The 57,671-nt window shown below is 65.4% G+C and carries 48 protein-coding genes (1 of these 48 running past the window's edge); 15 read left to right on the top strand and 33 right to left on the bottom strand.

Annotated features, from left to right (window positions below; translation table 11 throughout):
* Together G3N61_RS06710 and poxB are read right to left on the bottom strand one after the other, a co-directional pair.
* Positions 1 to 251: the 5' portion of a GNAT family N-acetyltransferase gene (locus G3N61_RS06710; RefSeq protein ID WP_205821911.1), read on the bottom strand. The gene continues 190 nt to the left of window position 1, outside the view; only the first 251 of its 441 coding nucleotides appear in the window; the start codon lies at positions 249 to 251; its stop codon lies off the left edge, out of view.
* Positions 252 to 357: 106 nt separating this feature from the next.
* Entirely contained in the window at positions 358 to 2,079 is a 1,722-nt protein-coding gene (gene poxB / locus G3N61_RS06705; protein ID WP_205821910.1) for a ubiquinone-dependent pyruvate dehydrogenase, read from the bottom strand.
* A 641-nt stretch (positions 2,080 to 2,720) separates the two neighbouring features.
* On the opposite strand from poxB, the gene G3N61_RS06700 reads away from it, so the two are divergent.
* The 3 genes from G3N61_RS06700 (at position 2,721) to G3N61_RS06690 (ending at position 11,003) form a co-directional block, all read left to right on the top strand.
* Entirely contained in the window at positions 2,721 to 5,399 is a 2,679-nt protein-coding gene (locus tag G3N61_RS06700; protein WP_205821909.1) for a GLUG motif-containing protein, read from the top strand.
* A 373-nt stretch (positions 5,400 to 5,772) separates the two neighbouring features.
* Entirely contained in the window at positions 5,773 to 7,479 is a 1,707-nt protein-coding gene (locus G3N61_RS06695; RefSeq protein ID WP_205821908.1) for a ShlB/FhaC/HecB family hemolysin secretion/activation protein, read from the top strand.
* 140 nt (positions 7,480 to 7,619) lie between these two features.
* Positions 7,620 to 11,003 (top strand): GLUG motif-containing protein, encoded by a 3,384-nt coding sequence (locus tag G3N61_RS06690; RefSeq protein ID WP_205821907.1) that lies wholly within the window; start codon positions 7,620 to 7,622, stop codon positions 11,001 to 11,003.
* A 76-nt stretch (positions 11,004 to 11,079) separates the two neighbouring features.
* Here G3N61_RS06690 and G3N61_RS06685 read toward each other — a convergent pair whose 3' ends face one another.
* Positions 11,080 to 11,580: an Lrp/AsnC family transcriptional regulator gene (locus G3N61_RS06685; protein ID WP_011660086.1), complete on the bottom strand. Its 501-nt coding sequence runs from the start codon at positions 11,578 to 11,580 to the stop codon at positions 11,080 to 11,082.
* Between the two features lie 192 nt (positions 11,581 to 11,772).
* On the opposite strand from G3N61_RS06685, the gene G3N61_RS06680 reads away from it, so the two are divergent.
* Positions 11,773 to 12,789, top strand: coding sequence for a 1-aminocyclopropane-1-carboxylate deaminase (locus tag G3N61_RS06680; protein ID WP_205821906.1), 1,017 nt, complete (start codon positions 11,773 to 11,775; stop codon positions 12,787 to 12,789).
* A 39-nt stretch (positions 12,790 to 12,828) separates the two neighbouring features.
* On the opposite strand, the gene G3N61_RS06675 is transcribed toward G3N61_RS06680, so the two are convergent.
* From G3N61_RS06675 to G3N61_RS06555, 25 genes are all read right to left on the bottom strand, one after another.
* Positions 12,829 to 13,605: a heparin lyase I family protein gene (locus tag G3N61_RS06675; protein ID WP_205821905.1), complete on the bottom strand. Its 777-nt coding sequence runs from the start codon at positions 13,603 to 13,605 to the stop codon at positions 12,829 to 12,831.
* Positions 13,606 to 13,624: 19 nt separating this feature from the next.
* Positions 13,625 to 14,389, bottom strand: coding sequence for a WecB/TagA/CpsF family glycosyltransferase (locus tag G3N61_RS06670; RefSeq protein ID WP_205821904.1), 765 nt, complete (start codon positions 14,387 to 14,389; stop codon positions 13,625 to 13,627).
* Positions 14,386 to 15,402, bottom strand: a complete 1,017-nt coding sequence (locus G3N61_RS06665; protein ID WP_205821903.1) for a glycosyltransferase — start codon at positions 15,400 to 15,402, stop codon at positions 14,386 to 14,388. The genes G3N61_RS06670 and G3N61_RS06665 overlap by 4 nt, the downstream gene beginning before the upstream one ends.
* Positions 15,399 to 16,631, bottom strand: a complete 1,233-nt coding sequence (locus G3N61_RS06660) for a hypothetical protein (protein WP_205821902.1) — start codon at positions 16,629 to 16,631, stop codon at positions 15,399 to 15,401. The genes G3N61_RS06665 and G3N61_RS06660 overlap by 4 nt, the downstream gene beginning before the upstream one ends.
* 14 nt (positions 16,632 to 16,645) lie before the next feature.
* Positions 16,646 to 17,932, bottom strand: coding sequence for a hypothetical protein (locus G3N61_RS06655; RefSeq protein ID WP_205821901.1), 1,287 nt, complete (start codon positions 17,930 to 17,932; stop codon positions 16,646 to 16,648).
* 20 nt (positions 17,933 to 17,952) lie between these two features.
* A complete protein-coding gene (wecC, locus tag G3N61_RS06650; protein ID WP_205821900.1) occupies positions 17,953 to 19,197 on the bottom strand; it encodes a UDP-N-acetyl-D-mannosamine dehydrogenase in 1,245 nt (414 codons plus the stop codon).
* 28 nt (positions 19,198 to 19,225) lie between these two features.
* Positions 19,226 to 20,404: a UDP-N-acetylglucosamine 2-epimerase (non-hydrolyzing) gene (wecB, locus tag G3N61_RS06645; RefSeq protein WP_205821899.1), complete on the bottom strand. Its 1,179-nt coding sequence runs from the start codon at positions 20,402 to 20,404 to the stop codon at positions 19,226 to 19,228.
* 19 nt (positions 20,405 to 20,423) lie between these two features.
* A complete protein-coding gene (locus G3N61_RS06640) occupies positions 20,424 to 22,616 on the bottom strand; it encodes a polysaccharide biosynthesis tyrosine autokinase (RefSeq protein WP_346778553.1) in 2,193 nt (730 codons plus the stop codon).
* A gap of 61 nt (positions 22,617 to 22,677) precedes the next feature.
* Entirely contained in the window at positions 22,678 to 23,151 is a 474-nt protein-coding gene (locus tag G3N61_RS06635; protein ID WP_346778554.1) for a low molecular weight phosphotyrosine protein phosphatase, read from the bottom strand.
* A 14-nt stretch (positions 23,152 to 23,165) separates the two neighbouring features.
* The gene (locus G3N61_RS06630) at positions 23,166 to 24,398 is read right to left on the bottom strand and encodes a polysaccharide biosynthesis/export family protein (RefSeq protein WP_205821936.1); all 1,233 of its coding nucleotides are present in this window, start codon (positions 24,396 to 24,398) and stop codon (positions 23,166 to 23,168) included.
* A 35-nt stretch (positions 24,399 to 24,433) separates the two neighbouring features.
* The gene (locus G3N61_RS06625; RefSeq protein ID WP_205821896.1) at positions 24,434 to 25,831 is read right to left on the bottom strand and encodes an undecaprenyl-phosphate glucose phosphotransferase; all 1,398 of its coding nucleotides are present in this window, start codon (positions 25,829 to 25,831) and stop codon (positions 24,434 to 24,436) included.
* 976 nt (positions 25,832 to 26,807) lie between these two features.
* A complete protein-coding gene (locus tag G3N61_RS06620) occupies positions 26,808 to 27,473 on the bottom strand; it encodes a hypothetical protein (RefSeq protein ID WP_205821935.1) in 666 nt (221 codons plus the stop codon).
* A gap of 208 nt (positions 27,474 to 27,681) precedes the next feature.
* A complete protein-coding gene (locus G3N61_RS06615) occupies positions 27,682 to 28,227 on the bottom strand; it encodes a hypothetical protein (protein WP_205821895.1) in 546 nt (181 codons plus the stop codon).
* An 8-nt stretch (positions 28,228 to 28,235) separates the two neighbouring features.
* Positions 28,236 to 29,225 carry a hypothetical protein gene (locus G3N61_RS06610; protein ID WP_205821894.1) on the bottom strand — a complete coding sequence of 330 codons (990 nt, stop codon included), beginning with the start codon at positions 29,223 to 29,225 and terminating at the stop codon, positions 28,236 to 28,238.
* A gap of 135 nt (positions 29,226 to 29,360) precedes the next feature.
* Positions 29,361 to 29,840, bottom strand: a complete 480-nt coding sequence (locus tag G3N61_RS06605) for a hypothetical protein (RefSeq protein WP_089453875.1) — start codon at positions 29,838 to 29,840, stop codon at positions 29,361 to 29,363.
* On the bottom strand, positions 29,831 to 30,517 hold the full coding sequence (locus G3N61_RS06600; protein WP_175046082.1) for a pilus assembly protein: 687 nt from the start codon (positions 30,515 to 30,517) through the stop codon (positions 29,831 to 29,833). Before G3N61_RS06600 ends, G3N61_RS06605 begins: the two co-directional genes overlap by 10 nt.
* Positions 30,514 to 32,679 (bottom strand): TcfC E-set like domain-containing protein, encoded by a 2,166-nt coding sequence (locus G3N61_RS06595; protein WP_089453876.1) that lies wholly within the window; start codon positions 32,677 to 32,679, stop codon positions 30,514 to 30,516. The genes G3N61_RS06600 and G3N61_RS06595 overlap by 4 nt, the downstream gene beginning before the upstream one ends.
* A 240-nt stretch (positions 32,680 to 32,919) precedes the next feature.
* Positions 32,920 to 33,450: a fimbrial assembly protein gene (locus tag G3N61_RS06590; protein WP_205821893.1), complete on the bottom strand. Its 531-nt coding sequence runs from the start codon at positions 33,448 to 33,450 to the stop codon at positions 32,920 to 32,922.
* A 291-nt stretch (positions 33,451 to 33,741) separates the two neighbouring features.
* Positions 33,742 to 36,753 carry a hybrid sensor histidine kinase/response regulator gene (locus tag G3N61_RS06585; protein ID WP_205821892.1) on the bottom strand — a complete coding sequence of 1,004 codons (3,012 nt, stop codon included), beginning with the start codon at positions 36,751 to 36,753 and terminating at the stop codon, positions 33,742 to 33,744.
* Positions 36,754 to 36,893: 140 nt separating this feature from the next.
* Complete coding sequence (locus G3N61_RS06580) at positions 36,894 to 37,568, bottom strand: response regulator (RefSeq protein ID WP_205821891.1); 675 nt, start codon at positions 37,566 to 37,568, stop codon at positions 36,894 to 36,896.
* Positions 37,569 to 37,899: 331 nt separating this feature from the next.
* Positions 37,900 to 38,094, bottom strand: coding sequence for a hypothetical protein (locus tag G3N61_RS06575; protein ID WP_089453880.1), 195 nt, complete (start codon positions 38,092 to 38,094; stop codon positions 37,900 to 37,902).
* A gap of 106 nt (positions 38,095 to 38,200) precedes the next feature.
* On the bottom strand, positions 38,201 to 41,242 hold the full coding sequence (locus G3N61_RS06570; protein ID WP_205821890.1) for an ATP-binding protein: 3,042 nt from the start codon (positions 41,240 to 41,242) through the stop codon (positions 38,201 to 38,203).
* Between the two features lie 476 nt (positions 41,243 to 41,718).
* Positions 41,719 to 42,738, bottom strand: a complete 1,020-nt coding sequence (locus G3N61_RS06565) for a hypothetical protein (RefSeq protein WP_205821889.1) — start codon at positions 42,736 to 42,738, stop codon at positions 41,719 to 41,721.
* Positions 42,739 to 42,853: 115 nt separating this feature from the next.
* The gene (locus tag G3N61_RS06560) at positions 42,854 to 43,681 is read right to left on the bottom strand and encodes a hypothetical protein (RefSeq protein WP_043178842.1); all 828 of its coding nucleotides are present in this window, start codon (positions 43,679 to 43,681) and stop codon (positions 42,854 to 42,856) included.
* A 119-nt stretch (positions 43,682 to 43,800) separates the two neighbouring features.
* Positions 43,801 to 44,388 (bottom strand): tetratricopeptide repeat protein, encoded by a 588-nt coding sequence (locus G3N61_RS06555; protein WP_205821888.1) that lies wholly within the window; start codon positions 44,386 to 44,388, stop codon positions 43,801 to 43,803.
* 360 nt (positions 44,389 to 44,748) lie between these two features.
* On the opposite strand from G3N61_RS06555, the gene G3N61_RS06550 reads away from it, so the two are divergent.
* Genes G3N61_RS06550 through atsR form a run of 3 tightly spaced genes read left to right on the top strand, consistent with a single transcriptional unit; the run spans position 44,749 to position 47,984 of the window.
* Positions 44,749 to 45,621: a helix-turn-helix domain-containing protein gene (locus G3N61_RS06550; RefSeq protein WP_043178847.1), complete on the top strand. Its 873-nt coding sequence runs from the start codon at positions 44,749 to 44,751 to the stop codon at positions 45,619 to 45,621.
* A 42-nt stretch (positions 45,622 to 45,663) separates the two neighbouring features.
* Complete coding sequence (locus G3N61_RS06545; RefSeq protein ID WP_043178848.1) at positions 45,664 to 46,167, top strand: molybdopterin-dependent oxidoreductase; 504 nt, start codon at positions 45,664 to 45,666, stop codon at positions 46,165 to 46,167.
* On the top strand, positions 46,164 to 47,984 hold the full coding sequence (gene atsR, locus G3N61_RS06540) for a hybrid sensor histidine kinase/response regulator AtsR (protein ID WP_205821887.1): 1,821 nt from the start codon (positions 46,164 to 46,166) through the stop codon (positions 47,982 to 47,984). Before G3N61_RS06545 ends, atsR begins: the two co-directional genes overlap by 4 nt.
* 33 nt (positions 47,985 to 48,017) lie before the next feature.
* Here the strand turns inward: atsR and G3N61_RS06535 are convergent, their stop codons facing one another.
* Together G3N61_RS06535 and G3N61_RS06530 are read right to left on the bottom strand one after the other, a co-directional pair.
* A complete protein-coding gene (locus G3N61_RS06535) occupies positions 48,018 to 48,437 on the bottom strand; it encodes a secondary thiamine-phosphate synthase enzyme YjbQ (protein ID WP_175022740.1) in 420 nt (139 codons plus the stop codon).
* A gap of 10 nt (positions 48,438 to 48,447) precedes the next feature.
* Complete coding sequence (locus tag G3N61_RS06530; RefSeq protein ID WP_205821886.1) at positions 48,448 to 48,774, bottom strand: thioredoxin family protein; 327 nt, start codon at positions 48,772 to 48,774, stop codon at positions 48,448 to 48,450.
* 295 nt (positions 48,775 to 49,069) lie between these two features.
* Here G3N61_RS06530 and G3N61_RS06525 point away from each other — a divergent pair, with 295 nt between their 5' ends.
* The 5 genes from G3N61_RS06525 (at position 49,070) to G3N61_RS06505 (ending at position 53,118) form a co-directional block, all read left to right on the top strand.
* Positions 49,070 to 50,122 (top strand): RNA-guided endonuclease TnpB family protein, encoded by a 1,053-nt coding sequence (locus G3N61_RS06525; protein ID WP_089453886.1) that lies wholly within the window; start codon positions 49,070 to 49,072, stop codon positions 50,120 to 50,122.
* A 135-nt stretch (positions 50,123 to 50,257) separates the two neighbouring features.
* Positions 50,258 to 50,590: a DUF2322 family protein gene (locus G3N61_RS06520; RefSeq protein ID WP_043178853.1), complete on the top strand. Its 333-nt coding sequence runs from the start codon at positions 50,258 to 50,260 to the stop codon at positions 50,588 to 50,590.
* A 181-nt stretch (positions 50,591 to 50,771) separates the two neighbouring features.
* On the top strand, positions 50,772 to 51,284 hold the full coding sequence (locus tag G3N61_RS06515) for a DUF2199 domain-containing protein (protein WP_205821885.1): 513 nt from the start codon (positions 50,772 to 50,774) through the stop codon (positions 51,282 to 51,284).
* 122 nt (positions 51,285 to 51,406) lie between these two features.
* A complete protein-coding gene (locus tag G3N61_RS06510) occupies positions 51,407 to 52,276 on the top strand; it encodes a PASTA domain-containing protein (RefSeq protein WP_205821884.1) in 870 nt (289 codons plus the stop codon).
* Positions 52,277 to 52,485: 209 nt separating this feature from the next.
* Entirely contained in the window at positions 52,486 to 53,118 is a 633-nt protein-coding gene (locus G3N61_RS06505; RefSeq protein WP_043178857.1) for a LysE family translocator, read from the top strand.
* A gap of 62 nt (positions 53,119 to 53,180) precedes the next feature.
* On the opposite strand, the gene G3N61_RS06500 is transcribed toward G3N61_RS06505, so the two are convergent.
* The 3 genes from G3N61_RS06500 to G3N61_RS06490 all read right to left on the bottom strand — a co-directional run bounded on the left by G3N61_RS06500 (position 53,181) and on the right by G3N61_RS06490 (position 55,263).
* Complete coding sequence (locus tag G3N61_RS06500) at positions 53,181 to 53,861, bottom strand: YebB family permuted papain-like enzyme (protein WP_205821883.1); 681 nt, start codon at positions 53,859 to 53,861, stop codon at positions 53,181 to 53,183.
* A gap of 144 nt (positions 53,862 to 54,005) precedes the next feature.
* Positions 54,006 to 54,575, bottom strand: a complete 570-nt coding sequence (locus G3N61_RS06495) for a hypothetical protein (protein ID WP_043179265.1) — start codon at positions 54,573 to 54,575, stop codon at positions 54,006 to 54,008.
* A 229-nt stretch (positions 54,576 to 54,804) separates the two neighbouring features.
* Positions 54,805 to 55,263, bottom strand: coding sequence for an Lrp/AsnC family transcriptional regulator (locus G3N61_RS06490; protein WP_006486309.1), 459 nt, complete (start codon positions 55,261 to 55,263; stop codon positions 54,805 to 54,807).
* 124 nt (positions 55,264 to 55,387) lie between these two features.
* Between G3N61_RS06490 and G3N61_RS06485 the strand changes: the two genes are divergently transcribed.
* From G3N61_RS06485 to surE, 3 genes are all read left to right on the top strand, one after another.
* Positions 55,388 to 56,122 (top strand): AzlC family ABC transporter permease, encoded by a 735-nt coding sequence (locus G3N61_RS06485; protein WP_043178862.1) that lies wholly within the window; start codon positions 55,388 to 55,390, stop codon positions 56,120 to 56,122.
* Positions 56,115 to 56,423: an AzlD family protein gene (locus G3N61_RS06480; protein ID WP_011356491.1), complete on the top strand. Its 309-nt coding sequence runs from the start codon at positions 56,115 to 56,117 to the stop codon at positions 56,421 to 56,423. The genes G3N61_RS06485 and G3N61_RS06480 overlap by 8 nt, the downstream gene beginning before the upstream one ends.
* Positions 56,424 to 56,600: 177 nt before the next feature.
* Entirely contained in the window at positions 56,601 to 57,380 is a 780-nt protein-coding gene (gene surE / locus G3N61_RS06475) for a 5'/3'-nucleotidase SurE (protein WP_089453892.1), read from the top strand.
* Positions 57,381 to 57,671: the final 291 nt, after the last annotated feature.

Here is a 57,671-nt window from a genome sequence, read left to right as displayed (position 1 = left end):
CCCTGCATCGCCGGCGCGACGAACAAGCCGCCGATCGACGTGTCGAGCAGGCCGATGAAGCCGACCGGCTCGCCGGCCCGGCACGCGACCCAGGTTTCCGCCTCGGGTAGATAAACCTGTTCGATCAGCGTGCGCTGCTCGCGCAGCCGCGCCTCGCCGAGAAACGGATGCGCAAGCAGCGATGCGTCGAACCAGATGGCCGACAGCGTGTGCAGGTCGGATGCCTCGTAGGCGCGAATCTCGATTGCCATGTTTTCGTGTTGTTCAATTCGTCGTGCGGGGACGAACGCACCCCGCTGCGTTCGTCGATGCGGTACGCCGCGCGCGCGGCCCGAAGCAGCGCGGCGCGGCGCCGTGTCACCGCAGGTTGGTTCTGGCGAGCTCGACGATCTCGTCGCCGCGCCCGCTGAGGATCGCGCGCAGCATGAACAGGCTGAAGCCCTTCGCATGCGCGATCTCGATCTTCGGCGGCATCGCGAGCTCGTACTTCGACGTGACGACGTCGACCACTGCCGGCCCGTCATGTGCGAACGCCATGCGCAGCGCCTCTTCGACGTTCTCCGAATGCTCGACGCGCACGCTGAAGATGCCCGCGCCCTTCGCGATCGCCGCGAAGTCGGTCGGGCTCAGGTCGACGTTCGTGTCGAGATAGCCGGCCGCCTTCAGCTCCATCGACACGAAGCCGAGCAGGCTGTTGTTGTACACGACGATCTTGATCGGCAGCTTGAGCTGCCGCGCGGTGAGCAGATCGCCGAGCAGCATCGACAGCCCGCCGTCGCCGGACAGCGACACCACCTGCCGCCCCGGATGCGCGCCCTGCGCACCGAGCGCCTGCGGCATCGCGTTCGCCATCGAGCCGTGATTGAACGAGCCATGCAGTTGCCGCTTGCCGTTCATCGTCAGGTAGCGCGCGGCCCACAGCGTCGGCGTGCCGACGTCGGCCGTGAAGATCGCGTCGTCCGCCGCGACTTCGTCGACGATCTTCGTCAGGTATTGCGGATGGATCGCGCGACCCGGCGGCTCGGCCACCGCGAGATCGTCGAGGCCCTTGCGCGCCGCCGCATAGTGCTTCAGGGCATTCTCGAGGAAGCGCCGCTGGGTCTTGCGCGTGAGGCGCGGCAGCAGCGCCGCGATCGTTTCCTTCACGGTGCCGACGAGGCCCAGTGCGAGCGGTGCGCGATGGCCGAGCTGCGAGCCCTTCCAGTCGATCTGCGCAACCTTCGCGTTCGACGGATAGAACGGCCGGTACGGAAAATCCGTGCCGAGCATCAGCAGCGTGTCGCACGATTCCATCGCGTGATAGCCCGAGCTGAAGCCGATCAGCCCCGTCATTCCGACATCGAACGGGTTGTCCCATTCGACGAACTGCTTGCCGCGCAGCGCATGCACGACCGGCGCGCCGAGCGTATCGGCCAGCGCGACCACCTCGTCGTGCGCGCCTTGCGTGCCGCTGCCGCACAGCAGCGTCACCGCGTCGGACGCATTGAGCAGCGCCGCGAGCCGGTCGAGATCGGCATCGGCCGGCAGGATCGACGGCGGCGCCGATTCGCTCCACGCGGGCAGCTCTTCCGGACCGTCGCCGAGCGCGATGTCGCCGGGCAGCACGATCACCGCGACGCCGCGCTCGTCGATCGCGGTGCGCATCGCGCGCGCGAGCACGCGCGGGAACTGCGACGCGTTCGTCACGAGCTCCGCGAAGTGGCTGCACTCGCGGAACAGTTCCTGCGGATGGGTTTCCTGGAAGTAGCCGAGGCCGATTTCCGTCGACGGAATGTGCGCGGCAATCGCCAGCACCGGCTGGTGATTGCGGTGGCAGTCGTACAGCCCGTTGATCAGGTGCAAATTGCCGGGGCCGCAACTGCCCGCGCACACCGCGAGCCGCCCCGTCGACGCCGCATCCGCGCCGGCCGCGAACGCGGCGCTTTCCTCGTGCCGCGTATGCATCCAGCGGATCGAGCCGATCTGGCTCAGGCTGAACGACAGGCCGTTCAGGCTGTCGCCCGTCACGCCCCAGATGCGCTCGACGCCCGCTGCCGCGAGCGTCTTCGCCAGGTATTCCGCCATCGTCTGTCTTGCCATGATGCCCTCGCTGTCGGGTTGTCGCGGCATATCGGCATCCGCGCACGAGCCGTGCGCCGCACAGTTGCGCATGATAGTCAATCGCTCGAATCGACGTACGAACGGTGCACGCCGATGCGCCAGCGTGCGCCGCGTCTTCCAGGAATGCCGGGTCAATCAGACAAAATCCGACACAAATGATGTCCGGCGCAGCACCACTCGTACTTGTTCAATATTCGAAGCCGAAAGTGTTTCGTAATATCGGTTTCGTTTCAATCGGTCGCACCGAATTCGGTATCGGCCCTCAGCAAGATTTCGAGGCCATTCATTCGCCCCCTCTTCCACATCCATCACCGACACGCCGGGCGCGGAGAATCGATGCCTGCCGGCATGCACCCGCAACGCACAACAGCATCACGGGCACACGGATGCCCGATCGCAGCGGCCCGCGTCTCGCACGGCCGCTGAGAACTCGACATGTGCAAGACACGATTGACGGGCGCAGCCGCGCCCGATCCGGCACGAGCGAAGGGCGGCCATGACCAGTCGCGCCGCTGGTGGTGTCGGGAGGCCGGCGTCCGGCCCTCCCGTTCGACACATCGATTCGTAGAACTTATCGATGTCTTCCCGTTCATCAACCCAACCACAAGGAAACAATCGCGATGAACAAGACTTACGCACTGGTATGGAATCGCTCGCGGAGGGCCTGGGTCGCAACCGGGGAAACGGCCCGTCGCTGCGGCAAATCCGGTGGCAGCCGCATGGCCGCCGCGGCCACGCTGCTCGGCCTCGCCGCACTGCCCGCGTTCGCACTGCCGTCGGGCGAGGCCGTCACGTCCGGCAAGGCCGACATCGTCCGCTCCGGCGACGGCCGCACGATGAACATCAACCAGCACACCGACAAGCTGATCACCAACTGGAACGACTTCAGTGTCGCCAACGGCGAACGCGTCTCGTTCAATCAGCCCAACGCCGTGTCCGTCGCGCTCAACCGCGTCATCGGCAACCAGGGCAGCCAGATCGACGGCCAAATCAGCGCCAACGGCCGCGTGTTCCTCGTGAACCCGAACGGCGTCCTCTTCGGCGCCGGCGCACAGGTCAACGTAGGCGGCCTCGTCGCGTCGACGAAAGACATCTCCGACGCCGATTTTCAGGCCGGCCGCTATCGCTTCTCGGGCAACTCGACCCGCGCGATCGTCAACCACGGCACCCTCACCGCCGCCGACGGCGGCAGCATCGCGCTGCTCGGCGCGCGCGTATCCAACCACGGCGTGATCCAGGCGAAGCTCGGCCACGTCACGCTTGCCGCGGGCGACGCATTCACCGTGAACTTCGACGGCAGCGGGCTGCTCGATGTGCAGGTCGACGGCGGCGCGGTGAACGCCGAGGCCAGCAACGGCGGGCTGCTGAAGGCCGACGGAGGCGACGTGCTGATGACCGCCCGCGCGGCAGGCAACCTGCTCGACGCTGTGGTCAACAATACGGGCGTCGTCGAAGCACGCGGCCTGAACGGGCGCGGTGGCAGGATCACGCTCGACGGCGGCACCGTGAAGGTCGCCGGCCATCTCGACGCGAGCGCCGGTGAAGCGGGCGCGCCGGCCGGCGCCGTCACGACGCGCGGCGAGCGCGTCGACGTCGCCGCCAGCGCACAGGTGGACACGCGCGCAGGCAACCGTGCGGGCACCTGGACGATCGCGGCCGCCAATGCGGGCGTCAACGGCGCGAACGACACGGGCCGCTCGATCGGCGCCGACACGTTGTCCCGCAACCTGGGCACCGCGAGTGTCGAGCTCTCGAATACGCACGGCGATCTCGTCGTGGGCGCGCCTGTTTCGTGGGCCAGCGACAACACGCTGGCGCTCGAGTCGCGCCAGGGCAACGTCGACCTCCGGAACACGGTGTCGGCCAGCGGTGCGCACGCGCGCCTGCTCGTGAATGCCGCGAACCGCATCCGCATCACCGACGCCGTGAAGCTCACCGGGCAAGACGCGCATCTCGAACTGAACGCGAAGAACGGCCACACGTTCGCAACGGAGCATGCTGCCGTCACACTGTCGGGCGCCAACGCATCGTATCGATCCAACGGCAACGACTACAAGGTGCTGCATACGCTCGACGATCTCCGCCGGATCGACGGTGACCTGAACGGCCGCTACGTCCTGGGCAACAGGATCGACGGCAACCGTGCCAACTTCCGCAGCATCGGCGGCAACCGCGCGTTCGGCGGCGTGTTCGACGGTCTCGGCAACACCATCGCCCGCGTCGACATCACCAATCCGGGCGGCAACGCAGTCGGCCTGTTCGCGTACAACACCGGGTGGATCGGCAATCTCCGGCTCGACTCGCTCAGCGCGAGCTCGACAGGCGCGGGTTACAACGCGGCGCTGGGCAGCCTCGTCGGCGTCAATGCCGGCGGCCAGATCCGCAACGTCGTTGCGACGAACATCACGGTGGCCGGCAATGGCGGCCGGTTCGGCATGGTGGGTGGCCTCGTCGGCCGCAACGTCGACGGAACCATCGACGCCGTCAACTTCTCCGGGCGGGTGTCCGCGCGGAACGACAGCGTCAGCGTCGGCGGCCTGGTCGGCCGAAACGACGGCGATGACGCGATCATCGCGAACAGTCATGCCGATGCCGACGTGTCGGTGGAGTCCAGCAGCGCCTTCGCGCGCTACTCGCAAAGCGTCGGCGGCCTGGCGGGTTCGAACTCGGGCACCATTGCCGACTCGTCGAGCAGCGGCCGGGTCACCGGCGGTTCCTACATGAACGTCGGCGGCCTCGTCGGCGAAAACGAATCCGGCACGCTGCGCCGCGTCTCGTCCGACGCGCTGGTCCTCGCGGGCCTCGGCAGCCAGGTCGGCGGCCTCGCCGGCTACAACGCCGGCACGATCGAGCACGCCAGCGCCAGCGGCACCGTTCGATCGCAGCCGCTGGCGGTCGCGGGCGGCCTTGTCGGCGTCAACGCGCTGGGCGGCACGATCCGGCATGCCTCCGCCACCAACACCGTCACGGCGCTTCGCTCGACGATCGGCGGTCTCGTCGGCTACAACTATGTCGGCGGGCTGATCGAGAACGCATCGGCATCCGGCACGATCGGCGGCACGGGTTCCGATCTGGGCGGTCTCGTTGCCATGAACGCAGGCGGGATCCGCTCATCGACGGCAAGCACCACGATCAACGGCAATCCGTCGGACAATCCGTTCTTCCTCGGCGGGCTCGTCGGGCTGAACACGGGCTGGATAGAAGACAGCTCGACGTCCGGTCCGGCTGCAAAGTTCGCGTTTTACGCCATCAACCTCGGCTACATCGACAACGAGCGTCCGCCGGTCATCATGAAGTAACCTCACCCTCGCACTGCGTCGCCGGCCCCTTCCGCATCGGGGGCCGGCAACGTTCAAGTTCACGGGAATCGATCTTCATTGCCAAGCGATCTGCCTCGGCAGTGCGATCGGTCAATATCCCGGCGCGAAACAAATCGCGAAAAATCCGACAAAAAACATAAGTTCCCACCGCTGATTAGTACTTGTTCAATTTTCTCGCGCGACGATCGTTCGTAACATTCCTCGCAGCTTCATCGACCCGGCTCGAATGCGATTCGCCGGATCAGTATTCCAGCCTCCGAGGTGGCTTATTCGCGCATCACCCTGTCTTTCCACGCCGGCCACCCACGGTCGTCCTGCCTGCGTCACCGCTCACGAGCGCCTGGCGACACCGATGCTTGCCCCCCTTTCGTGCCACGACGACATGCGCACGCCGCACGTCGCGCCCAGCCCGCGTCGCCACGTCACCCGCCTGCTGGCCTTCCTGCTGCTGTCGCCGGGCCTCACAGCCGCCCAGTTGCCGGGAGCAGGACAATCGCTGCGCGACGTCGAAACGGTTCGACCGTCGCTGCCGCCCGCCACGGCGCCCGAGATCGCCCTGCCCGCGTCGCCCACGGGCAACGAGCCGGCAGCCGACGCAGGCCCGCGCGTGCATGTCCGCGCATTCGAACTCGAAGGCAATCGCCTGCTCGACAGCGCGCCACTGCAACACGAACTCGCCGACCTCGTCGGCCAGGAACTGGGCTTCGACGAACTGCGTCAGGCCGCCGCGCGAATCACCGCCTACTACCGGTCGCGCGGCTACGTGCTCGCGCGCGCCTATCTGCCCGCCCAGGACATCGAGCAGGACGTCGTGCGCATCGCCGTCGTCGAAGGGCGCTACGGCGCGATCGAGCTGCACAACCGCTCGCGCGTGCTCGATGGCGTGGCTCGCCAGCCGATCCGCTCGCTGCGGCCGGGCGACGTGGTGCACGGCGCAGATCTCCAACGCAGCCTGATGCTGCTCGACGAACTGCCGGGCGTGAACGCGAAAGGCACGCTGCGCGCGGGCGCCGAGCCCGGCACGACCGATCTCGCGATCGACGTCGAACGCGCGCCCTTCGCCACCGGCGGCCTCGAGCTCGACAACTTCGGCGATCCGCTGACGGGCCGATACCGCGCGACCGGGAACGTCGCGGTCAATTCGCCACTGCGGCTCGGCGATCAATTCACGTTGCGCGGACTCACCAGCAACACGAACCAGCGTTACTACCGCGCGGCGTACCAGTTGCCGGTCGGCCCGGCCTCGACGCGGGTCGGCATTGCCTATTCGGACATGACCTACCGCCTCGGCGGAGAATTTCGCCCGCTCGGCTTCCACGGGAACGCGAGCGTCCGGAGCGTGTTCGTGACGCAACCGCTGCTGCGCAGCCGCAAGATGAGCGTCAACGCACAGGTGCTCTACGAAAACAAGAGCCTGCGCGACGACTACGGCGTGCTCGACTTCATCGGCGACAAGCACATTGGCCTGTGGTCGTTCACCGTCAGCGGCAACAGCCATGACGAATGGTTCGGCGGCGGCAGAAACGGCTTCTCGGTCACGCTCGGCGCGGGCCGCATGCGCGGTAACGATCCGCTCGAAGCAAACCGGTTCGCGAAAACGCACGGCAGCTTCACCAGGCTGAATGTGAACGTATTGCGCCTGCAGGCGCTCGGTTCGCGCGTGCAGTTCTACACCCAGTTCGGCGCGCAACTCGCGTCACGCAATCTCGACTCCTCGGAAAAATTCAGCCTTGGCGGCCCCTATGGCGTGCGCGCATACGCCCTCGGCGCCGGCTCCGGCGACCAGGGCTGGCAGGCCACCGCCGAGCTTCGCTATCTGCCTGCCGCGAACTGGCAGGCGGCCGCCTTCGTCGACACCGGGCGCATGCAGTTCAATAAGCAACCGTGGACACGCGAGCCCAACACGATGCAGTTGTCCGCGACCGGCCTCGGCCTGAACTGGTACGGCATGGGCCGGCAGCTCAGCCTGACCGCCGCGTGGCCGCTCGGCAGCGCGAGCCAGGTGGCCACGGTCACGCGCGGCCCGAGCATCTGGTTGCAGGGCGCCCAGTATTTCTGAGCGTCCGGGAAGCCGGCCGGATTGGCATGCCGGCCGGCGAACGGCATGTGCGAATGGCGCGTAATCGCCATTCGTGCGTCGCTCGTGCAACGTCATTCGTCGCACGGGTCATTCAACTTGATCATCAGGAATACAAAACAATGAACAAGACCTACGCATTGGTATGGAACCAGGCCCGGCGATGCTGGACCGCGGTCGGGGAAACCGCGCACCGGCGCGGCAAAACGGGCAGCGGCAGACGCGCCGCGGCCGCAGCGGTCTCGCTGCTGGGCCTCGCCGCGCTGCCTGCGTTCGCACTGCCGTCGGGCGAGGCCGTCACGTCCGGCAAGGCCGACATCGTCCGCTCGGGCGACGGCCGCACGATGAACATCAACCAGCACACCGACAAGCTGATCACCAACTGGAACGACTTCAGCGTCGCCAACGGCGAGCGCGTCGCGTTCAATCAGCCCAACGCCGTATCCGTCGCGCTCAACCGCGTCATCGGCAACCAGGGCAGCCAGATCGACGGCCAAATCAGCGCCAACGGCCGCGTGTTCCTCGTGAACCCCAACGGCGTCCTCTTCGGCGCCGGTGCTCAGGTCAACGTCGGCGGCCTCGTCGCGTCGACGAAAGACATCTCCGACGCCGATTTCCAGGCCGGCCGCTATCGCTTCTCCGGCAACTCGACCCGCTCGATCGTCAACCACGGCACCCTCTCCGCCGCCGACGGCGGCAGCATCGCGCTGCTCGGCGCGCGCGTGTCCAACCACGGCGTGATCCAGGCGAAGCTCGGCCGTGTCACGCTTGCCGCAGGCGACGCGTTCACCGTGAACTTCGACGGCAACGGGCTGCTCGACGTGCAGGTCGACGGCGGCGCGGTGAATGCCGAAGCCAGCAACGGCGGCCTGCTGAAGGCCGACGGCGGCGACGTGCTGATGACCGCCCGCGCAGCAGGCAATCTGCTCGACGCCGTCGTCAACAATACCGGCGTCGTCGAAGCACGCGGCCTGAACGGGCGCGGCGGCAGGATCACCCTCGACGGCGGCACCGTGAAGGTCGCCGGCCACCTCGACGCAAGCGCCGGCGAAGCCGGCGCGCCGGCCGGCGCCGTCACGACGCGCGGCGAGCGCGTCGACATCGCCGCCGGCACCCAGGTCGACACGCGCGCTGGCAACCGTGTGGGCACCTGGGCGATCGAAGCCGCCAACGCCGGCGTGAACGGCGCGAACGACACGGGCCGCTCGATCGGCGCCGACACGTTGTCCCGCAACCTGGGCACCACGAGTATCGACCTCGCCAACACGCGCGAGCACCTCCGGGTCGGCGGGCCGGTCGCATGGACCAGCGACAACGCGCTCACGCTCACGTCGCGCAGCGGCGACATCGTCGTCGACCACGCGATCTCCGCAAGCGGCGCCAACGCGAGCCTGAACGTCAACGCCGCAAAGCGGATCCGGATCAACGATGCCGTCAGCCTCACCGGCCGCCGCGCGCACCTCGAGCTGAACGCGAAGGACGGCCACGCGCTGTCGGGCAACAAGGCCGTCATCACGCTGTCGGGCAACGACGCAACCTACCGTTCGAACGGTGAAGACTACAAGGTCCTCCATACGCTCGACGACCTGCGCGGCATCGATGCGAACCTGAACGGCCGCTACGTGCTCGGCAACGCGATCGACGGCAACAACGCGAACTTCCGCAGCATCGGCGGCAACGCGGCGTTCGCCGGCATCTTCGACGGGTTCGGCAACACCATCGCCCGCCTTTCCGTCTACAACACGTCGGCCCATGTCGGCCTGTTCGCGGCGAATGCGGGCCGAATCGCGAACCTCGGCCTGCGGAACGTCGCGGCGACCGCATCCGGCCTGCCCGGGACCGTCGGTACGCTGGCCGGCTACAACACGGGCACGATCTCGAACGTCGTCGCGCAGGACATCCGCATCGTGTCGCGCGGCCGTTCGACGGCCGGCGGCCTGGTCGGCGAGAACCGCGGCGGCACCATCGAGAGCGCCCGCGTGTCCGGCCGGATCGACGCCGATCGCGACGCATCCGACGTCGGCGGGCTCGCCGGTGCGAACGTCACGCTGGCCGGCCGGGCCGGCACGATCCGCGACAGCAGCGCCGACACCCTGATCGCCGCCGACGGCAGCGGTTCGGTGGGCGGCCTCGTCGGCCGCAACGCGGGCCTGATCGAAGCGTCGTCGAGCACCGGCGGCATCGTTGCCTCCAGCGATTCCGCGGTGGCGGGCGGTCTGGTCGGCGTCAACGAATTCGGCGGCGTCGTTCGCGGCAGTTCGTCGGCCGCGTCGGTAATGGCTCGCGAGAACGCGATCGCCGGCGGCCTGGTCGGCTTCAACCTGGGCACCGTGCGGGATTCGCATGCGACGGGCGCGGTCAACGTCGGCCGTTACGGCATCGCGGGCGGGTTCGCGGGCCTCAATTTCGGCACGATCGACGCTTCGACCGCCAGCGGCGACGTCGTGGCAGGCGATTCGAGCGACGCCGGCGGCTTCGTCGGCGTGAACAACGCCGACATCCTCGCGTCGCACGCGCACGGCAACGTCACGGCGGGCGATTCGGGTCGCACCGGCGGCTTTGCCGGCACCAACGACGGCACGCTCGACACCGTGGCCGCAAGCGGCGATGTCCGGTCGGGCAAATCGAGCCAGACGGGCGGCCTCGCCGGATACAACGGCGCACGCATCCGCGCGTCCACCGCGCACGGCACCGTGCGCGCCGGCGCGCGCTCCGACGTCGGCGGGCTCGCGGGCTTCAACGGTGGTGACATCGATGGGTCCTCCGCCGATGGCGCGGTCGTGGCGGGCGCCGACAGTGCCGTCGGCGGCCTCGTCGGGTTGAACTGGGGCAAGGTCAGCGCGTCGCGCGCGTCCGGCAACGTGACGGCCGCCGGCGTGAACCGCGCGGGTGGCCTCGTCGGCGACAACAACGGCACGGTGCGCCAATCGACTGCGTCGGGCAACGTCACGGCCGCTGATTACGCCGAAGCCGGCGGGCTGGTCGGCCGCAACACCGGCAACATCGACGATTCGTCGGCAACGGGCAACGTGCTGGCGGGCAAGGGGTCGAACGCAGGCGGGCTGGTCGGCCTCAACGACGGCGCCATCGCGCGATCGACGGCGACAGGCAACGTCGCCGCCGACACACGCAGCCGGGTCGGCGGTCTCGTCGGGCATTCGCTCGGCAGCATCGTCGCATCCCGTGCGAGCGGCGCGGCGCAGGGCGGCGATCTCAGCGACGTCGGCGGCCTCGTCGGCCGCAACCACGGCACCATCAAGCGCTCGTCGTCGGGCGGTACGGTGTCCGCGCTGCGGCAATCCGCGCTCGGCGGGCTCGTCGGCGCGAACTTCGGCTACGTCGGGCAGTCGTCAACCACGAGTCGCGTCGTCGTGATGGGCAATGCGGGCCAGCATTACGGGGCCATCGCGGGCGAGAACGAGGGCGAGCTGGTCGACAACGTGGCCACGAAGCGCGATGCGTCGGTGCCGCTCGTCGGTGCGCGCATCGTCGCGGCCCGCAATTGACCGGTAGCGCCCGCTGATGCCGCCGATCGCTCCGCGCGGGCGATCGGCGGCTTCGGCAACGCACGTGCTGCCGTCACTACAACGGCAGCGCGTGCGTCGACAGGATTTCCTTCAGCACCATGAACGAGCGCACCTGGCGCACGCCCGGCAAATACAGCAATTGTTCGGCGTGCAGCCTGTTGAAGCTCTCGTTGTCGCGCGTGCGCACGAGCATGAAATAGTCGAATTCGCCTGTCACGACGTGGCACTCGACGCACCCCGACACCTTCTGCGCGGCCTTCTCGAATGCGGCGAACGCCTCGGGCGTCGAGCGATCCAGCACGAAGCCGATCACGACCAGCATCCCGGCACCGAGCGGCTTCGGATCGAGCAACGCGACGATGCCGCGGATCAGCCCCATTTCCTTCAGACGCTCGACGCGCCGCAGGCACGCCGGCGCACTCAGCTTCACCTTCGCCGCGAGGCTCACGTTGGAGATCGACGCGTCCTGCTGCAGTTGCCGCAGGATCGCGCGGTCGATGCGATCGAGCGCCGGGGCGGCGTCGGCCGGCGATGCGCTGCCTCGATCTAATTTCATTGCGCAATCCTCATGCCTAACGAATCAAAATTGTTTATGACACTCCCGTATCGTCGATAACGTAGGCCACCGCAAATTATTTCGCAAGCTCATTTCTCACGCTTCTGCCTATCATTTTTCTCGTCGGAACATGGCTTGCCTGCCGCGCCCGAACGATTCCGTTTCCCGCCCACCGCTTTCCGGAGCCCGCCGATGAACCTGCAACGTTTCCCCCGTTATCCGCTCACGTTCGGCCCGACGCCGATCCAGCCGCTCAAGCGCCTGAGCGAACACCTCGGCGGCAAGGTCGAACTGTATGCGAAACGCGAGGACTGCAACAGCGGCCTCGCATTCGGCGGCAACAAGACGCGCAAGCTCGAATACCTCGTCCCCGATGCGCTCGCGCAGGGTGCGGATACGCTCGTGTCGATCGGCGGCGTGCAGTCGAACCAGACGCGCCAGGTCGCGGCCGTCGCCGCGCACCTCGGGATGAAATGCGTACTCGTGCAGGAGCACTGGGTCAACTACGAAGATCCGGTGTACGACCGTGTCGGCAACATCCAGCTGTCGCGCATGATGGGCGCGGACGTGCGGCTCGTGTCCGACGGCTTCGACATCGGTATTCGCCGCAGCTGGGAAGAAGCGATGGAGAGCGTGCGGCAAGCGGGCGGCAAGCCCTACCCGATTCCGGCCGGCTGTTCCGAGCATCCGCTCGGCGGGCTCGGCTTCGTCGGTTTCGCGGAAGAAGTGCGTGCGCAGGAGGCACAACTCGGCTTCAAGTTCGACTACATCGTCGTGTGCTCGGTCACGGGCAGCACGCAGGCGGGGATGGTCGTCGGCTTCGCGGCCGACGGGCGCGCCGACCGCGTGATCGGGATCGACGCGTCGGCAACGCCCGAGCGCACGCACGAACAGATCACGCGCATCGCGCGGCATACCGCCGGACTCGTGGACCTCGGCCGGCCGATCACCGCGGAGGACGTGGTGCTCGACACGCGCTACGCCGGCCCCGAATACGGGCTGCCGTACGACGGCACGCTCGAAGCGATTCGCCTGTGTGCACGGCTCGAAGGCATGCTGACGGATCCGGTGTACGAAGGGAAGTCGATGCACGGGATGATCGACAAGGTACGGCTTGGCGAATTCGAACCGGGGTCGAAAGTGCTGTATGCGCATCTCGGCGGCGTACCGGCGTTGAGCGCGTATGGCGAGATTTTCCGGAACGGTTGACTCGGTTCCCCGGAAGCCCGACACGCGACGGCAACGTCATCATCGGGCTTCCGGCGAGCCGCTCCAACACATGCACGGTTCGACTCCGCCGGCCGTCTTGCGCACCATCTTCATCTCGATATCGCCGTAATACATTGTCCGTTCGGTCACATCGGACGGGCGTGTCTTCCACCACCATTTGTAAAGGCCGAGCTTGAAGTACGCGTTGCGATCGTCCGGATACGCATTCGGGACACCTGCGACGTGCACAACGCGTTCACCGTTCCGGTACACGTCGGTCAGCGCGTCGACGCCACGATCGTCCGGCCTGTACCGCAGCACCCACCACACCGGCTGCCCCCTGTCCGCAGCCGGGTCGCCGAACGCAAACGACCGGGTCGGCGTGCCCGGCGCGCCGCGTACGTCGACTTCGTATTTCCCGTCGTTCAGCAGCAATGCGAACGGCGGCGGTCCGTCGCTGCTGCCCTGATGCAACTGTGCGATGAGTTCCGGCTGCCTGGAATCGAACCGGTAGTCGGCCGGGATCACCGTCGACCACCGCACCTCGTAATCGTGGCCATTGATGAAGCGAAATACCGGAGCAAAACTCACCTCCGAACGCGGCGTGCCGCTTGCTACACCGCTGAAGTCCTGCGAGCGGCGCATCGCCACCTTCAACAGCGCGCCGTGATTATCGGTATTCGTGATGTTCTGCGGCTCAGGTTCCTGCAGACGAAGCTGCGGATCGATACCGTTCGCCCAGTCCGAGCGGTAGAAGCGCGCTTCCTCCAGCGTGCCGCCTGCCGGACTCGCATGGCAAACCGATGCGGCGAACATGCATGCAGCAACAACGAACCTACTCCGCACTGAACGCTCCTTTGCGACGGAACAACCGGAGTACGTACGCGCGCGCCAGCATCATCAGGAACCGGCTGTTGGTCGACAGATAGCGTTTCCACATCCGCCCTGGTTCCTGGATCACGCGGAACGCCCACTCCAGCCCACTACGCTGCATCCACAGCGGCGCACGTGCCACCTTCCCCGCCACGACGTCGAACGTGCCGCCTACGCCCATCACGAAATCGACGCCCAACTGCGATTTCCAGCGATTGATGAAGTTTTCCTTGTGCGGCGACGTGATCGCAACGAACAGCAGCCGTGCACCCGACCGGCGAATATCGTCCACGACCGCTTGTTCGTCGTCCCGGAAATAGCCGTGGTGATATCCGGCGATCGGCAGTCCCGGATAACGCGCCGCCACCACCGCGACAACCCGCTCCACGACGTCCGGCGTCGCGCCGAGCAGATAGACCGGCAGCCCTTTCAGGTTGGCCAGCGCCAGCAGCCGATCGAAGAGGTCCACGCCTGCCACGCGCTCCGGCACGGGAATGCCGAGCAGTCGCGCGCCCCAGACAACGCCCATGCCATCGACGTTGACGATGTCGCATTCGCGAACCGACGCGGCAAGCTCCGCATCGCGCTGCAGGTTGACGATCTTCGCAACGTTGATGACGACGTGTTGCGTAAATTGCCGTTGCGCCACCCTCTCGCCGATCCAGTCCACCGTGTCGTTCATGGACATCAGGTCGATCGGGCATGAAAAGAATTCAGCGCGCTTCATCGCATGGCCTCGTTATCGTGGTTTTCGACATCCGGAACATCGTGAGCCGACCGGGACGGCCGGCGAAGCGATGCGTACAACGCCTTCAACTTCGTCGACACATCGGCGGAGAAGCAACCGAGCGCCGCCAGCCGCTCGCGCCCGTTGGATCGTCCGCCGGCACGCAGGACATCGGCGAGTTCGTTCGTGAGGCGCCCGAGGTCGTGATCGAACACGACCATGCCCGGCGACACCCCATCGAGCAATTGCCGCACGTTACCGACATCGACCGACACGACCGGCAGGCCGAGCGCCATCGCTTCCTTGACCGACTGCGGCGACCCTTCTCGCGTCGATGTCATCAGCAGGCACGCGGCGCGTGCCAGCAGGTCTCGCACTTCGCCTCGCTCGAGGCCGTCGATATGCCGCTCCTGCACCCGGATGCCGTGCTGCTCCGAAAGCTGCCGCAGCACCCGGGCAAACAGCGGATAGTTCTTCTCGGCGCGCTTCGGCGACGACGGAAAGACGACGATCGGCATCATGGATGCCGTCTGCGCGTCGTCGCGATGCGCGACGAACACCGTCTCGTCGACGGCGCACGGGATCGTCTCCACGCGGCGGCGCAGCCCGCGCAAACGCGCGGAGATTTCCGCGCTCACGCCAATGCAGGCATGTGCGAAGCAGGCCATCGATTGCGACACGGCACGGATCCACAGCGGGCCGAGGATGTCCGTGCCATGAAACGTGATGACGACCCGTGCTCGCGTGAACAACCTGACCAGCGGCGCGGAGCACGCACTCAGGCCGAAGTGGAAATGCACGACGTCGTACGGTCCCGATCGTGCCTTCTTCCAAACATACCCGATCGATCGTAGATACTCGCCCTTGTCGCGATAGCCTTCGATGACGAGCACATCGACCGTACAGCCGCCGGAACGCCGCAGCGCCTCGACCTGCTCGGTTACGAACACGCCTTGCCACGGGCTGGCGCTGTTGTTGCCGAGATACATGTTCGTGACGACGAGAATTTTCATGAATGAACCTCCGCCGCACCGCCGCGACACGCCGGGCCGGCGCCCGGCCGCCCCCACGAGAATGCGTACATGGCAAGCAGTGCGGAAAATACGTAAGACGGCGACACAAACGCCATCGAGAAAATGTTGTCGAAGCAGAACGCACCGACGACGTAAAACCAGACGGCCGGTTTGTGCCGAACTTGCCCGTATGCCAGCACGAACACCAGCCACGCGATCGCGCCGAACACGCCCATCTCGACGAACAGGTGCGGGTAGAACGTGTCGGTGGTTTTCAACAGTCCGCCGAGTCCATACCAGTCGAAGTGATAGTGCTGGTAAAGCGGCGACGAGAACCGCACCGATGCCGGACCACCAAAGCTGCCCAGACCTTCGCCGAGCAGATTGCCGTTGCCGATCGACTCCAACATCACGCGATAGGATTCCGCGCGCGCCGAATTGCCGGCGACGACGTAGAACAGGACCTTCGCCATGCCGACTCTCATCAGCGAATCGAGCATCCCCATCGCCATGAGCGCGAGCGCCATGCCGGCGATGCCGGCAGTGGCCAGCCACGCGCGCACGTCCCGGACGTTCCTCACGAACGGATAGAACGCCAGCGCCGCGAACAGCTTGAACGAGAAGCCGAGCAACCCGAAGCACAGGAAGCCCCATGACGCGATCGCCGCGCGGCGGCCGGACCAGTACCAGCGGCACAGCAGGAACGCACAAAAATTGATGAAGCTGAATTCCGAAAAGAACCCCATCCACCCCTGCGCGCGCAGGAACAACCCCGAATCGATCCGGACCGGCATGAACAGCGGCAACCCGATCGCATACGACACGTAGAAATACAACTGGAACAGATCGTTGCTCACGACCACGCCGACGAACGTCCTGACCAGCACATCGAGCCGGTCGCGGTACGGGAAGATCGCCACCGTGATCGCGACCGGAAAGAGAAAGCGGATGAATTCCTCGATCCCCGCGCGGGTATTGAACGACAGCAGCATCCCGATGCAGAGCGACGTGGCGATCGGGAGCACGACGACGGCCAGCCGATGAAAGCGCGGACGCAGCAGGATCGCCGCGAACACCAGGCCGAACGCGCCCATCTTCACGACTTGCGAACGAACGTCATCAAGCGTGAGCAACGTATCGCTGACGCAGAATACGACGTACGCGAGCGCCAGCAGACCGGCTCCCAGGTCGGCGACCCGCGAGCGCCGATGCAGCCTGATGGCGGGCACTCGAATCGCCATGGTCATCGGCGCGCTCCCGACGCCGCCGGCAACGCCTTCCGATCCGTGACGCCAGCCTCGCCGATCGATTCCGCATACGCGGCGCACACCCGCCGCGCGTGCATGACGACGATCGCGTTCCGGATCAGTGTCACCACCACGGCGGCCGCGAGCATGCAGAAGAACCCGGCTTCGTCACCGATCGCGACACTGCCGCCGAGCAGCACACCGAACAGCGTCGACGTGGCGATGTTGATACGCGCGGTGACCGCGCTCTGCTCGAACGCCATCATCACGTTGCTGCCGACGACACCGAGTACCCCGGCCGCGCACAGGATCGCCATCAGAACGCCGCCCGCAAGCGCCATGTACGCGCCGCTTCCGTCGGCCCCGTAGTGGTAAGTCAGCCCCGCCACCATCGCCAGGTTCGCAACGAGCACGACCAGGTTAGACAGGTCGATGTTGCGCCGCATCGCACCCAGCGTCGCATCGAGGGGCGCCTTGTCCTTCTTCCGCTTCGCGAGATCGGGCAACTGCGCGATCGAAATCGCGCGCGGCAGCAGATTGCCGACCGCGGTCACCGACGCGAACAGCGACAGCATCCCTGCGAACGACGCGCCGCACATCGCCTTCGCCGCCGGCACGATCGCGAGCGCGATGCCGCCGGACAGGAAATTCGTCAGCCCGAACTGCAACCCCTTCGCGTCGATGCACATCGACACCGCGTGCCGTGCCGGTGCGCCAATCGCCACGAACATCGCGGCGGCTACCACGATCAGCGCACCGGCGAGACACAGCGATGCGGAATAGCCGTGGTACGTCCCGACCCGAAGCATCGCGCACGACCCCACAATCAACACGCAATCGAACGCAATCGTGATCCGGTAACGGCGGTACGACACGAAGAAATGCCGCGCGAGCTGATACACGGTCCAGCCCCACATCAGCGCGACCACGCCGCCGAGATCGAACGCGACGAGACCGGTCGCGAACACCAGCACGCACGCGAGCGTGGCTGCCACGGTCGTCCATCCGGCCATCGACACCAGCGAGTAGAACGCATCGCGCGCTGCCTGCTTCCCGTCGCTCGCCGGTACGCGCACCAGGATCAGGGTCGCCCAGCCGATCGCCGTGAAGAAGCCGATCATCTGCGCGATCGACACGTTGGACGCCGCATGCCCGAGTTCGTCCAATGAATAAAGCCGCTGAACGACCCAAAACGTCAGCACCCGATAGAGGCCGGGCGCCCCCGTACAGACGAGTGCCTCGAGGCGCCCCAGCAACTTTTTCGCATCGGCGTTCCGCAACATGACTTTCACGCGCTAGCCCGTCAACCGCGCGTCAGCACGCCGCGCGTGTCGATCACGACCTTGGTCTGCAGCCGCACCGGGTCCATGCGCCGGAACGGCGCGTGATCGACCAGGATGACGATCACGTCGGCCTCGGCCAACGCGGTATTCAGATCGCACAGCCGGACCTTTGCTTCGAGCGATGCCGGCAACGCGCGGATGTTGGGCTCGACGACCAGCAGCGTCGCGCCGGCATGCTCCGCCAGCGCTTCGACGATCGCGATCGCCGGGCTCTCGCGTAGATCGTCGATGTCCGCCTTGAACGCAAGCCCGAGACATGCGATCACCGGCTCGCGGAACCGGCTGGCCGCCCGCCGAATACGCTCGTACACAAAGCGCGGCTTGTCGTCGTTCACGTTGCGCGCGGTGCGGATCAGGCGCGCATGCTCCGGCGCCGAATCGACGATGAACCACGGATCGACCGCGATGCAATGACCGCCGACGCCCGGCCCCGGCTGCAACACGTCGACGCGCGGATGGCGGTTCGCCAGCCGGATCAGTTCCCACACGTTGATGTCGAGCGCGTCGCAAATCACCGACAGTTCGTTCGCGAATGCGATGTTCACATCGCGGAATGCGTTCTCGGTCAGCTTGCACATCTCCGCCGTGCGCGCATCGGTCAGGATGCACTCGCCGCGCACGAATACCGCGTACAGCTCCTGTGCCCGCATGCCGCATTTGCGCGTCATCCCACCGATCACGCGGTCGTTCTCCACGAGTTCGCGCACCACATGGCCCGGCAGCACACGCTCGGGGCAATGCGCAATCCGGATGTCCGAGCGCTCGCCTGCCTGCTGCGGGAACGTCAGGTCCGGGCGTTGCGCCGCGAGCCACGCGGCCATCTTCTCGGTCGCACCGATCGGCGAAGTCGATTCCAGCACCACCAGGTCGCCCTTCTTCAATACCGGTGCGACCGCCGCACACGCAGCCTCGATGTAGCTCAGGTCCGGCTTGTTGCCGTCGGTAAACGGCGTCGGCACCGCGATGAGGAACGCATCGGCCGGCTCGGGTGTCGCCGTCGCGCGCAGGTAGCCTTGCGTCACGGCCGCATGCACGAGCATGTCCAGTTCGGGTTCGACGATGTGGATCTGGCCGCGATTGATCGTGTCGACGGCATGTTGCGACACATCGACGCCAATCACGCTTTTACGACGTGCGGCAAAGGCCGCCGCGGTAGGCAGGCCGATATAGCCCAGCCCGATGACGGAAACGGTTTCGAATGACATGAATGGGGTTCTCCAGACGTCTGGGTAATCAGCAGAGCGAGCCGGTCAGGTAGGCTGGCCCTTGCGTCGAAATGGGCGGCGAGACGAGCAGATCCGCAATCCGTTCGCTCGCGCGGCCGTCGCCATACGGGTTGTGCGCGCGGCTCATCGCGCGATAGGCGCTACCGTCTTCCCACAGCTCGACCACCGCGCCGACGAGGCGCTCGACCTCGGTGCCGACCAGTCTCACCGTACCGGCCGCGACGGCTTCCGGTCGCTCCGTGGTGTCGCGCATCACGAGCACCGGCTTGCCGAGCGACGGCGCTTCTTCCTGGATCCCGCCGGAATCGGTCAGGATGAGCCACGCGCGGCTCATCAGATAGACGAACGGCAAATACTCCTGAGGCTCGATCAGCGCGACGTTGTCGATGTCGCCGAGCAGTCGCATGACGGGCTCGCGCACATTCGGATTCAGGTGCATCGGATAGACGATCCGGCACTCGGGATAGCGCTTCGCGACAGTTGCGATCGCTTCGCAGATCTGTTCGAACCCGCGGCCGAAGTTCTCGCGGCGATGGCCGGTCACGAGGATCATCCGCCGCTCGTCGTCGACCAGCGGGAACCGCTCGCGCATCAGCCGCACCAGCGCCCGGTCGCGCTTCAGGCGCTCGGTGATCGTCAACAGCGCGTCGATCACGGTGTTGCCGGTCACGTGCACACACGCGCCGTCGATGCCCTCCGCAAGCAGGTTTGCCCGCGACGTTTCCGTCGGCGCAAAGTGATGCAGCGCGAGCGCACCGGTCACCTTCCGGTTCGCCTCTTCCGGCCACGGCGAATACAGGTTGCCGGTGCGCAGGCCAGCCTCCACGTGACCCACCGGGATGCGCCGGTAATAGGCTGCGAGCGTCGCACCGAGCGTGGTGGTCGTATCGCCGTGCACGAGCACGAGATCCGGCCGGAACGACTCGAGCACGGGGTCGAGTGCATTGAGGATGTGCCCGGTCAGGCTGCCGAGCGTCTGCCCATCGCGCATCAGGTCGAGATCGTAATCCGGCGCGATATCGAAAAGGTCGAGCACCTGGTCGAGCATCTGGCGATGCTGCGCCGTCACGCAAACGCCGCAGCGCACGCCTTCGCGGGCCCGCAGCGCGCGAACGAGCGGCGCCATCTTGATGGCTTCCGGGCGGGTGCCGAAGGTAACGAGAATATTTTCGTGTCGATGGGTCATTGGAATCTCTGTCGGAGGATCACGTCCGATCCGCAGCGGTTTGTGAATCGGCACCGTCGTACGCGTAAGCGCCGTAGTTGCCGTACTGTGCGGAACGCAGTCCTGGCCGGAAGCCGTTGAACACGACGCCAGTTGCGCGCGCGCCGACGCGCTCGATCCGCTTCGCGGATTCGAGCAGCTCGCCCGAGGTCGTCACGCCGGAGCGCGCGGCGAGCAGGATCGTGTCCGCCTGCGCGGCAAGCACGATCGCGTCCGTCACCGGCAGCAGCGGCGGTGCGTCGAGCAAAACGACGTCGTAATCGCGCGCAACGTTCGTCAGCAACGCCGCAAGACGATCCGACGACAGCAGTTCGACAGGCCGGTCGGCGCGCGGGCCGGCCGGCAGCAGATCGACGTTCGGCGCGACGTCGTGAACGATCGCGGCGGCGCCGGTCACGCCGCCGCGAAGGACGGTCGACAAACCGATCTCCGGCCGCGTGCCGAATCGCTTCGCCAGCTCGCCACGACGCAAGTCGCCGTCGATCAGCAACACACGCTGGCCCGACTGGCCGAGCAGTGCGGCAACGTTGGCCGACACGAACGACTTCCCCACACCCGTGGATGGGCCGGTGATCAGCACCCGGTTGTTCTCGGGCCGGTCCGTCAACTGGAACCGCAGCGCCGTGCACAGGCTGCGCAGCGCCTCGACTGCGGGTTCGTTCGGCCACGCCATCGACAGGACCGACGCCCCGCCACCCGCTCCGCGCTGCGCAAACCGGCGTTGAGCGGCGCTTTGCGGGATCGTCGCCATCACGTTCAGGTCCGTGTCGCGCTCGATCTCGGCCGGATCGGTAACGCCGCCGAACAGCACCGCGCGGCCGATGACGGCACCCGAACCGAGCACGACCCCGAGCAGCGCGGCAATCACCGTCACCAGCGCCGGCTTCGGCCGTACGGGCTCGTCCGGCACGATCGCGCGATCGATCACGCGTACGTTGCCGATCTTGCTCGCGGTCGCCACGCGAAGCTGCTGGATGCTGTTCAGCAGGCCGACATAGATCTCGGTTTGCACGGTCACGTCGCGACGCAGGCGCACGACGTTCCGCTGCGCATCGGGCAATCGCCGGATCGCGTCGTTGAGCGTCACGATCTGCGCATTGGCGGCGGCGATCTGCCGGTCGAGCGCCCCGAGTTCCGGGTGGGCTGGCGTCAGCGTCGACGCCAGCGCCAATCGCTTCTGTTCGAGCTCGAACAGCGACGTCTGCACGGCCGTCGACTGCGTCAGCATCGCCTTCGCCTGTTCGGTCAGATCCACGATCTCATGGCGGGCCTGGTATGCGTTGAGGCGATCCTCGGCCACCTGCAGCCGGCGCTCCACCATCGGCACCTGATCGCTCAGGAAAGCCAGCGACTTCTCGGCGGTGGCCGCCTTGCGGTTCGCGTTCTGCTGCACGTAGTTGGCGGCGATCGCGTTCAACACGGCGGCAGTACGCTCCGGATCATCGCTTTCGTACGACACGCCGATCACGCCGGACTGATCCTTGCCGCGGTTCGCAATCGTCAATTGCTTTTGCAGCTCGGCCAGCACGGCCTGCTTCGAGTCGGCCCTCACGATGAACTGCGCACCTGCCTCCGCTTCGATGCCGGCCACCCGCAGCGACACATCGCCGGCGGCCGTCTTCACGCGCAGCGGCTCGCCGATCACGCCTTCCACATCGCGATCGAGATCGGCGCCGGACAGGCGATAGCGCTCGCCGCCCAACGACGTGACGACGAACGTGTGTCCGACGAAGGCGCGCGGCACGTCGAACGCCGGAATATCGATGCGTTCGTTGCCCCACACGAACCCACCGACAGCGAACAGGCCAGGAGCAGAAAGCCCTCGATTGAAACGCGCGATGGCGGCGCCGATCACGGGCACGCGGCGCGGCCGCGCTTCGATGTCCAGATGCAGGAGGTCGACGACCGGCTCGGTCACGAGCCGCGAGCGCAGGATCTCCATTTCGCCGTCGTCGGTCGACTTCACGTCGAACAGCGCGCCAAGGCCACCGACCAGCCCGCCTTCCGCCATGCTGCGCAGGTCGGAGCTGCCGCTTTCCACCTGCACGGCCATGTCGGCCTTGTAGACCGGCTTCGCGACGAGCGCATAGCCGGCGCCGAGCGCCGCACACGCGACCGTGACCGCGGCGATGCGGCCCGCGTGCCGGATCAGCATGTCGAGGATGCCTCGCACGTCGATCTCGTCCGCGTCGCGTAACAGGGGGGAGCGTCGATTCAATGCATTCATGTGGGGCTCACTGCAAATGTTCCGGCGCACCCGCGCCGGTGTCCGGGCGCCGCCGCCGGTTCTGTTCGAGGCTGACGATCCGCCCAGCCCAATCGACGACGCCGTGCTCGATCAGCCTCGCCGCGTAGTCGTAGACGTGGCGGCTGCGGCGGTAAGGATCCGGAACGTCCGTTCGGTAACGTTCGGCGAGGCAATACACGCGTCCGCGCGTCATCGGGTACGTCCGTTCGATCAGATGGCGATGCGCAGTCTCCATGACGAGAATCAGGTCGGCCCACCGGCAGATCCGGTCGTCGACGCGTCGCGCTCGATGCACGGACAAGTCGAAGCCGCGTCCGGTCAGCAGTTCGCTCATCACCGGATCGATCGCCGCCCCGCCGATCGCCGCAATGCCAGCCGACTCGATCGTCCGGCCCGGCAGCGCGCGCGACAGCATCGCTTGCGCGGCCGGGCTGCGGCAGATGTTGCCGGTACACACCATCAGGATTCGTTTCATCATTTCGTGACGATCGCGGCAGTCAGGCCAGCGTTGATGGCCGGCAACAGTTGCGCAAGCACACGGCCGAAGCGTGCGAGCTTCGTGCTGTCGACGTATACGACGTCGCGCGGTTGCAGCTCGAATTCGTTGGCCAGCACCATTGATACCGGCGAGCGGCCGTCGAGATGAAATACCTGTGCCTGCCGATCCGCGCCGGCCCGAATCACATAGGTCTGCTTCGGGTCGGCCGTTCCCTGGCTTACGCTGCCGGCCTGCGACAGCGCGTCGGCCAGGGTGAGCCGCCCGTTGCGCAGCGGCAGCGCAGTCGTGGGCTTGTTCACTTCGCCCATCACGTACACGCCAGACTGATCGCGCGCACCGACCTGCAGCAGATCGCCGTTGCGCAGCACGATGCGCGACGGATCGAGACGCTCCCGAATCAGTCCCGGGAGATCGACCGGATAGGCCGTGCCGGCGCGCACGAGCGTCATGCGGCTCTGATCGGCATCGGCGGTGAAGCCGCCTGCGCGCGTGATGGCCTCGAGCAGCGTCATCGGCGCATCGTTGACCGGTTGCGCACCCGGCGCGCGGACTTCGCCGTCGACGTAGACGCGATTCGCGCGATACGACGCGACGCGCACCGTCAATTGCGGTGCGACGAACCATGTCGAGAGCCGGTTGGCAAGCGCAGCCTGAATCTCGCTCGTACTCATGCCGGCGACATGCAGCTCGCCCACGTACGGAAACGTCAGGTTGCCGGCCTGATCGACGACGAAGCCGGCTGCAGGATCGGCAGGGCGCACCTGCTGAGTGCCGGGGTTGCCCTGCGCCGCCGCCAGTTCCGGGTGATCCCACACGGTGATCTGCAGTACGTCGCCCGAGCCGATCACGTAAGGCGTCGGCGCAGCAAAGAGCGCATCACGGGTACGTTCGCCCTGTGCGTGGGTTTCGCGCCTCTGGGTCGCGATCAGTTCGCCGTCGATCGGTCCGATCGGTACCGACGCCGCTTCATCGGAAGCGTGACCGCGTTGCGGCCGATTTACCGATGTCGCATCGATGCGACGCGTCGAAACCGTCAAGCCGCTTTCGTGAACCTGTGTCGCGATACCGCCTTCCTGCGGCGCATCGTGCGCGAGGTCCATGTGCATACCCGGCTCGACCGCACACGCGGACAGCAGCGTGACGGGCAAGATCGCCGCAGCCGTCCGCAAGCGCAGCGCCCATGAAAGAGACCGTTTTAGAGTTGCCATTCCTGTTATCCAAAGCACGTGCGTCGACGCATCATTCAATAGGCATTGCGATGCGTGAATCCGCACAGAACGGTCGCCGCCACGATCCGCATATCCAGCGAAAACGACCAGTTGTTCAGGTAGTAAAGATCGTGCTCGACCCGCTTCTGCATCTTCTCGACCCGATCCGTCTCGCCCCGATGCCCGTTGACCTGCGCCCAACCCGTGATGCCCGGCTTGATCCTGTAGCGCTGGATGTAGCCGTCCACCCGATGCTGGTAAAAATGGTCGTGCTCCACCGCATGCGGCCGCGGACCGACCACCGACATGTCGCCCTTCAGCACGTTGAAGAACTGCGGCAGCTCGTCGAGGCTGGTCCGCCGCAGTAGCGCGCCGATACGCGTGATGCGTGGATCGCCCCGCGTGGCCTGACGCACTTCGCCCGGCTCGCTCGCGTCGTGCCTGCGCATCGTCCTGAACTTGTAGATCGTGAAGATGCGACCGTAGGTGCCCCTGCGCTGCTGCCGGAACAGCACCGGCCCCGCGGACGAGCACTTCACCGCGATCGCGATGGCCCCCAGCAGCGGCGAGATCGCAATCAGCGCCAGCGCCGCGAAGACGCGATCGAATACCGCCTTGCCGGCGAGTGCCCGAGCCGACAGCGGCGCCGCGACAAGATCGAGCGCCCGGCCGCGAATCGCGCGGCGCGGACGGAGCGGCGTGATGTCCGTCAGGTCCGGGATGAAGCGGATGTCCACGAGATCCTTGCCGAACGCGCGGACGACCGCTCCGACGCTGTCGGCCTCCGACAGCGGCAGCACGATCCAGATCTCCACGACGTGTGCGACACGCACGTGCTCGACGAATGCATCGAGATCGCGATGCACATTCGCTTCGTCCGCACTGCCGGCCGACGAGCCGGCCATGTCGAAGATCGCAGCCACCTGATACGGCAGGACCGCATCCCGCGCCTCGCCGCTCGCGAGCGCCAGACACCGCTCCCGATACCCGACCAGCGCAATGCTCCTGCGCCGTGCGCCGCGCCTCGCCGCGCGAACACCCAGCCACCGCCGCAACGCTTGCACCGCGACGATCGCAATCGCAGACAACACCAGCCAACCGATCACCCGATCCAGGGCCGCCCCGTATTGCCCGTCGGACGCCATGACGGCAATCGCGCCGACGCACAGCGCAACGGCCAAACCAGCCAGCGCCAGCCACCTGCGGGTACGGCTCCCGGTATTGCCAATCCAGCCGACCGACGGGCGAAAGACCAACGCGCACGCGATCGAAACCGCGATCATCGCTGCATCGGACAGCGAGTACGGCGCGCCTTCCAGCCAGCGCTTCACCGCCCACGCCGTAGCGGCAAACAGGCCGGCATCGGCCAGCCAAAACCATGAAACCTTCTCTCGAGCAACGGGCGTGTATTCAGCAGGGTCGAACGAATGCATAACGCCTGATCGATCACCCGTCTCAATCGAATGACGACGGAACCTCGGCATACATTCATGCCGATCACGTTACGTAGTCGCGGATGGGATTCCGATTCGACGAGCGATCCTTTCCTATTGGTTAGTATTGCAAAATTCCATCCATCACGATTGATCTTCGATCAACGTCAACAAATATCAAATATCACGAATGAAGAGCGGCATTTGTTGAAATTCCAAATGCCTCGACTATCGATAATTTCAAAATCATCGCCTATCGAAGCAATTCAAGTCCTAATATTGCCATCGCGAATTACCCCTTTGAATCAGACACGTACTAAATAGGAAGGAACTCATATGCGTCGTGTCCTATTCATTCTTCGGCCGCATCGGCTGTTTGAAGAGTTGACATTGGTCAAGCGCTGCGTGATCGCATCGATCGATGCGCGAGTCGGACGACACGCGTGGGACATTGAATACGGAGGGGGCACTTCATGGTTGCGGCGCACGGCTGGCAACGTCTGAATCTTGCGCACGCTCATTTTGCGCGCGTACACGCGATGATGCGTTCGTCGGAGCCGGTGGAGCGGATCCGCAAAGCGACCTCGTCCGCTCCGGCAAACCGACGAACGACCACCACGTCTGGACGTTCACGTGCGCATACGGCAACGCGTGCTCGAACCTGCATCGATTCGAAGCGTGAACCAAACATTGGTCCGGACGGGAATGACTGGCGAGGCATCGGGACGGCGACGGGTATCGACCTCAGCCCGATATCGCATATTGCGGCCCAACCTCGCTTCCGGATATCGGCTTTGAATCGAGAACCGCTTGATGGATCAAATTCCGGCCATTGGGAACTGGGGCGCCGTTCTTCTCACAGGCATAGATCGACGGCGCTCTCGCTGTGAAAAACTCGTGGGCAACGTTTCGCAGATTCCCGGGATCGCAACGTCGCGCCCGTCGAACTGAAGCGGAATGCGCGGATAGTCGCTGATCAGGAACGCCCACCAGTGCATGTCGGATGCCCGGGTATGACAACGACATGCCCTTTGAGCGGAAGCGGCACGCCCGGGTAGACGTTGAAGCCATCGACCTCGTGCCCGCCCACCTTCGCGCCTTCCACACGCACACGGACGTTTCCGGTTGCCGTCAGCATGGCCCCTTCGTCGACGCACTCGACCGCAAGGCTCTCGCGGGGTTTCGCCGGCAACTGCCGAACGAGCCCGCTGAACCCCAAGTTGACGACCACGTTGGCGGACGTCTTTTTCTGCTCGGTACCGAGCACCTTGATCACGGGCTGCACGTCGAGACGATAGACCGCTTCCGTCTCGACTGCCCGCACGGCCTTGAGCGTGATCGTCTTGGTTTGTCCGGGCGCAAGCGTCATCCGGAACGGATACGCATAAAGCGCGGGGTGCTTCGTCTCGGCAACCGGCTCGACGCGCTCGTCCTGCAGCGGCACGCCAGGGTTGAGCAGGCGAGACAGGGCGATCGTCACGTACTCGGGCCGATCGCCGTTGTTGACGACCTGGACGCTAGTTGTGTCCGCATCGACCGTGACCTCTTTGGGCATCAGGTCGATTGCGGCAAACGACGCAGCCGGTATGAACAGGCCCAGCGCCATGCACAGGCGCCCAAGCGAAAAAAGACGTGGTTTCATCTCGATGTGTCCGTCAAAAAATGGCTGATCGGACGGCACTTCGATGGCAGTGCAGCCCATGCAACGCGTCGTGCAGCACCCCGCGCCATGACGCATGAGTTACAAACCGATCAGGAACACCCCGCGTGGCACACTCACGGCAGAATCGCGGGGCAAATCAATCGCATTCTCGCTCGACGACACGCGCTGTCGAGACACCCGCCGCGCATCAGGGCTTGATAACCGGCTCGAATGTCATCGACAGCACGCCGGTGTAGGTGCCCACGGTACTTTTGAAATCGCCTTCCGGCGGATAAGCGGAGATCGCGAGCGTGTAATAACCCGTGGTGTCCGCACCGGCCACGGGCGGCGCCGGATTCTGGAACTGCGCGTTCTGGCCGACCGCCAGCGCTTTCGGATCTCCCCCCTCGTTGCCCAGCAGCACTTTCGGCGACCGAAATACCTGGGCGGCATTGGACTGGTTGCGGATCATCAGCGGTTCGTCCATGCGCACCTGAAATACGCCGCTCGAAGAAACGACTTTCAACCTCGCCTGCACCTCATACGGTGTGGTCCAGCCGCCCAGTTGCTGCATCGTCAATCCGCTGTCGAACCAGCCGCCCTTGTCGTCGGTCACGGTCAGCACCTCCCGCTTGGCCACCTGCGCAGTGACCTTGCTTTGGAGCTTGCCGGTAAGCGTAATTGTCTGTGCGTGAGCGACGGCCGACACCAGCAGCAGGACCATCGCTCCCGCGCGAAATACGGACGTTTTCATTGGCTCCCCTATGATTTCGTGACCACTGTGAAAGTCAGGACATCGCTGTAACCACCCTCTTTAACGTTCGGACTGACTGTCGTGCTGAAGGTGGGCGTGAAGCAGGCCATGCTCGCCCCGCTATAGAAAGTCACCGTCTTGTTGCTTGCGTTCGGGAGCGGCACGATCGTTGCACCGTTGTCGAGCGTCACGTTATAGGGCACATACTGCGTCACGTCGTTCAGGTTCCTGAGACGGTAACGGCCGCCGACAATACCGTTTGCGCTACTGGCATTGATAACGAACAATTTGCCGCTGACCTCAGAGCCGCTATAAGTAAAGCAAAGCCAATCCGTCGGGTTGGTGAACGTCTTGGTGGCGTCACCCTCCGGCAACTCGCCGAGGTTCCAGTCCGGCGCCGATACACCAATCGCGATGGACGGCGGCGGTGGCTTCTCAGGATCCACCACTTTGCAGCTTCCATTGACGCCACCGCGCTCGATATAAGCACCGCCTGTAATTTCCCCAACGTCGTCGCTGTTTGTGTAATTGCCGGCGCGAAGAGAAATGGCCGGCCATGACCCAACCTTATTGTTGTTTATCCTCACTTCGTAATTCGCGCTGAATGGATAGAACTGCCTCCAGATGGCAGGGGCATTTTGCCCATGAAACATCACGTACCCTGATCCACCAAACGAATTAGAACTAGCAGCCCCATTCAATGCCACCGACGCAACCAGGCCAGCATGGGCGGTCGGTGGTAGCATGGTGCCATTCGCGTCGTACGCATACAGCAGCAATCCTCGCGATACCGGAGTCGCATTACCCGTATGCCCAGTAATGATTTTATAGGAGACGGTCATCCGAAGCGTGCTTGTGCCATCCTTGTTATCCACCCACGAGCAATTGCTGTAACCGTTACTAAGATCGCTCAGCTTCAATCCAAACACCGCGTTTGCCTTCCCGGCAACGAGAGAAAGGCAGATAATGCTCAAAATCCTGATCAATATACGGTACATACTACCTCTCCATCGTCCGCCAAATTGAAAATTGGGAACCTCATTCACCACGCAAAAAATCATTGCTGAATTAGATAAAATACGGACAACATGCGTTCCTCCGGTCGGCGTGACAACGCGCGTGCAACCATTCGATCAATCCTGCGTGTGACGCGCGTGTTGATAGATCACGACGCCATATCCGATGCTGATGGCCAGCGGCGCCTGCACACCCGACGCATCCTTCGCATCGACAATCAGCCGCTCTCTTGGCCGAAATGTCAGACGCCACACTTGCGCCCTCGGCGGCGTATCGAACACCTTCAGCATGACCTGGCGCTTCTGCCCCGGCGATAGCGCGAACCGGTCAGGGAACGTCAGCAATGCCGGCCGGGACACTTCCGTGACCGGCACGAGGCGTTCCGGGCGCTCGCCCGGATTGGTGACCAACTGCTGCGTGACATCGAGGTAGAGCGGCGTATCACCGACGTTTTCAACCCACAACTCCGGTATCGGCTTGCCCTGCGCCAGCGTCAGTTCGGTGCGGGACAACTTGAGAACGCCGGCCGCCAGACTGCCCGTACAGCAAAGCGCCGCCAGCAAACCCGCTACCGCGCGCGGCCCGATCATGGGCATTGCAGCGTCGCGGCCTTGCCGTCGACGTTCAGCGACATCCGCTGGGTCGCGAAATGCTGCGGCGTGCCGGGGAATACGGCGATCGTCTGCGGCCCGCCCGACTTGTCGAATGTCACTTCACTGAAAACCTGCCGGACGTTGCCTGTATTCTCAAGCGTCAGCCCGCCCCGCTCGCAGCGGTGGGCCCAGCCTGAGCGCTGTTCGCCCGGCGGCGGCATGTGACGCACCAGTACGCCATAGCCGATCGCGACCGACATCGGCGCCGTGATCTTGTTCTGCGGCACATCGTCGACCTTGAGCGACCTGACCGGTACGATATACAGGCGATACAGCGATTCGCGCTCCGGCTGCGTGAGCGACTTCAGCATGATCGCTCGCGTCTGGCCGGGGCCGAGCGTCAGCTTGTCCGGGCTCGCCAGCAGCCCCGGATGATCGAGTTTGCCGAGATCGACTTTTTCTTCCGGCGTCACGCCCGGATTCATGACCTTCTGCACCGAGATATTCAGGTACAGCGGTGCATCGCCCATATTCCTGACCGTCACTCTTTGCTCGTGAGCGTTGAACAGCTTGGTCGTAGCAGGCATCACCATCAGTTCGCCCTCGGCATGAGCCGGCTGCCATGCCGCAAGCATCAATCCGCCCAACGCGGCAAGCACGGTATGCAATTTCACGTTCATTTCGTTGCCTCTTGATTATTCATGTCGACCGCGATTTCGCAGCGGTACTGGCTGTCCTTCACGTCGTTCAGGTCGCAGCGGTAACGATGGGCCGCGCCTTCGACCGTGATCGCCCTCAGCAGCTGCTTGCTGACGATCGAGAACAGGCCGTTCGTATGGGCCGTATCGCCCGTATCCACGATCTTCCCGCTGACCGGTTTCCCGTCGGAATCCGTCAGGAAGCCGCTGTAGATCATGTTGATGTCGACCCGCGCCTTCGCGGAGTACACCTGGCCCGGATGGGCGCGAACTACATTCGCCGGCACCTCGATGTTCATGTCGATGTTCTCGCTGTTGCTGAACACCCGCGCGAACGCGACATCGCTATACGCATTGAGCGGCACCGCGTAGGTGCTGTTGCCGCCAACCGGATTCCCCTCGACGTTGAAGCCATACTTCATGCCCGGGACTTCCGGTGTCGTGAGCAGCAGTGCGCTGCCGGACGGGCTGTACCGGCCGAATGCGACGCCCTCCCTGCTCGCGGCCACCATGCCGCGATAGTTGAAGTCCACGTTGCTGCCCACACTGCTGTTGCCGACGTTCAACGACGCATCGCCACGCGTGCCGGAGCGGCTGCCGTAGAGATTGACGCCGTAGTCGCTGCCGGTGCGGTTGGCCGTGAGCCCGATCGTGCTCGTGCCGAAGCCGTCTTCGAAGGACTTGCGGACATCGCCGCTCAGCTGGGTGCTGCCGCCCGAATGCGCGGTGCTGAAGCTCGCCTGCACCTTGTCGAGCGTCATGGTCATGTTGAAATACACGCCATACCCCTGGCCGCCACGCTGGAAGCCGCCCTTCTGCACGCCGAGCGCGAACGTGCCCCACAGGCCGTTCGGGCGGTAATTCCAGCGCACTTCGGCCTGATGCGACTTGCCGAAATTCGACTGATGATAGTTGTATGAAACAATCGCCTTGCGGATGTTCCGGCTATACGACACGGCCGTGCTCGGCTGCCCCCAATAGAACCGCGACACGTTGGTGTTCTGATATCGGCTCACCATGAGGTTGCCGAGTGTGTCGCTCGCCAGCGCAACGTTCGCGTAACCGCCGGCGCTTCGCTCGCCGCTCAGCAAGCCGAGCGTGGGCGTCACGTCGATATCGCCGATCCGCGTCGGCCGCGTCACGTTGACTTCGGCCGCCCACTTCCCGTGGTGCCCCGCCAGCATCGACGCGTTCAGATAGAACTGTTTCAGATTCCGGCTCATGCCCGCTTCGAGCAGGAAGCCGCCTTCGTACATGTCCTTGCCGGCGGTCACGTGCCACGTGTTGCCGCTGGCAGCCCCGAAATTGAGGTTGTTGATCTCGCGATTCTCGCGGGTGACCACGTTGCCGTTACGATCGACGAGTCGCACCTCCGTCGTGTAGTAGCCACCGGGGAGATCGGCAAAGCTGATTTCGTTGCGCCCGATCGACGCCGGCCGCTTCATGATCAGGCGACCGTTACGGTAAAACTCGTAGTTCCCTTCCGCGGTCGCATACAGAATCAGCGAGCCCGCATTGTTGTCGACCCGCAGGTGGCTCTGGCTGCCGACCGTGACGAACTGGTCGAAGCTCGGCGACAACAGCGTGCTGACCGAGCCCGACGCATAGTCGATGTTGTTCTGCTTGCCCGCCCGAATATACGTACTGGCGAAGTTCTTCTGCAGATAATAGGACGACACGCCGCGCGTGCCGCCGCTGTTGTAGCGCGACTCCGTCTGGTTCACATACCAGTTCAGGTAACCGAAACTCTGAGACGGCAGGCCGATCCAGGTATTGCCGTTCACGTTGGCGGCACGGTAGCCGTCCGATGCGGCGCGCAGGTCGATCGACTGATTGTTGACGATGCCCAGCGACGTGGGCGGCGCAATGTAATCTTCACGCGTGTCGCGAATCGATATCGATCGCTTCATCTTGTCGACCGTTACGTAGTAACCGTCGATCTCGAGATCGCACCCCTTGCTGCAACGTTTGTAGTCGAGCTGGGCGACGATCTTTTTCAATGTGCCGACATCAGTCGGCGAAATGCCGTTTTCTTCGTATTTATCCGCGTCGAATACGAGCGCACCGCTCTCCTGCGAATAACCAATGAATCCGGGAAGCGTTCTGCCATTGAAGGTCGCGACATAGTTCGCGCTATCATCCATTTCGGCCGCACTGAATCCTTCCGGCACGCCGTATGATATCTTTAGTTCTGCGAATGAGTGCGACGAAACAAAAAGAAACGCACCAAGCCACAGTTTATTGAATCGAAATGGGATTTGATCGGCGAACACGCTATTCTTTCTTCTATGGTGAAATTTGAAGGTCGGGTATGCGCATGCTGTTTGTCGTCACATCAAAAAAGGAGGCCCGATCAGGGCCTCCTTTCAGGCCGATTACTCGACTTACGGTGCGGCTGCCGCGACCGGCTCGAACAGCATGACGAGTTCGCCGCTGTAGCTGCCGTTGGTGCTCGCCGCGCCGGCCACCTGGGTGGGCGATTCGACATTGATCTTCAGGTTGTGAATCTCGTCGAAGCCACCGTTGCCCGACGTGGTTTGCGTGATCTTCTGGACTGCGCCGAACTTGACTTCGGCATCGCCCTTTTGGCTGCTGAGCGTGACCGTCGGGTTCTTCATTTCGTAGTGGCCGTTCGACAGCTTCAACTGCTGCGAAAGCGAAATGTTGAAATCGGAGCCCTTCGTCCACACGCGGATCGGAAGCGTCTTTGAGAACTTCGCCTGCGTGTAGTCGTTCGCCTCAAGTTCTTCCGTGCCGTACCACGTCGAGCCGTCCGGCTTCGACACGAAGATGCCGTCGCTGATCTGTGCGTTCAGCATGATTTTCTTCGACACGGATTCTGCTTGCGCCGTATGCGCGATGCCGAACAGTGCCGTAGTGACGCCCATTGCCAGAACGAGTTTGCTGAGTTTCATCGAGTGATCTCTATTTAGAGGATAGATTTACGGACATCGAATACCGATTAACTAATCAGCATTCAAATTCGTGGAAAATCAATTCCACTGCCGTTATTTTCGATGAACGCCAGAGAACAGGCGATAGGACGATTGCCAGTCTAGCCCCGATAATTGCTAGTACGAGTACGAAAATTGAATATCAACCGCGCTAAATCGCTGATTGTCAGGTCGATTTAACTTTCGTTCCGGCACACCCTTTCAAGAACGACCGGCGCACGGTGCGCCGGCGGCTGCGACCGTAACGGAACATCACCGCCCGATTCGCTCCAGCGCGCATTCGACCGCTTCACGAAATTCTGCCCAGCATGGTTCAAGCGCTACCGCTCCGCCTGCCGCCTCGATCCGCTCCATCTGCGCGCAAGCGTCGCGCGCGGCGCCATCGCCGGCCAGCGCGAAGGCGCCGCGCATCGAGTGAAGCTCGACCCGGATCACACCCGCGTCGCCATTCGCCAACGCCCGCTCGATCGCCGACAGCGAACGCAGCGTCGCGTCGCGCAAGGTCCGGCGGATTTCGTCGGTCACGGCCGGCGCGACTTCGCGCACGCCGGATGGCGCGCCGCCGCCCTTGCCGCCACCATGCCGTCGCAGCACCGCGTCGAGATCGTCGATCGACAGCGGCTTGAGCACGACTTCGACCGCCCCGACCTGCGTGCAACGGCGGTAGTCGTCGTCAGTGGCATGCGCGGTCATCGCGATCACCGGCACTTTCGCCCCTTGTTCGCGCAGGAAATTCGCGAGCGCGAAGCCGTCGAGCTGCGGCATGCTCAGATCGGTCAGCACGACATCGAACGGCTCCTCGAAATACGCGCGCATCGCTTCGATGCCGTTCTCGACGATCGTCGCGTCGTATCCCAGCGCGGCAAGCTGATCCGTCAACAGCACGCGGCTTGCCGGATGATCCTCGGCCACCAGCACGCGCAGCGCGGGCAGGTCGTCACGCGACGCGCGCGCATCACCGGGCGCGCCGCCGGGGCCGTCATCCGCGTCCGGACTTTCGTCACGCCAGCCGGGCCGTGCGCCGGGCAGCGGCAGGCTCGCGATGAATGTCGAGCCCTCGCCGACGCGACTCTCCACGGTCAGTTCGCCTTGCATCAGCCGCGCGATGCGGCGGCACAGCGGCAGCCCGAGCCCGGTGCCGCCGAAACGCCGATAGATCGACGGATCGGCTTGCACGTAGACATCGAACAGCATCGGCAACGCTTCGTCCGGAATACCGACGCCCGTGTCGCGCACGGCAATCTCGACCTGGCTGGCGCCTCCGTCGTCCCGCGCCAGCCGGGCCTCGATCGCGATCGCGCCGCGCTCCGTGAACTTGATCGCATTGCCGACGAGGTTCGACACGAGCTGACGCAGACGTATCGGATCGCCCACGTAGCCGTCGGCCAACTCCGACGCGGCGTGCCATTCGAGCATCAACCCTTTCGCGTCCGCGAGCGGCAGGAACATCGCCGCGACGTCGCGCAGCAGGCGCCGCAGGTCGAACGGGATGTGCTCCAGCGTCAGCTGGTTCGATTCCGCCTTCGACAGGTCGAGCACATCGTTGATCACGCGCAGCAGCGCATCCGACGACGAGACGATCGTCGCCAGCCGCCGCTTCTCGTCCGGCGGCAGCGATGCGCGCCCCATCAGCTCGAGATTGCCGATGATCGCGTTCAGCGGCGTGCGGATCTCGTGGCTCATCGTCGCGAGGAACGTCGACTTTGCCTTGTTCGCGTCGTCCGCCGCCGCCCGCGCCTCCCGGAGCTTGCCTTCCGTCAGCTTGCGGGCGGTGACGTCGGTCAGCGTGCAAAGCAGCACGTCGACGCCGCGGAAGCGGGTCCGTACGACGTGTGCGGCAAGATAGGTCGTCTCGTGCCCCGTGCACTCGACGGCCAGTTCCTGCTGCAGGACGCGGCGGCGGTCGCCGCCGTCCGCGTGATGTTCGCGGTAGGCCTGCCAGATGCGCTTGCCGAGCGGCAGCCCCGATGCGTCGCGGTCGTAGGCGAGCACGGCGTCGTTGCGCACCATCGCCTCGCCGTCGGCCACCGACAGCAGCAGCAGCCCGGCAGGCGCGTTGCGGATCAGCGTGCGATTGAACGCCTCGCTTTCGATCAGGCGCAGCGCGCGACGGTTCGCGGGATGCAGCGCGCGGCGGTCGAACAGAACGATCGTCGACCACAGCAATGCGATACCGAACAACGCGACGCCGAGCGTGACGCTCAGGCCGGCGAGCGTCGCCCTCACGACGCTGCGCCACGAGAAGGTCGTCATCATCACGAGGCTGGAATCCGGCAGGCGGCCGCTGATGACGAAGTCCAGGCCGACCCGGCGCACCATGACGTGCTCGCCGAACGGATCGCGCGCGTTGTTCAGCGCGCGGTCGATCATCGCCGGATCGCGCTGACGCCCGAATACGATATTCCGGCGCGCGTCGATGACCGCGATGTCCTCGTCGTCCGAACGCGGCGCCATCACGTCGTCGAGCCGGTACAGCCCGTTGACGACGAACCACCCGAACGGCCGGCCCTGAGCGTCGTCCAGCCGGCGTGCGAAGCGCAGGACGGTTCGGCCGGACACCGGATCGAGACGACGGTCGAGCATGAACGTGCGGTTCTGCATGTCCGGCTTCTGCCGGGCGGCGCCGGTCGGCATCAGGCCGGCAATCAATGCCTTCACATCGGTACCGGGCGGCAGCGCGCGAGCCCGCGCGACGAGCCCCGGCCCCAGCACGGCGAGGAACGGTGCATCGGTCCCGATCAGATAGCCGCCGACCGGTTCGGTGGCGGTGACCGAAGCCGCCGGCGGGAGGCCGGCATTCCGGAGCTGTCCGAGCAGGGCGCCGAGATATCTCGAATACGACGCGGCCGGACGATCCGGCGTGATCGCGGCCAGTGCAAGCACCCGCTCTTCACCGCCGGCTTCACCCGCGCCCAGCACACCGCCCGCGGCCGAGAACCGCGCCAGCGCCTCCGGCGGCGGCTGCACCGCGTCGTCCCACAGCTGCTCCATCCTGCTGCCGTACGTCATCAGCACGGTATCCGCCGTCTGCAGGGTTGCATAGAACTGCGCTTCCCGCTGCAGGAACGTCGAACGCGCCTGTCCCCGATAGTCCTTGATGTCGAGCCGCACGACGAGCGCCGCGCAGACGAGAATGAACAGCGTGACCGCCACGCCGCCGCCATACAGCAGAAACTGCTGCTGACGACGAACGCGGACGGGATCGAACGGCTTGCGGCCCGCCGTGGCCGCACGGGTGGCGAGTCGTTTCAGATTGGCAGGCATGGATCGTCGTCGAGGGGCGAACGGCCGGCTTCCGTTCTTGTCACGCGCGGGGTGCCGGTGTGCCGTTCGTTACCGGCTGCACGGAAGGGGGTGGCTGCGCCCGTCGCCGGCACCGCCTCGCCGCGGCGCATCGCGCGCGGCTATTCGCTTTGTGCCGGTGCATCGGCCGCCCGCACGTCGTGAAGCTTGCCCTCGCTGGCATAGCGGATCAGGTCGGCATCGCGAACGATCCCGAGCTTCTTCATCGCGCTGGTTTTCTGCGAGCTGATCGTCTGCTTGCTGCGGTGAAGCTGCACCGCAATCTCGCCGACCGTGTAGCCCGCGCCGAACAGCCGCACGACCTCGATCTCGCGCGTCGTCAGCGGCCGCGTCGTCTCGGCCCCGCCGGTGTTCTCGAGCAACTGCTTGACGTACGGCGACAAATAGCCGGCACCGACGAACGCCGCATGCACCGCGCCGACGAGGTGCGAGATCGCATCCGATTTGCTCAGGATGCAGCCGACCCCCTGCTTGCGAATCGCCAGCAGCACGCTCGGATTGTCGATCATCGTGATCGTGACGAGGCGCAGCGCCGGGTAACGGCGCTGAAGGAACGACAGCAGCACGAGCCCGTCGCCGAACTTCCCGCCAGGCATCACGTAATCGACCACGAGCACGTCGGTCGGCGTCTCGTCGAGCGCCGCCACGAGATCGGTCGAGTTGGAGACGGAACCGACAAAACGGATCGTGCTGCTCTCCCCCAGTGCCTGCGACATCCCGATCGCGGATGACGGGTGATCGTCCGCCACCATCACACGCACAAAGAATTCATCCATGATCCCTGTTCTCCCCGAGGCTTCCGATCGCGCACCAGTCGGCCACGGCAGGATACGAACCGCTTCCGGATTCGCTCCATCCCGCCAACTGGCCGTCTGCTCGACGCATCGGACGATATACGCGCCACTAGATTTTAAGATAAAACACCGTCAATACCGTGCACGATGGCCGATCGGCCGACATGGGCCGTGCCGAGCAGGCCTGCCGACGTGCGCGCCCGGACCGCGCATCGACACCTGGAAAGGCGCCGGAACACCGTGCAGCGGCCATCCCCCCACGCGCCGGCCGGCGCGCCGCATGACGATGCGCACATCGACAGTCGAACCGCCGTCACTGCCGGTGCACGCCCTCGTCCGTATCGCCCCGCTCGTCTGCCACCTGCCGCCACTCGCTGATCGCGCGCCGCTTCTGCGACGGCGACATGATCAGGAATTCGTTCATCCTCGAGAGAAAATCCTTCCGGGACTTCTCGGGGAGTACGGCAAACTCGAGCAACAGTGCGAAGACTTTTCCCATATAGCGCACGGTCTTCCTCTCTTCTCACCTGATTGAATTGCACCGCCCCCTTGCGGAGCGGTGCGCTGCCTTTCATTTTTGTCTCGTCCACGCGCCGCGACGACCCGCGCTTCCGTCATGACATGTTGTCTTGCGCAAGGCGCGCGGCGTGCCGATCCTGCATGCCGCCGCCATTCCTACGCCGAGCGGCGTTCGTCAACGCACTGCGCAAGTGCGCGAGCGTCACGGGCTTGGTCAGCACTGCGCCGACGCCTGCCGCCGCGTAGTCGCGCATGTCGTCCGGCGCGAGATGCGACGTGACGACGATCACCTCGCAGCGCGACTCGAGGTCGCACGCGGCCGCAGCCAATGCGCATACGGACATGTCCGGCGGAACGGCCCCCAGCAGAAGCACCTCCCATCCACCGGCCGCGAGCAGGTCGAGCGCCTCCGCTCCGGACCCGGCCATGCCGACGACACAGCCGAGCACGTCGAGCTGCTCGCGAAAGATCGTGCCGTTCACGGCTTCGACGTCGACCAGCACCACGCGCAACGCCCACCCGGAGCGGCACACGGCCGACACCGGCGGACGCGTCACGACGGCCGCCAACGCGCCTTGCGCGACGGCCTGCGCCAACGCCGCGCGCAGGCCGCCGAGCGCATAGCTGGACACACGTATCGTCCTGCCGGCGCGATAGGGTTGCATCGGCCCGTCCGGCGTGGCCAGCACGATCGGCACATCGCCGCGCAGGCCGTCGAGCTCCTCGCGCGACCAGGTGTCCGATTCGCCGAACAGGACGACGGCGGCCGCCTGCGCATGACACTCGGCCGGGATCGGCGTCCGGCGATCGTGCGCGTCGACGACGAAGCCCCACGCGCGCAAGTGCGGCAACGCGAAGCGCTGCCATTCGCTCTGCGCGACCACGAGCAACCGCGCGCCATCGCCGGGTGCGACACGGGGCTCGTTCGTCATGAGCGGAACGCCGAGCGGCAAGCGTACGGTGAAACAACTGCCTGCGCCGGGCGTACTCGCGACCGTGATGCGTCCACCCATCGCGGTCACGAGGCGATCGCACAGCGCAAGGCCGAGCCCCGTGCCGCCGTAGCGGCGCGTGATCGTCGCGTCGACCTGCGAGAACGCCTTGAACAGCTTGTCCCGATCGCCGCCGGCAATCCCGATGCCGGTGTCCTCGACGGACACCGCGATCTCGGTATCGCCGCACCCGGCGGAGACGATCGAGACGCGTGCCGCGACATGCCCGGCCGCCGTAAACTTGATCGCGTTGCTCAGCAGATTGCCGAATACCTGGGCGAGACGCGTCGGATCGCCGCGCATCCGCTGCGCGCCGTTCGCGCCGATTTCGCAGAACAGCGGCAGGCCTTTCGCTCGCGCAATGGGCGCGAATGCGCCGAGTTCGCGCTCGATCACGCCGATCACGTCGAATTCGATCGACTCGACCGACATCGCGCCGGCCTCGATCTTCGAGTAATCAAGAATGTCGCTGACCAGACCGAGCAGCCCCGACGCAGCGGCCCGCAGCGTCTGCACCCTGCCATGCTGCCACGCGTCCAGCGCAGAACGCTCGAGCAGCTCCAGGTTGCCGAGGATCACGTTCAGCGGCGTGCGGATTTCGTGCGTCATCGCCGCGAGGAAAGACGACTTGGCCGCGTTCGCCGAATCCGCCGCCTGCACGGCTTCCTCGAGCTGCCGGACAAGCTGCCGCCGCGCCGTCACATCGGCGAGCGCCACGATCAGCACGTCGATGCCCTGGTAACGGGCGCCGCACGCGGTGATTTCGAGATGCAGCGGCGCGGCGCCGGTGCCCGTATCGGGCAGCACGAGATCGGCCTGCAGCAAGTCGCCGGACGCGCCGTCCGCCAGCAACGCCTCATACCTTGCAATGGCCTGCGCGGACAGCGCACGGTAATCGCTGCCGAGCCGCGCGATCATCTCGGCGAGCGCGGGGCTGACGAGCATGAAATGACCATCGGCGCGCGAGATCAGCCCGAGCCCGACCGGCGCCGTTTCGATCACGCCGCGGCACAGGGCCTCGCTGTCGAACACGCGCTGCGAGCGCGCGTAGAGCGTCGCGACCACACGACGCTGGAAGCGCACGAGCAGCACCCACATGATCGCGATCGCCAGCAGCGTCGCGCCGAGCAGCAGGCCCGCGCGCAGCGCGATGCTCGCGACGACATCGGTCCACCGCAGCGCGTACGCGAGCGTCCAGCCGGTCGAGTCGAGCTTGCCGTGGAAGATCACGAAGCCGTCCCGGTACGACGCCTCTTCCAGCGCCGCGTGGTCGCGCGGAATGTTCAGGCGCAGCAGGCGGTCGATCAGCGCTTCGTCCTGTGCGATGTCGGGGCTCGCCGTGACCAGGCGGTTGTCGGCCGTCGTCACGAAGAACCCGCCGTCCGCCGGATGCGCGAGCTGCCACGACAGCAGGCCCTCCGGCGCGTATTCGGTGACGAGCACCGCGAACGGCTGGCCGTCGACCTGCGCCTGCGCGGCGATCCGGATGCGCTCGACACCCGACACGGGATCGACGAACGGCGGCAGCCAGTGCACGCGGGGGCGGCCGTCGGCGGCCGCCGAGTCGCCGCCGCCGAAATCGATCCGCAACGCATTCATCGCGCGCGCGCGCTCCGCCGGCGTCGCCAGCACGGCGTCGCTCGCGCCCGTATCCGGCACGAAGCCGAGCAGGCTCGTGCGCGTACTGTAGTGATAGCCGACGAGCGTCTGACCGCGATTGATCGAGCTTGCCGCGCAAATGCGCGCCAGCAGCACGGACAACGACAGGTAGCGGGCGATTTCGATGCGGTCGACCGGCCCGCCCGGCACGCCGAACACGATCGACGGATGGGGCTTGATCTCGATCCGCCCGCCGTTGGCGAAGAACGCGTCGACGACCGCGTCCGGCGCCGGGGCGGTTTCCCGCCAGATCAATTGCGTATTTGTCACGCCGTTGCGAAACGACGTCTCGCTGACCTTGATCTCGTTGAGGGTCTGAACCAGGCCCGTGAGAAAATTGTGCCGCTCGCCGTCGAGGTAGCCGTACACGATCGAACCCATCCCGAACGCGCAGGCGATCAGGATCAGGACGGTGACGACGATTCCTCCGCCGAACACCGAGATGTTCTGATAGCGCCGGAGGGACTGGAGCGGACTGTAAGGCATGTGGGAGGACGACGACGCCAGGGCCGACGCGTACCCGCACCGGCTCCGACGCCGCGTACGAATATGACCAGAGACGGTTGGAGTGGCTCGATCATGCCAAGCGGTCGGCAAAAAAGCAGTTCACAACGAACCATTTAGTACACGTCCAATATGTTTTTTATTTACTTTTGAACTTGGACGAACATTGAGCGGCGCCGGCCCTCACTCAGGTCCGGTAGGGCACGGGGCGGGTTCTCATCCGCGCGACCGGACCGGCAGCGGCTCTCGAAACAATGCATGCCGGCCGGACACGACCCGTCGGCGTGCGCCATGCGGGCCCTGCAACGGATGTCGTGGAAGCGGGCAGCGCCGTCGCCCGCGCGATCAGGCGCGGAGACGGCCGGCGCGGATCGCCGCGACGGATCGGCAGGCGGATGCCGGTACCCGCGGGATCGAGCGCGGCAGCGGGCGCACGGCGTGCACCCGCCGCGAGCCGATCAGTTCTGCGTGAGCGGATTCAGCGTCGTGCACAGGAAGCCCGTGCAGTTCTTCGGCGCGAAATAGAACGACGCCATCACCGGCGTGGGTGAGCCGAGCGCGATGTCGCTCAGATAGGCCGAGCCCTGCGCACCGAACGTGTTCGCCTGCTGGACGAAGCTCGCGCCGGTCGACTGGATCGTGGCCGACTGGTACGTGAAGGTCGGCGACTGCGTCTGGTCCTTCACGTAGATCCACGAGATCGCCATGCCGAACGCCATCGCCCCCTTCGCGCGATAGCCCTTCGCGCCTTCGCTGTTGGCCTGCGCGATGAAGTCGCCGACGGTCGACGTCGGCGCCAGCGCGTCGTACGTGTAAGTCGCGCTCGACGCGTTGTTCTTCATGTACACGTTCGCCTGCACCGCCCCCACGGCCATCGGGCCGAGGAGCCAGTAGCCCGACTGGCCCTGGCCGTTCGCCTGCGTGAGGAACGCGTTGGCATCGGCCGGCAGGCCCGTCGTCGTGTACGTGTAGGTGGCCGACGAACCGCCATCCTTGCGGTAGAGATCGCCGTACGTGAGCGGCCCTTCGTAGCGGTAGCCGCTCGCCCCTTGCGCGTTGGCCGCGTTGACGAAGGACGTCATGTCGGCGGGCGCCGTCTGCAGCTGGTATGTGTAGGTCTGCGCGGTGCCGTCGTTCACGAAGATCGATTGCGTCCCGCCATTGCCCGCGTTGTAGTAGTAGTCGCCCAGATAGCGGTAGCCCTTCGCGCCTTCGTTGTTGACCAGCGTCAGGAAGCTCGCCTTGTCGGCCGCGACAGGCTGCGCCTCGTAGCGCCACGTCAGCGTGCTGCCGCCCGAACCGCCAGAACCACCCGAGCCGCCGCTTCCCGTCCCACCCGAACCCGTGCCGCCGGTTCCGCCGCTGCCGCCGTTGTTGCTCGTGCCCGATCCGCCGCCGGACGCTGCGGGTGAGGAATCGTCGCCGCCGCAAGCGGTCAGCGCCAGACAGGTCAATGCGATCAATGCAACGGCTTTCATCGGGATCACCTCAATGCAAAAAGGACGAACGAAGCCGGTACGCGCGGATCACGCCGCGCGCACAGACAGACACGAATCAGGAATCGGCCGGCGGCGCACCGCCGGCCCGGGTGCGTCAGTTGACCTGGAGCTGGCCGCCGCGGCCGAGGCCGCCCTTGACGTCCTGCGCCTTGTAGCTGCGCAGCGCGACGACCATCTTGTTGTACGCGTCGATGAACGCGACGACCGTCGCCTTGCCTTCCGGCGTCGCCGAGAAGCCGCTGAGCGCACCGCCCACGCCACCGCCGAAGCCGCCCAGCGCCGCGCCGTAGTTGGTCGCCGTCGAGCTGCCTTCCGACGCCGCGATCTGCACGGCCGAGCGCACGTCGAACAGCGTCAGCGTGACGACCGACGCCTTCGTCTGCAGATGGCCGGCCACCGCCGCCACCGCGCTGTTGCCGATCAGCCCGCCGATCATGCTGCCGATGCCGCCGACCGGCGAATCGTTGATGACGATCTGCGGCTCCATGTAGTAGTCGGCCGCGACCCGCTGGCCCTTCTGCTGCTTCGAGCCCGTGCGGTACTCGCCCGAGTTGCGCTGCAGCTGCGTGATGCGCGACAGGCGCGCGTCGCTCTTCTGGTTGCCGATCGACGTGATCACGAAGCAGTTCGACTGCTGGACCGCCAGGCGCAGCAGCGGGTCGATCGTCGTCATCTTGGTCGCGCTGCCGAACGGGCCCCACCAGTCGGCGTTGCGGCCGTCGTCGACGGCGATCGTGCCGAGCGGCGACGTGCAGCGCTGCAGCCCCGAATCGGCGCCGGCGCTCGCGCCGCCTGCCGCCGCGCCGGTCACGCCGGCGTTCTGTCCGCCCGCGTTGACGATGCCGCCGCAGCCGGCCACGGACGCGCACAGCGCTGCAACCAGCGCACCTTGAGTGAGACGATGGGAAAGGATGGTCTTCATGTCGTTGTCGATCGATAGAGTCGTTGTTCGGCTTATGTGTTCGTGCGAACTTCGATAAGCCCCCCGGCTGGCGCGCGATGGTGGTCTCCCCGCGGCTGCCCCCGTTGCTTCAGGCCCGGTCAGTAGTACCAGTACGTCTGCTGCCAGACGCCGTAGTACGGATAGCCCGAGTACCAGTAGCCGTAATAGCGGTCACGCCATTCCGTGCGCCATTTCCAGTCTTCTTCGTCTTCCTTCTTGGCCTGGCGGGCGAGCTCGAGCAGCTTCTTCGACTCCTTGTCGTCGCGGCCAGCCGCGATCGACAGCCACTTCTCCGCTTCGCGCGGATCGGAGCCCATTTCCTCGAGGCCGAACAGGTAGAAACTGCCGAGCGCCTTCTGCGCCTGCAGGTCGCCGCGTTCGGCGGCCTCGCGCATCCACTTGAGTGCCTGGTAGCTGTCCTGGCGCACGCCGTCGCCGCGGAAATAACGCAAGCCGAGGTCGTAGGCGGCCTTCGGCTGGGTCTTCGCGGTCTGCTTCAACGCAGCGATGCGCGGATCTTCATGGTCTTCCGAATCGCCCCTTTTTTGATAGGACACCTGATCTTTAGGACGGTCAGAACAACCTGTGTCGTCGCAGATCCGCACCGTGTTGCTGGTGATGGACGGATCCTGCGCGCACGCGGCCAGTAGCAACAGCAGCCCCGGTGCGAGTAAACGGCGGTACATTGTTACCTTCCTCATGTTTTATTGGCGCCGCAATTCTTCGCGCTATCCCACCCCCGCGAGCGCGCACCCGGTGGCGCGCGGCGCAGCGGATACAATCCGCCAACGCCGACACGCACCCCTAGGCTCTCTCAGGTTCTCGCTTCGAATCGTTCAGTCACTGCTTCATTGTTGTCGCTTTTCGCTGGTCCGACTGTTGCCGGCCTCGATCTCCAAACATGACGCGACAAACAATAGTGACGTGGTGAGCAATAATAATGAAGAAAAAAGGCATGTCAAGGTGATTCGCGTTTTCAAAGTTTGCGTGTCACGTCAGTTTTGATATGCTCTCCCTCGCCAAAACCCCCTGGAGACCCCATCGAGATGTCCAACAGCGAGCAGGCCAACGTCGATCTCATCACCGCCAACAAGGTGCGCGACCTACTGAACCGGAACGGCATTCCGCAGCGAAGTCACAACACGACGATCGCGAATGTGCTCGGCCTCAGCTTCTCGGTCGTCACGCGCAAGATGAAAGGCCTGATCCCGTGGAACCTGTCGCAGTTGCAGGACATCGCGACGCACTTCGGCGTGCCGCCTGCGATCCTGCTCGACGACAAGGGCACGCAGCCGGCCGCCGCCGAGATGATCGACGCGACGCTCGTGATCGAGTCGCGGCGCTTCCGCTGCCGCGCCGCGATCTCGACCAAGGCCAGCAGCCAGAGCGAGACGGATTTCGTCGCGCTGCAGTGGCAGGGCGAATGGCTCATCACCGAGCGTCAGCACGCGCGCGAGGGCCGCACGTATCCGGTCGACGTCATCGAGCTGCGCTCGACCCAGCCGAACGTGTATGCGGCGCGGATCGCCGTGGTCGACGATTCGCAGGACGTCGCCGAAACGGTGTGTGAATATTTCATCGAAAAAGGCGTGAACGCGATTCCGTACTTCGACGGCGCGACGTTCCGCAAGGCACTGGAGGTCGAGGATTTCGACGGCTACATCCTCGACTGGATGCTGGGCGACCAGACGGCCGCCGAACTCGTGCGCGGCATCCGCTCGAGCGAGAACAGCGGCGCGCCGATCTTCCTGCTGACCGGCAAGATCTCGACCGGCGAAGCCAGCGAGGACGAGATCGCGCACATCGTGTCGCACTACAACGCGCGCTGCGAGGAAAAACCGGTGCGCCTGCCGATCCTGTTCGCCGAAGTGGCGCGCGAACTGAAGATCACGCTACCGGCCGCGGCCGCCGCGAACTGAGGCCACAGCGACACACCACTCCCGTACGACCGAGGGCAAGACATGCGAATTTCGACCACCTGGACCAAGAGCCTGCTGACGGCCTGCCTGCTCGGCATGGCCGCCGCGACCTGGGCCGCTTCGTCCTTTACGTTCACCGTCGACGGCAAGATCGACAAGCACAACCAGCAAGGCAAGACGGCGTACGTGTTTTCCGAGCAGGCGCTGATGGCGCTGCCGCAGCATACGATCGTCACGTCGACCAGCTGGACGCCGAAGGCGACCTTCACCGGCCCGCGCCTGTCCGACATCCTGAAGACCGTCGGCGCGCACGGCACGCAGATCGAGTTCCGCTGCATCGACGAGTACACGTTCACGATTCCCGTGTCCGACGCCGATCGTTACGGCGTGATCCTCGCGCGGACGATGAACGGCAAGGTGCTCGGCAACGACAACTACGGCCCGCTGTGGATCATGTACCCGCGCGACCAGTATCCCGACGAACTGAAGACGCCGCTCGGCGAAGCCAAGTTCGCGTGGCAGATCATCGGCCTGACGGTGAAATGAAACGCCGGCGGCGGAAGAACAGAAAAATCATCCTGATCCTCGGCTCGCTGTGGATCACGGGATTCGCCGCGTGGGCGTTCCTGCTGTGGGACCTCCTCGCCACCTCGGTCAACGAGGGCGTGCTCGAAGGGCCGCGCGAAGGCGTGTTCTGGACCGCCGCGCAATACCGGAACGTCTATACGCGGTTCGACCGGCAACTGATCCTCTACGCGACGCGCGCGGACGACGACTTCGATCACGTGCAGATGCAGCTCGACAGCCTGTCGGTGTCGTTCGGCTTTCTGCAACGGCCGTCGGAAGTGTCCGAATACTGGCTGCGGATCCCGCGCGCGCGCAACGAGATCGACACGCTCGGCGAATTCATGACGCGCCTGAAGCGCGATGTGCCGTTGCTGCGCGACTCGCCGAAGCACGCGCAGCAGGTGCTCGACGAAGTCAATGCGTACTGGCCGAAGGTCAACGGCCTCGCGAACTATTTCCGCGCGATCGAGATGGCGCAGCGCGACTTCACGTTCCATCAGCTGAAGGAAAAGCAGCGCGCGATCCTGATCCTCGGCATCGTGCTCGGCGTGATCCTGTGCGCGCTGTTCCTGCTGCTGTTCTATACGATGCGTACGCGCGACGACCTGCTCGAACGGCAGGACGCGGCACTCGACGCCGAACGCAAGGCATCCGACCGCGCGTTCGAAATGATCGAGGCGAAAAACGCGTTCCTCGGGATGGTCAGCCATGAGTTGCGCACGCCGCTGCAGGCGATCTGCGGATCCATCGAGATCCTGCTCGCGCGCCCGCAGTCGGACGCGAACCTGAAGACGATCCGGCGGCTGCAGAATTCCGCGTTGTCGCTCGAAGCGCTCGTCAAGGACCTGACCGACTACATCAAGCTGCGCTCGACGAAGCGCCTCGCCGAACGGGAAACCGTCGGCATCGCGTCGCTGCTCGCCGAGGTGCTCGACCCGCTGCGCGAGAAGATCGCGGCCAAGCGGATCGCGATCGTGCAGCAGGTCGAGCCGCACGACCTCGCGATCCGTTCCGATCGCAAGCTGCTGCGCCAGGTACTGTCGAACCTGATCGAGAACTCGGTCAAGTACACGGTCGGCGGATCGATCGACGTGTCGATCACACTCGCCGACGCGCCGGCCGGCCAGCAGTTGAAGATCGCCGTGCGCGACACGGGCGCCGGCATCGCGAAGCAGCACCTGTCGAAGATCTTCGAGCCGTTCTATCGCGCGAACGACGCGGTCGGGCTGCATGTGGACGGGATCGGCATGGGGCTCGCCGTCGTGCGCGAAATCGTGACGACGCTGCGCGGGCATGTGGACGTGCGCAGCACGGTGGGCGAAGGCAGCGAGTTCGTCGTGACGCTGCCGGCCGAAGTGCCCGGCAGCGACACCGCCGGCAACGCGACCGGCGACGCGCCCGCGCTACCGCACGCGGCCGCGCACCGCGACCGGCGCGCGCTGGTGGTCGACGACGACGACAACGCGCGCGAAACGCTCGGCGCGATGCTGTCGGCGCTCGGCATCGACGCCGATCTGTGCGGCACCGGGCAGGAGGGCGTCGCGTGCTTCGGTGCAGGCCGCTACGACATCGTCGTGCTCGATCTCGAGCTGCCGGACTTGAGCGGCTTCGAGGTCGCGCGGCGCATGCGTGCGGTTGCGGTACCCGATGACGACGGCCGGCATCCGGCGATCCTCGGCGTCAGTGCGTATGAATCGGCCGCGTTGCGCGAAAACAAGCAGGTATTCGACGCATTCCTGCCGAAGCCCGTCCACCTGCGCGAACTCGGCGCGCTCGTCGAGAAGCTGCTCGCCTGAACCGGTGCCCGGCGATGCGCCGCGTGCGCCCGCTTACTCGCCGATCAGATGCAGCACGATATCGCGCCGGTGCGGCGCGCGGCGATGCTCGAACAGGTAAATCCCCTGCCACGTGCCGAGCACCATGCGCCCGTGTTCGACCGGGATCGACAGTTGCACCTGCGTGAGCGCCGTGCGCAGGTGCGCCGGCATGTCGTCGGTGCCTTCGGTGTCGTGCTCGTAGCGCGTGGCGTCCTCGGGCGCGAGCGTCGCGAAGTAGCGCTCGAGATCGCGCTGCACCGACGGATCCGCATTCTCCTGGATCAGCAGCGACGCCGACGTATGGCGGCAGAACACGGTGAGCAGGCCCGTACTGATGGCCTGCTGGTCGACGAACGCACGCACCTGCGACGTGAACTCAACGAGGCCGCTGCCGTGCGTGTCGATGCCGATGTGCGTGATCGCCTGTTGCATCGCCGTGACCTCAGGCCAGCGCGGCGAAGCCGTCGACTTCGATCTGCTTTGCGTCGGCCGGGCGCACGACGCGCGCGACTTCGACGCCGTCGCGCAGGAACACCAGCGTCGGCCACAGCTTCACGCCGAACGAGCGACCGAGCGGGCGGCCCGGGCCATCCTCGATCTTCAGGTGGCGCACGGCGGGATGCGCGGAGAACGACGCCACGATCGCCGGCTGCGCGCCCGCGCAGATCCCGCACCAGTTCGCGCCGAATTCGATGACGGTTGCGCCGCCCAGTGCGTCGACTTCCGCGCGCGTCGGCGCGTTGGCGGTGTAGCGTTGCTCGGTATCCATCAGGCCCTCGTGTGCGTTGGCGGAACAGGACCGCGTGGTACGAATGCGCGGCCGGTCAGTGACTACTCTAGCGGAAAATCCCGTGGATTGCCGACGGGCAAGGGGCGGTTCAGCTATGGTGCTCACCCGCCGACTACACGACAAGTTCACGATCGGTGAAGAAGGCATCAAGGGGGCGCAGTCGGAGACCGCGTCGCCATCGTAGGCACTCTAGTGCCCAATTCGTCAGCTACTCCAAGGCATTAAGAAACGGTACACCCTCGACAAGCAGCATCCCATGTCTAGAATGACCGCCATGATCCTTGTTTACCGCTACCGCGTGAAGTCGCTCAACGGACTGCTTAACAAACAGAGCCGTGCGGTGAACTTCGTCTGGAACTTCTGCAACGACACGCAGAAGCATGCGCTCAAGTGGCGCAAGAAGTGGCCGACGGGTTTCGACCTGAACGTCCTGACCACCGGCAGCAGCAAAGAGCTCAGCATTCATTCCGGTACGGTCAACGCAACGTGCGAGCAATACGCGAAGTCGCGCAGTCAGCACCATCGGCCCTACCTGCGCTATCGCGGCAGGAAATCGCTGGGCTGGGTGCCGCTGAAGGGCCGCGACCTGAAGCGCGAGGGTGACGCGTTCCGTTTCGCCGGCAACACCTTCCGCGTGTTCAGCAGCCGCCCGCTTCCCGACGGCAAGATCAAGGATGGGACCAACTTTGCTCGGGATGCGCGCGGCAACTGGTTCCTCAACATTGTGATCGAAATGCCCGATATTCAGGCTCGCCCGATCCGCTCCGGCGTCGGTATCGATCTCGGCCTGAAAGACTTCGCCACACTTTCGACCGGCGAGAAGCTGCCCAATGACCGATTCGGTCGCCGCGCGGCTGAGAAGCTGGCGAAAGCTCAACGAGCACGAAAGCACAAGCGGCATATCGCGAAGCTGCACGCCAAGGTCGCGAACGCCCGCGCCGATTTCCAGCACAAGCTCGCGCTCGCTTTGGTGCGGCGCTTCGATTACATCGCAGTGGGCAATGTATCCGCCGTCAAACTCGCCAGAACCAGGATGGCGAAAAGCGTCTACGACGCATCCTGGTCGTCCTTCCGAAACAAGCTCCGCTACAAGGCGATCGCGCACGGGGCGACGTTCGAGGAAGTTGACGAAAGTGGTTCTACCCAGTCCTGTTCGGCGTGCGGGTCGAAAGACAGCACGACGCGGCCGAAAGGTATCGCGGGACTGCGAATAAGAGAGTGGACCTGCAGTAGCTGTGGCGTTGCGCATGATCGCGATGTCAATGCTGCGCTGAACATTCTCCGATGCGGACGTGCATCGCCAGTTGTGGGAGTCCGCCACCTTTAGGTGGAAGAAAACGTCAAGAGCTTCCAGAAGTTCTCCGGCCCGGCGCTGAGTTGGTGCGCGGGGCCCTACTCGTCGCCGCTGATCGGATAAGATACGGCGCGCCGTGCCTTTTACCGAACCGACGGAGTGTTTTCAGTGATTCAACCGACCCCAGTATTCAAGGACAACCTCGCACAATTGCCGGCCATCGACGGCGTCGCACGCATCGATCTCGTCGGCGCGAACGGCGACGTGGTCGCGACCATCGAGAACCAACCGGGCAAGCAAGGCTCGCTCGCGGTGTACCACTACCTGAAGCAGGCATTCGGCACGCTCGACGCGAAAGCCGCCGAGCACGGCCTTGCGGTGTTCGCCGAACATACGGCCGACGCACGCAACCGCCCGGGTGCGCATCCGAACGTCGATCGCCTGCTGGCGATCGTCGCAGGCGGTGAAGCACTGCGAATCGACGTCGTCGCGAAGGGCTGAATCGCCCGTGACATGCAGGCACGCCACCGGCAGACGCGCCGGGGCGGCCTGCGTCTGCGCCGACCATCGATGCAACCGCGAAGCGGCGCGCGATACGCCGCGGCGGCCCCGGCGGCTTGCATCGACGTAGCATCCGGCGATCGCGCGCTCGTTCGACCCTACCGCCCAAGCGAGGCCACACATGACGACGTTCCGGTTTCAATGTGCGCAATGCGACGAATGGCATGAGGGCAAGCCGAGCGTCGGATTCCAGTTCCCGGACTACCTGCTGGACATTCCCGAACCGGAACGCGCGGCGCGGGCGACGTGGGACGAAGACCTGTGCGTCGTCGACCACCAGTACTTCTTCGTGCGCGCGTGCCTCGAAGTGCCCATCATCGGCGCTGACGAACCGTTTCTGTGGGGGCTCTGGGTCTCGCTCAGCGAGCGCAGTTTCGACGACTACCTGGAGAACCAGGAAGCCGGCAACGCCAGCGGCCCGTACTTCAGCTGGCTCGCGAATCGCCTGCCCGGCTATCCGCCGCTCGACGGCCTGAAATCGCGCATGCATCCGCAACTGGATGGCCAGCGGCCGCTCGTCGAACTCGATACGACCGATCATCCGCTGTCGATCGACTTCCACAACGGGATGTCGGCCGAACGCGCGCAAGCGCTCTTCGAGAAAGTGCTGCATCCGGACGGATCAACGCACTGACTTCGCCGGCTGGCACACTGCGTGCCGTCGGCCGGTGCGCGCGACCGTGACACCCAGCCGTGACACGCGTCCGAAAACCCGCGATCATCGCGCCCGTCCCTCTTTCCCCGGAGACCGCCAGCGTGTCCCGTTTCGTTGCCTTGCCGTTTGCCCGCCGCCTTGCGTCGATCGTTTCGATCGCGGCCGTTGCGTGTACCGCGCTCGGCGGCACGGCATCGGCCGATCCGCTGCGGACGGCCTCCGATCTCGCCGGTGCGTCGCTGGTGCCGCTCGGCGTGCTGCCGCACTCGCCGGAGAACGGCTCGCTCGACCCGTTCTGCACGCAATATCGCGCGAAGACGACCACCGCGGCCGGCCGCGAAGTCGCGAAGCGCGACTGGATCGTGACGTCCGAGGCGCCGCTCGGCCGCTACACGGTCGTCACGTTCGCGAGCGGATTCGGTGCCGGCACGAGCGCGATCTGTTTCGCGCGTCACGCCAACCTCGGCGTGTTCGACGGCACGACGCTCGTCGCGCTCGGCTACACGGCGCGCAAGGCAGGCTGGCAACTCGGTACGGCCGATCGGCTGGAAAGCGACGCGTTGCTGATCTGGGGCGGCGACGGCCCCGCGCCGCCCGTCGGCGAACTGCGCGAAGAGAACGGCGGCCTGCGCCTGACCCGGGTAGCGGCTGAAAGCACTTACTGCCAAGGCCGCGCCGTCGTGCCCAACGTGTACGGCAAGCCGCTCGACACGGCACGTCGGATCCTGATCGCGCACGGCTGGCAACCGCTGCGCCCGCGCGAGAAACCGGACCCGGCGGACGGCGCGGCGACGCTCGCCAGGCACGGCATCATCGAAGCCGAAGCGTGTTCGGGCACCGGCATGGGATATTGCGCGCTGCGCTACCGGAGCACGGCCGGCGTGCTCGGCGTAACGACAGCCGGCGGCGAGCCGGACAAGCCGGCGGAGAACACCGTGATCGATTATCAGGTGGCCTGCCGCAAGCCTTGAGCGGGGCGGCGATCGCCCACGCAAGACGCTGCATCAGCGTATGCCGTAGACGCGGCACCAGGCACTCGCTGCGTGCCAAAGGCAGCGCACGCGTGTTGGCGATCGGCCTCGACGGCCCAATAAATGGTCGTCCGTTCGTTCGATTGACCTGCTTCACGCCCCCTCTTAAACTGACCTCCCTTTTGCGCTGCATCCACAAAAGGCTCCCCATGATCGACCTCTCCACGCTCGCGCTGTTCTCCGGTGCGTGTCTCGCACTGACCGCCACGCCTGGCCCCGACATGCTGCTGATCGCGTCCCGCAGCGTGAGCCAGGGACGGCGCGCCGGCTTCGCAACACTCGCGGGCATCCAGGCCGGCACTTACTGTCACGCGCTGGCGGCCGCGCTCGGGCTGTCGCAGCTCTTCGTCGCGGTGCCCCTCGCGTATGACGCCGTGCGCTTCGCGGGTGCCGCCTATCTGCTGTATCTCGCGTGGAAGACGTTCCGTTCGGATGCGACCGCGCTGTCGCCCGTCGCCTCGCAGCGTCGCCACTCGACCGCGACGATCTTCCGCCAGGGGCTGACGACGAACCTGCTGAACCCGAAGATGGCGCTGTTCGTGCTCGCGCTGTTTCCGCAGTTCGTGCGGCCCGAACACGGCTCGATCGCCGTGCAGATTCTCGTGCTCGCGACGGTGCTGAACCTGATCGGCATCGTCGTGAACGGCGCGGTCATTCTGTCCGCGAGCCGGCTGAGCCAGCGAATCGGCGCGCGCCGCCGCCCGTCGAAGCTACCGCAGTACTTGCTCGGCTCGGTGTTCGTGGGGCTGGCAGCGCGGCTGGCGGTGGCGGGGCGCAACTGAGGACACGCATCACCTGCGCGTCACGCATGAAACCTCGCGCGGCCCGGTGACACACGCGGCCATCAGTCGCCGCGATCGGTCGCCGGCTCGCGCGTATCCACCACCACCCGCAACGCCCCGCTATCGAGCAAACTCGCCGGCGTCACCGTGCGGCGGCGCCACGGAATCCGGCCGAAATACCAGATCTTCCAGAAGCCGAGCGAATGATCGGGATTCCGGCGCAGCAGCATGTCGAAGGTCTCGACGTCGCCGAGCACGATCCGCGTCGCATCGCGCACGACTTCGCGCACGAACCGCGAGCAGAACTGCCGGCGCGACGCGAGATTGAACCCGGTGTCGTAGACCACGCCGATCCGGCGCATCGCAGCCTCCACGAGCCGGCGCCGCTGCGCGTCATCGAGCGGCTGCTTCAGCCGCGCGATCACGCACGCGCCGCGATCGGAGCGCGCAAGAAACCGCGACATCGTCGTGACGCGCGAGAGCGGAAACGTACTCTCCGCGATCAGCGGCTCGCCGCCGCGCTCGCCGACCACGATCCCGACGTGATTCGTCCACGAGCGCGTCGCGCTCGCCACTTCGAGAAACGGCCGCACGGTCACGCGGATGAACACGATGTCGCCGATCTCCGGCTCGACCGGCAACGGCATGTGATGCGCATCGTGAGAATTAACGCAGAAGAGACGCCGCCGGCCCGCTTCGGGCGAGCGGATCATGAGCGGCTGGCAGCCGGTATCGACAACCATACGGACCTCGCGCGAGTGGAGATGGCGCGAGCATGTCAGCAGCCGCCGGGCTGCGCATCCGCTTCATGTGCGAGGGCGGGTATTCGCGCCGCCCAGTGGCGGATTTCGATACCGGCGTGAAGCGGTGCGCAGGTGCCGAGGCCCTCAGCGCGTCGCGCCCAGCGCCACGCGCAGCTGCTCCATCAACTGCGTGTAGTGCCGCAGCACGTCGTCCTTCGGCACGACATTCGCGATCGCGAAACGGTCGGACCACGCCGGTTTCCACTCATACGAGCCGTGCACGCTGCGATCGCCGTCGGGCGCCTGGATCAGCGAGCGGATCCGTGCATCGCGGCCCGGGCCCGTATGCACGTCGAACAGCGCGTGGATGTACGTGTGATACGCGTCGTACACGTCGTCGTCGAACAGGTAACGGTAGATGTGGAACGTGCGGTCGAGGTCGCGCTTCGCGCGGATCACGTCGTCCGGCGAGATGTCCTTCCAGTAGCCGATCCACGTGTAGAAGCACAGCAGCGCATTGAGCTGCGGCGCGACCGCGTCGTACAGCGCGAGCCGCTTTTCGATCAATCGCTGGTTGGTCCACTGCACGAGTTCAAGCCGCTTCAGCCGGCGCGCGACGAGCCAGCCGAGACACGCGACCGACAACGGCGTCAGCACGCCCAGCACGAGCTTGACGATTTCCAGCGAGTTCCACGGATTGTTGATTGGCTGCATGAATGGCCCGACAAGAAGAAACGCATCCGCATCGGCACATGACCCGGCGCGCAGCGCCGCCCGCCCGATCGCGGCGGCATTGACCGTTAGTTGCTTGCGCATCGAACGTCGCGTGACGACACCGGCGACCGGTTCGAAGCGGCGTGATTCGTCAGTCTATCGGACGATTGTCACCGAGCCGTGACCGCTCGTCGACCCGTCCGTCTCGTAGCCGCGCACGCGCGTCGCGCTAGGTCGGCAGCGCCGACGTGAGCTTGACCTTCTGCATCGGAATGTCGGTCTTCACGCTCAGCACGCCCGGAATGCGCGTGAGGTATTCCATCTGGAAGCGCCGGTAGTCGTCGATGTCGGCCGCGACGACGCGCAGCAGGAAATCGCAATCGCCGGCCATCAGGTGGCATTCGACGACTTCCGGCATCTGCTGGACAGCTTCGGCGAAACGGTTCACCGATTCCGCGTCCTGCCCTTTCAGCCACACGCGCGTGAAGATCGTCAGCCCCTTGCCGACTTTCGCGGGATTCAGCACGGCCACGTATTTCTCGATCACACCGGCTTCCTCGAGAAGTCGCACGCGCCGCAGGCACGGCGACGGCGACAGCCCGACCTCGTGCGCGAGTTCCACGTTCTGCATGCGGCCGTCGCGCTGCAGCGCGCTCAGGATCCGGCGGTCGATGGCATCAAGTTTCATTGGCATTCAATTCCAAAAAAATCGCGTATCACGCGTTCAATGCCAAATTCTGAGAAAAATCTGGCGACAACGCAACCCGATTCGAGTCAAAAAAGCAGACAATTCCTCCCCCGAAGGAGGAGTAATGAGCAGTAGCGTTTCAACGTCGTCAGGGCTTCGCGACAAGCCCGCCTATGTCGCCGAGATGGGTCGCGGTTTGCGCGCGGCGCTGCCCGTCATGCTGGGTTTCGTGCCGTTCGCGCTCGTGCTGGGCGCGCAGGCCGCGCAGAAAGGGCTGAGCCTGTTCGAAGTGCCGATGATGACCGGCATGAACTTCGGCGGCGGCTCCGAATTCGCGGCGATCCATCTGTGGTCATCGCCGCCGCACATCGCGCTGATCGTCGCGATGTCGTTCCTCGTGAATTCGCGCCACATCCTGATGGGCGCCGCATTCGAGCCGTATATCCGCCGCCTGCCGCGCCGCCGCGCGTTCTTTGCGCTGTTCTTCATGTGCGACGAAAGCTGGGCGATGTCGCTCGCCGACGCCCGGGCGCGCTCGGCCACGCACATCAGCGTGCCCTATTACGCGGGCATCTGCATGGGGCTCTACCTGACGTGGATCTCGATGACCACGCTCGGTGCGGCGGTCGGCCCGACGATCGGCAACGTCGAGCAGTACGGCTTCGACATGGCGTTCACGGCCGTGTTCCTGGTACTGCTGCGCGGGATGTGGAAAGGGATGCGCGCGAGCCGCCCGTGGTTCGTGAGCCTCGTCGTCGCAGCGGCCACGCACCTGGCCGTGCCCGGCGCGTGGTACGTCGCGGCCGGCGCCTGCGCAGGGCTGATCGCCGCGCTGCTGTGGGAGCCGCGCGATGCCTGATTTCCCGGATTTCAGCACGGTCGCGACGATCGTGCTGATGGCGTCGACGACGTATCTGTCGCGCATCCTCGGCTACGTGCTGCTGCGCAACCGCACGCTGAGCCCGCGGATGGCGTCGGTGATGGAGAACGTGCCGGGCTGCGTGCTGATCTCGGTGATCGCGCCGGCGTTCGTGTCGACGCGCCCGGCCGACCTGCTTGCGCTGGCCATTACGCTGATCGCGGCGACGCGCCTGTCGATCCTGCCGACCGTCATCGTCGGCGTCGTGTCGGCCGGCCTGTTGCGGCACCTGCTCGGCTGAGCGGTTCCGACCCGCCGCGCACGCGGCACGGCCACCAACGAACGGGCGCGCAATGCGCCCGTTTTCACTTCCGCGCCGAGCGCGCGACACGACGATCCTCACACGGGAATGCTAGCCTTGTGGCTTGCGCCACGCTGCACTTCCGTCTCATCACTCATCTCCGCGAGGATCGTCCCGATGCAAGAAACCCGCCCGCTGTTCGACCGTGTCCTGCTCACCAACGACGACGGATTCGACGCCCCCGGCCTTGACGTGCTCGAACAGGTCGCCACGCAACTGGCACGCGAAGTGTGGATCGTCGCGCCGGCGGAAGACCAGAGCGGCACGTCGCATTCGCTGAGCCTGCATGACCCGCTGCGCGTGCATCGCAAGGGCGAACGCCGCTTCGCGGTGCGCGGCACGCCCGGCGATTGCGTCGCGATCGCGATCAGCCATCTGATGAAGGACGCGCGGCCCGACATCGTGCTGTCCGGCGTGAATCGCGGCGGGAACCTCGGCACCGAGACGGTGTTTTCCGGCACGGTCGGCGCCGCGATGACGAGCATGCTGGTCGGCGTGCCGGCCATCGCGCTGAGCCAGGCCTTCACCGATCGCAACGCGGTACCGTGGGACACGGCACGCACGCATGCGCCGGACGTCATTCGCCGGCTCGTGGCCGCCGGCTGGGACAGTGACGCGTGCCTGAACGTGAATTTCCCGCCACGGCCCGCCGATGAGGTGCGAGGGCTGAAGGTGACGAACCAGGGCGCCGGCACGCTGCAGGGCGTCGAGATCGTGTCGGGACTTGACCCGCGCAACAACGCCTACCACTGGCTGAAGCTCTCGCGCGCGCCGCGGGACGACGATGCGAATTCGGAAACGGTCGCGCTCGGCGAAGGGTATGTCGCGGTCACGCCGCTGAAGTTCGAGCGCACGCATGACCAGGCACTCGCACAATTGCGGTCGCGCCTCGGCTAAGCGCGTAGTTCGGCAAGCAAGCGGTCGAGGTAATCGCGCGCGTTACAACGGCGCGCGGGTGCGCGGCCGCTTTACTGCTTCACTGCTTCACTGCTTCACTGCTTCACTGCTTCACTGCTTCACTGCTTCACTGCTTCACTGCTTCACTGCTTCACTGCTTCACCGCTTCACCGCTTCACCGCTTCACCGCTTCACCGCTTCACCGCTTCACCGCTTCACCGCTTCACCGCTTCACCGCTTCACCGCTTCACCGCTTCACCGCTTCACCGCTTCACCGCTTCACCGCTTCAC

Origin of the sequence: Burkholderia sp. Ac-20349 (genome assembly GCF_017104865.1) — a bacterium.
GTDB lineage: Bacteria > Pseudomonadota > Gammaproteobacteria > Burkholderiales > Burkholderiaceae > Burkholderia > Burkholderia aenigmatica.
Note: the sequence above shows the minus strand (reverse complement) of the source record. Positions and strands in the feature narration are given on the sequence as shown.

What these genes read in the sequence shown, in the direction of transcription:
- wecB (WP_205821899.1), bottom strand. Translation starts at nt 20,404, where the DNA reads ATGACCCATCGACACGAAAATATTCTCGTTACCTTCGGCACCCGCCCG.
- G3N61_RS06675 (WP_205821905.1), bottom strand. Translation starts at nt 13,605, where the DNA reads ATGTTCGCCGCATCGGTTTGCCATGCGAGTCCGGCAGGCGGCACGCTG.
- G3N61_RS06505 (WP_043178857.1), top strand. Translation starts at nt 52,486, where the DNA reads ATGATCGACCTCTCCACGCTCGCGCTGTTCTCCGGTGCGTGTCTCGCA.
- surE (WP_089453892.1), top strand. Translation starts at nt 56,601, where the DNA reads ATGCAAGAAACCCGCCCGCTGTTCGACCGTGTCCTGCTCACCAACGAC.
- G3N61_RS06635 (WP_346778554.1), bottom strand. Translation starts at nt 23,151, where the DNA reads ATGGTGTGTACCGGCAACATCTGCCGCAGCCCGGCCGCGCAAGCGATG.
- G3N61_RS06700 (WP_205821909.1), top strand. Translation starts at nt 2,721, where the DNA reads ATGAACAAGACTTACGCACTGGTATGGAATCGCTCGCGGAGGGCCTGG.
- G3N61_RS06610 (WP_205821894.1), bottom strand. Translation starts at nt 29,225, where the DNA reads ATGTACCGTATATTGATCAGGATTTTGAGCATTATCTGCCTTTCTCTC.
- G3N61_RS06595 (WP_089453876.1), bottom strand. Translation starts at nt 32,679, where the DNA reads ATGGATGATAGCGCGAACTATGTCGCGACCTTCAATGGCAGAACGCTT.
- G3N61_RS06600 (WP_175046082.1), bottom strand. Translation starts at nt 30,517, where the DNA reads ATGAACGTGAAATTGCATACCGTGCTTGCCGCGTTGGGCGGATTGATG.
- G3N61_RS06670 (WP_205821904.1), bottom strand. Translation starts at nt 14,389, where the DNA reads ATGAAGCGCGCTGAATTCTTTTCATGCCCGATCGACCTGATGTCCATG.
- G3N61_RS06605 (WP_089453875.1), bottom strand. Translation starts at nt 29,840, where the DNA reads ATGCCCATGATCGGGCCGCGCGCGGTAGCGGGTTTGCTGGCGGCGCTT.
- G3N61_RS06545 (WP_043178848.1), top strand. Translation starts at nt 45,664, where the DNA reads ATGCGAATTTCGACCACCTGGACCAAGAGCCTGCTGACGGCCTGCCTG.
- G3N61_RS06485 (WP_043178862.1), top strand. Translation starts at nt 55,388, where the DNA reads ATGAGCAGTAGCGTTTCAACGTCGTCAGGGCTTCGCGACAAGCCCGCC.
- G3N61_RS06585 (WP_205821892.1), bottom strand. Translation starts at nt 36,753, where the DNA reads ATGCCTGCCAATCTGAAACGACTCGCCACCCGTGCGGCCACGGCGGGC.
- G3N61_RS06625 (WP_205821896.1), bottom strand. Translation starts at nt 25,831, where the DNA reads ATGCATTCGTTCGACCCTGCTGAATACACGCCCGTTGCTCGAGAGAAG.
- G3N61_RS06665 (WP_205821903.1), bottom strand. Translation starts at nt 15,402, where the DNA reads ATGAAAATTCTCGTCGTCACGAACATGTATCTCGGCAACAACAGCGCC.
- wecC (WP_205821900.1), bottom strand. Translation starts at nt 19,197, where the DNA reads ATGTCATTCGAAACCGTTTCCGTCATCGGGCTGGGCTATATCGGCCTG.
- G3N61_RS06690 (WP_205821907.1), top strand. Translation starts at nt 7,620, where the DNA reads ATGAACAAGACCTACGCATTGGTATGGAACCAGGCCCGGCGATGCTGG.
- G3N61_RS06620 (WP_205821935.1), bottom strand. Translation starts at nt 27,473, where the DNA reads ATGAAACCACGTCTTTTTTCGCTTGGGCGCCTGTGCATGGCGCTGGGC.
- G3N61_RS06550 (WP_043178847.1), top strand. Translation starts at nt 44,749, where the DNA reads ATGTCCAACAGCGAGCAGGCCAACGTCGATCTCATCACCGCCAACAAG.
- G3N61_RS06590 (WP_205821893.1), bottom strand. Translation starts at nt 33,450, where the DNA reads ATGAAACTCAGCAAACTCGTTCTGGCAATGGGCGTCACTACGGCACTG.
- G3N61_RS06695 (WP_205821908.1), top strand. Translation starts at nt 5,773, where the DNA reads ATGCTTGCCCCCCTTTCGTGCCACGACGACATGCGCACGCCGCACGTC.
- G3N61_RS06615 (WP_205821895.1), bottom strand. Translation starts at nt 28,227, where the DNA reads ATGAAAACGTCCGTATTTCGCGCGGGAGCGATGGTCCTGCTGCTGGTG.
- G3N61_RS06560 (WP_043178842.1), bottom strand. Translation starts at nt 43,681, where the DNA reads ATGAAGACCATCCTTTCCCATCGTCTCACTCAAGGTGCGCTGGTTGCA.
- G3N61_RS06515 (WP_205821885.1), top strand. Translation starts at nt 50,772, where the DNA reads ATGACGACGTTCCGGTTTCAATGTGCGCAATGCGACGAATGGCATGAG.
- G3N61_RS06565 (WP_205821889.1), bottom strand. Translation starts at nt 42,738, where the DNA reads ATGAAAGCCGTTGCATTGATCGCATTGACCTGTCTGGCGCTGACCGCT.
- G3N61_RS06655 (WP_205821901.1), bottom strand. Translation starts at nt 17,932, where the DNA reads ATGTTGCGGAACGCCGATGCGAAAAAGTTGCTGGGGCGCCTCGAGGCA.
- G3N61_RS06680 (WP_205821906.1), top strand. Translation starts at nt 11,773, where the DNA reads ATGAACCTGCAACGTTTCCCCCGTTATCCGCTCACGTTCGGCCCGACG.
- G3N61_RS06480 (WP_011356491.1), top strand. Translation starts at nt 56,115, where the DNA reads ATGCCTGATTTCCCGGATTTCAGCACGGTCGCGACGATCGTGCTGATG.
- G3N61_RS06535 (WP_175022740.1), bottom strand. Translation starts at nt 48,437, where the DNA reads ATGCAACAGGCGATCACGCACATCGGCATCGACACGCACGGCAGCGGC.
- G3N61_RS06495 (WP_043179265.1), bottom strand. Translation starts at nt 54,575, where the DNA reads ATGCAGCCAATCAACAATCCGTGGAACTCGCTGGAAATCGTCAAGCTC.
- G3N61_RS06555 (WP_205821888.1), bottom strand. Translation starts at nt 44,388, where the DNA reads ATGTACCGCCGTTTACTCGCACCGGGGCTGCTGTTGCTACTGGCCGCG.
- atsR (WP_205821887.1), top strand. Translation starts at nt 46,164, where the DNA reads ATGAAACGCCGGCGGCGGAAGAACAGAAAAATCATCCTGATCCTCGGC.
- G3N61_RS06500 (WP_205821883.1), bottom strand. Translation starts at nt 53,861, where the DNA reads ATGGTTGTCGATACCGGCTGCCAGCCGCTCATGATCCGCTCGCCCGAA.
- G3N61_RS06580 (WP_205821891.1), bottom strand. Translation starts at nt 37,568, where the DNA reads ATGGATGAATTCTTTGTGCGTGTGATGGTGGCGGACGATCACCCGTCA.
- poxB (WP_205821910.1), bottom strand. Translation starts at nt 2,079, where the DNA reads ATGGCAAGACAGACGATGGCGGAATACCTGGCGAAGACGCTCGCGGCA.
- G3N61_RS06530 (WP_205821886.1), bottom strand. Translation starts at nt 48,774, where the DNA reads ATGGATACCGAGCAACGCTACACCGCCAACGCGCCGACGCGCGCGGAA.
- G3N61_RS06570 (WP_205821890.1), bottom strand. Translation starts at nt 41,242, where the DNA reads ATGCCTTACAGTCCGCTCCAGTCCCTCCGGCGCTATCAGAACATCTCG.
- G3N61_RS06525 (WP_089453886.1), top strand. Translation starts at nt 49,070, where the DNA reads ATGATCCTTGTTTACCGCTACCGCGTGAAGTCGCTCAACGGACTGCTT.
- G3N61_RS06685 (WP_011660086.1), bottom strand. Translation starts at nt 11,580, where the DNA reads ATGAAATTAGATCGAGGCAGCGCATCGCCGGCCGACGCCGCCCCGGCG.
- G3N61_RS06490 (WP_006486309.1), bottom strand. Translation starts at nt 55,263, where the DNA reads ATGAAACTTGATGCCATCGACCGCCGGATCCTGAGCGCGCTGCAGCGC.
- G3N61_RS06630 (WP_205821936.1), bottom strand. Translation starts at nt 24,398, where the DNA reads ATGGCAACTCTAAAACGGTCTCTTTCATGGGCGCTGCGCTTGCGGACG.